The sequence below is a fragment of the Gillisella vitis genome (genome assembly GCF_021559775.1).
GTDB classification, from domain to species: domain Bacteria; phylum Pseudomonadota; class Alphaproteobacteria; order Rhizobiales; family Rhizobiaceae; genus Allorhizobium; species Allorhizobium ampelinum.
The window spans coordinates 864,930-922,245 of sequence record NZ_CP056048.1 but is presented as its reverse complement, the minus strand read 5'-3'; the positions used below and the strand labels follow the sequence as shown (position 1 = coordinate 922,245).

Sequence of the window (57,316 nt, the reverse complement as noted above, 5' to 3'; positions counted from 1 at the left end):
CGATGGGCATCGGCCCAACCCGCCAGTCCATGCCGTTGCAAGCGCTGGGTGGCGGTCGCTACCTCTTCACGCTTCACGATGGTCCCTGGACCAAGCGGATCTGCCTGAACATGCTCAGTGAAAACCGCCTTGAACTGGTTCTGGCCCGCGCCCGGATGATTGAGTATCAGCGGGCGGGTTAGGGTTTGTCAGGTTCGGATTGGACCATACTACACAATACAAACGCTCTGATTTGTCGTTACCCCCCTCTGTCCTGCCGGACATCTCCCCCTCATGGGGGGAGATCAGATAGGCTTTGCCGTTTATTTTATCGGATACCATGGTGATTTCCGACACTGTGAACCGTAAATGTGAAGGGAAGCGCTCACTCCGAGTCGATCTCCCCCCTTGAGGGGGAGATGCCTGGCAAGGCAGAGGGGGGTAAGCCCCAAATAGAAACGATAGCCTCGTGTCAGCGAAAACCAAGCTCCACCTTTCCCTGACAAACTCTAGGTTCGATTAAATCGCCGTCCTGCGGGCGTTTTCCATGTACAGCGCCCGCAGCCGCGTCACCACCGGGCCGGGCTTGCCATCGCCAACCGGCTTGCCGTCGATGGTGGTGATCGGCACGATGAAATTCGAGGCGCTGGTCAATGCCGCTTCGCGGGCCGCCAGTGCTTCCTCAACGCTGAAGGGACGCTCTTCGATAACAAGCCCATGTTCCTTCGCCAATTGCAGCAGCGCCAGCCGGGTGCAGCCGGGCAATGTTGCGTTGCTATTGGCGCGGGTGATGATCTTGTCATCAGCGGTGACGATATAGGCCGTCGAGGACGCGCCTTCGGTCACGAAACCGTCTTCCACCATCCAGGCTTCGTCACATCCTTCGGCCTTGGCGGCGCGCTTGGCCAGAACCTGTGGCAGAAGGCAGACGCTTTTGATGTCGCGCCGCGCCCAGCGCTGGTCCGTCACGGTTTTGACCCTCAGGCCTTTTTCCATGACGCTAGCAACGTCGAGCGATTTCGACTGGGTAAACAGCAGCAAGGTCGGAGCGAGATCCTCGGAATAGAGGAAATTGCGATCTTCTGCACCTCTTGTATATTGCAGATAGATCATCCCTTCCTTCAAGCCGTTCTCGGCAATCAACCGCCGCTCAATCTCAACGATTTCATCCGTCGATACCGGCAGATGCCCGCCGATTTCGCCGACGCTGCGCTCCAGCCGGGCCATGTGCAGGGCGCTATCGACCAGCTTGCCGTCCAGCACGGCGGTCACTTCATAGATGCCGTCACCAAACAGGAAACCACGGTCAAAAATCGAGATATGCGCTTCGTTTTCGGCCAGGAAGGCGCCATTGAGATAGACGGTGCGAAGGGCGGGATTGGACATGCAAACTCCTGTCATGCGGAAGAGCGTCAGAGACGACGGATCGTGTCGAGAGAAATGGCGGAAACAACGGTCGGCTTTCCCGTAGCGGCATTAACGCCGGTCATGGAAACGGCCATGGTCAGTGAATTGAGGATCGCCTCCTCGGTTGCCTCGATCACAGCCTCGAAAAGCGGCGAAACAACGTCATTGGAGAGCTGTTCACCACTCATCATCGCCTTTCGGCGCGCTGAGGTGCGCCGGACCGACTCTGCCGTCGAAAACGCCAGAGCGTAATCGCCCGAACCATTGCTGAGCGCAGCACCGGTGCGGGCAAGGCCGCCAAAGCAGCGTTCAGCCAACCGGCTCAGATTGCGCGCGCAAAGCGGCGCATCGGTCGCCACCACAATGACGATGGAGCCATCTTTGTCGTGAACCGCATCGGACCGATAGGGCTTGCCCGCAACGAGGAGATGGCCGCCATAGTTGGACTGCACGAGAACGCCGAGTGTATATCGGGCATTGCCGATCTCAACCAGCCGCGAGCTGGTGCCGATGCCGCCTTTCAGCCCGAAAGCCACGGTTCCCGCGCCAGCGCCAACAGCCCCCTCCTCTACCGGACCAGGCTTTGCCGCCGCAATCGCTGCGCTAATCTCCGTGACATCGGGACGGGCAGCGCTGATATCATTCAGGCGGCTGTCATTGGTTTCTCCGACCACGGCGTTGAGGGAGGTGACGCGCTCGTTACCCTTCTGGGCCAGCGTATAAAGATTGATCGCCTCGATGGCGCGGCCGACCGCAAGCGTGTTGGTGAGCACAATCGGGGTCTCGATCTCACCAAGCTCGACGATCTGGGTACTACCGGCAAATTTTCCGTAACCATTCAAAACGGCGAAACCGGCAGGCACCTTGTCCTGAAACAGATTGCCGCCGTGCGGAAGGATCGCGGTTGCACCAGTGCGCGTCCGCTCCCCATCGATCAAGGTCATATGACCAACCGAAACGCCGGTGACATCGGTAATGGCGTTGAGCGGTCCGGCGGGATAATGGCCAACGGGGCTGCAAAGCTCCCTGAACCGCGCACGCGAATTTTCCGTCACATCCTGCTCCGCCAACCGTCAAATCGGCGGCACCCTACCCCCGGCCCTGACAAATATCACGGCAAATCTAGGGATATCCACGATGTTGTCTAAAGGCTCGAAGATGCTTACACATCCTCGCCTTGAAGACATTGCAAATCTCTCAAATGCAGCCGGGGCTTGAGGGGTTTGCGAAAGGAAAACGATCAGTCATCTTCAATGATTGATCATATCAGGGCTTGGTCGCCGAATCCCAATGTTCGTCCGCCTTGCCATCCACAAAACGCCAGCTATCAAACCAGGTCGTCGTATAGGTTTTGGTCGGGTCTTTCGGATCCTTCAGTTCGCGGGGAAAGGCAACGGTGACAATGTCCCCTTCAGCCACCACCGAGACCACTTTGGTCTGCATCTTTTCCGGGATCGGCGACGGCGTGACTTTTCGCACCTTGGTGAAATAGTCGATCACGCCCTGACGGCCCGATGCGGCATTGGGATTGTGCTGAATGTAGCGCTCCGTCAGATAGAGATCGGCACGGTCCCAGTGATTGGCCTCCAGCAGCTCCTTGAGGATCTTATACGTCGTTTGCTTGTTGCGGTTCAGCACCGGATCGGGGCTGGTAAACAGCGCTTCGGCATTATCAACGCCACGAACCGGCTCCTGTGCAAAAACGCCCGAGGCGAGGCTGAGCGACAGCGCGACGATGGAAAGAAAGATTTTCATGGCAAACCCCGTCAGTGAATAATGGACGCCTTGAGATCATACACGACCGCCCCATGCAAGACGGCAGTTTTCCAACCCATAGAAACCAAAAGGAAACCAGCCCATTTCAATCCTTGCCGTGCCGTATCTCCGCCAGCACCTCAGCCGTATGCTCTCCCAGGCGCGGTGCGCGGCGTGCAGTCTCCAGCTCGGCATCTGAAAAGACGATCGGTGTTCGGATACCCGGCACGCCATCCGGGGTGATTTTCATTTGCCGGAAGGCAAATTGCGGATCGGCAAACAGGTCCGCCACCGTGTTGATCGGCCCGGCTGGAACGGTCGCCGCCTCCAGCCGCGCCAAAAGATCGTCGCGCTCGAATTGTCGGGTCTTGTCTTCCATCACAGTGGTCAGTTGACCGCGATGGGCGACACGGGCCGCATTGGTGGAAAATTCAGGCGTCACCGCCAGTTCGGACAGGCCCAGCACACCGCACAGCCGGACAAATTGGCCATCATTGCCGCAAGCAATGATGATATGGCCATCGGCAACCGGAAAGGTCTGGTAGGGCGCAATATTGGGATGATTATTGCCCATGCGCTTCGGCACGATGCCTGACGCAGCGTAATTCATCGCCTGATTGGCCAATACCGCCGACATGCAGTCGAACAGTGCCATGTCGATAAACTGACCGCGCCCGGTCTGAAGACGTTGCGCCAGCGCCGCCTGAATAGCGATCACCCCATAAAGCCCGGTGAAGATATCGGCAAAGGCAACGCCGATCTTCTGCGGCGCACCATCCGGCTCTCCGGTCAGGTCCATGATACCGCTCATGCCCTGGATCATGAAATCATAACCGGCACGTTGCGCATAAGGCCCGTCCTGGCCAAAGCCGGTGACGGAGCAATAGACCAGCTTCGGGTTAAGCTCCTTCAGGCTGTCGTAATCGAGGCCATATTTGACGAGACCGCCAACCTTGAAATTCTCGATCACCACATCGGCTGAGGCAATCAGATCGCGAAGGGTTTGGATATCCTCAGCCCTGGTAAAATCCGCCGTGATCGACCGTTTGCCGCGATTGCAGGCGTGGAAATAGGCTGCGGCCTTTTCCACGCCGTCATCGATGAAGGGCGGTCCCCAGCTACGGGTATCGTCGCCTTGCGGGCTTTCCACCTTGATCACATCGGCGCCGAGATCGGCCAGAGTCTGGCCGATCCAGGGACCGGCCAGAATCCGGGCCAGTTCAATGACCTTCAATCCCGAAAGTGGCGCATTCGACATCGATCCGTCCTCAGAAAAATGCCTGGATACCGGTCTGGGCGCGGCCCAGGATCAGCGCATGCACATCATGGGTGCCTTCATAGGTATTGACCGTTTCCAGGTTCTGCGAATGCCGCATGACGTGATACTCGATCTGGATACCGTTGCCGCCGTGCATGTCGCGGGCCATGCGGGCAATGTCCAGCGCCTTGCCGCAATTGTTGCGCTTGATGAGGGAAATCATTTCCGGCGCATGCTTATGCTCATCCATCAACCGCCCAACCCGCAACGATGCCTGCAAGCCCAGCGCGATTTCGGTCTGCATATCGGCGAGCTTCTTTTGATAGAGCTGCATCCCGGCCAACGGCTTGCCGAACTGATGGCGGTCGAGACCATATTGACGCGAGCGCACCCAGCAATCTTCGGCAGCGCCCATGACGCCCCAGGAAATACCATAGCGCGCCCGGTTCAGGCAGCCGAATGGGCCTTTCAACCCACTGACGCCAGGCAGCAAGGCATCCTCACCAACCTCAACGCCGTCCATGACGATCTCGCCGGTAATTGAAGCGCGTAGCGACAGCTTGCCGCCGATCTTCGGGGCGGACAGGCCCTTCATGCCCTTCTCCAGCACGAAGCCGCGAATGGCGCCATCATGCGCCTCGGATTTCGCCCAGACCACAAACACGTCGGCGATTGGCGCGTTGGAAATCCACATTTTAGAACCGCGCAGGCGATAACCGCCCTCGATCTTTTCGGCTCTGGTTTTCATGCCACCCGGATCGGAGCCCGCATCGGGTTCGGTCAGGCCGAAGCAGCCGATCAACTCACCGGACACCAGACCCGGCAGATATTTATCTTTTTGCTCCTCGGAGCCATAGGCAAAGATCGGATGAATCACCAAAGAGGATTGCACGCTCATCATCGACCGGAAGCCGGAATCCACCCGCTCTACTTCGCGCGCCACCAGCCCGTAGCTGACGTAATTGGCACCCGCCGCGCCATATTTTTCCGGTAGGGTGACGCCTAACAGGCCCGCCTTGCCCATCAGTGGAAACAGTCCGCGCTCGGTTTTTTCGTTGAGATACATGTCCTCGACGCGCGGGCTCAGTTCAGCCTTGGCAAACGCCGCCGCCGCATCGCGGATCATCCGCTCTTCTTCGCTCAACTGGTCTTCCAGCAGAAAGGGATCGTCCCACACAAAGCTCATGGCATCCTCGTATCAAAAATTCTTAGAGCATTTCCAGCAAAAGTGTGTAGCGGTTTTGCGTCCGGAAATGCGTTCTAACTCAGTCTCGCAGATCAAACCGGAATCGCAAAACAATGTTTACGAAACGGGATATGAGTTATAATCATAGCTGATGAAGCTCATTCAACGCCGCCTGCTGCCGTCCACCAGCGCTCTTGTCACCCTGGACTCCGTGGCGAGGCTGGGCAGTTTTTCCGCTGCCGCCAGCGAATTGAACCTGACGCAGGGCGCGATCAGCCGGCAGATCCAAACGCTTGAAGAGCAATTGGGAACGCAACTGTTCCTGCGCAATGGTCGCGGCGTGGTCCCGACGCCGCGTGGCGAGAATTTTCACCGCGCCGTCCAGTCCGCACTGTCTCTGATTCAGGATGCTTCCCTGGAAGCCATGACCGGCTCGCAGGGCAACGCCCTGAACATCGCCATTCTCCCGACCTTTGGCACACGCTGGCTTTTGCCGCGTATTTCCAGCTTTGTCGCCACCCACCCGCATATCAATCTGAATTTCGCAACCCGCATCGGCATATTTGATTTCGATGCCGAACAATTGGATGCCGCCATCCATATCGGCAAGCCGAACTGGCCGCGTGCCACCTGCACCTTCCTGATGGACGAGACGGTCGCCCCGGTGTGCAGCCCGGCATTTCTCAGCAGTCACAGGATCAAATCGGACAGCGATCTGGCCGACCTGCCGCTGATCCAGATGAAGTCGAGACCGCTGGCCTGGGATCATTGGTTCGACAGTCTCGGCATCACCGCCACGCCACGCGCTGCCATGAGTTTCGAGCAGTTCATGAATGTGGCCCAAGCCTGCATTGCCGGGCTTGGCATCGCTCTGATGCCGTTGTTTCTGATCGGGCCAGAATTGGAAAGCGGTCAACTTGTCCTGGCATCGCAGCACCGCGTCAACAGCCAGAGCAATTATTATCTCGTATCACCCGACAACAGGCCGCTATCGAAGCCGCTGGCGGCCTTTTCACAATGGCTGCTCGAAGAAGTAAAGGCATTCACGACCAGAGACGCAGGCTAATCAGCTTTTAGCCACCATTGACCAGCGCCAGAATAAGCTGCTGAATCGGCCCGCCCGGTGCCATTTCGGATTGCTCGAAGATCCGATCCCGCTCGCGCTTCCGGTCGGAGATTTCTCCCAGGCGCTTTGTCAGGTCCGTGCGGATCTTCTTGCAGTCGGGATCATCCGGCACGGTCAGACCAATGCTTGCCGCCTCGATCGCCTTGACCATATCCTTGATGTTTTGACCGTGGACACGCTCGTGCGTCTCAATCCCGGCGATAAATTTTGCCCAGTTTTCCCGAACCGGACTTGTAAGCGACTGGGATGGACGAGGCAGTGTATAGATAACAGTCAATTTAGGAATGGCCGTCTCTAGCACGCAAGCGCTGCCATACGGCACATATTTGCGTGTCCATGTCAGCTTGAATGTGGTATGAGCAATGACATGTATCCGTTTGTCAGTGCCGATAACCGGGCCTTTTTCTCCGATGGATTGATAGAGTTGCGGCCCGCTTTGACCTGAAACGGGGTAAGTCGCAATCTGCTCGACCGCCTGCCAGTCTGCAAATGTTGGATTTGCGACATTTAAAAAAAGCCATGCCATAACGCCAATAGCCATTTTTTCTGAGCGAAATACACCCGATAGGTTGTTACTGCCAAAAAAGCGATCAAGCATGGTTGTTCATGATCCTGTGACAAGGGCTCGTTACTCAAACAATAGTAAGGTTTATTTTCCTGCCTCAAACACACCTGCGAAAGCAAGCGTTTTTTTGTCAGAAAATACTCTAACTCATTGAAATAAAAGAAATGTCACGATTTCGCCACAATGTAATGTTCTGTGTTAGGCGTGGGTGACGCATAACTCCTATCCATCGAATCGTGCTGTTTGGCAGCATTCGCCAGGAGACTTCAGTGATGCAGACAATTGAATCGAACCCGCAGGACCTCGAATCCATCGCTCGCAAAGGTAGTGCCTTTCGACGCATGGCTGTGCGCATTCCGACATATATTGCCGACGTGAAGGAAAACCCTGCCTGGCTGCCAATGTTTATGCTGGCCAGAACCATGCCGGGTCGACAGTTGCATTGGCTGACAGCCCGCAAGCACAAGCCAGGCTCCAACACCCAACCCAGCATGTTCAAGGCAGACAGCGGATCCGCAACGCTTGCCTTGCGAAAGGACGGAATTTTCACCGGCCTGCAATTGCCAAGCGACATCCATGAATCCATTCATGATCATGCGCTGAAAACGCCCTGCTTCGGCAACTTCGACCGGCGACTGGAATTCAAGGCAGGCGATCATGCCGAAGCTGAGAAAACATTCGGACGCCCAATCCTGAGCGGTCACCTGTTCGAGCGGACATTGAATTGCGAAGCGGCTGTCGCCATTCAAAGAGATCCGTTGCTGATCGATATCGCCAAAAACTATCTCGGCGGCCAGGCGCAGTTGATCACCACTCGTCTCTGGTGGAGCTTTCCCACTGCCGCCACCGAGAAAGACCGCAGCATGGCTTCGCTCGACAAGTTTCATTTCGACCTCGACGACTGGCGTATGTTGAAATTCTTTTTCAATATCAATAGCGTCGATGATGGCACAGGGCCGCATATCTACGTCAAGGGTAGCCACCGCCGCCGTCGGCTGAAACACCAGTTGACCTTGCTGGTCGGCCACCCGGCGGAAGAAGTGCTTGACTATTACGGCAAGGACAGCGCTGTCACACTTACCGGACCAGCAGGATCGGGCTTTGTCGAAGACCCGTTCGGCTTCCATATGGGTACGGTGCCAACGGCGAAACCACGCTTGATGATGGAGGTCGGCTTCGGCGTTTCCAAACCGTCAAAGCGCCGCTTCCACGGCGAACCGATCCTCCGCTGAACGCTGCCAGTCAATAATCCACGCGACATTAATCCGCAGGCATTATTAATCCGCAGGACAGGGCCAATCGGACGGATTGGTCAGGCCTGCGGGAAGCTTGGTCTTTGCATCGCCACAGGCAAGGTTGACCTGGTCCTGTTTCAGCCCTTTGGCTGTCGACAGGTCCACACCTTCAATACGGGTGCGAAACAGGAATGCGTCTTCAAAATCGACGCCACCATCCAGCCGCGCCAAATTGAAACTGGCGCGGGACAGGTTTGCCACTGTGAACTTGGCTCCCATCAGGATGGATTTTTCGAAATTGACCCGGCTGAGTTCCGCCTTGGTAAAATCTGCACCAGCCAGATTGGCGCCACCTAAATTGACGCGCTGCATTTCAGCGGAGACAAAACTGGCGTCCACTCCAGACATTGCCGACATCTCGGCGCGATAGGACTCGATACGGTCGAATTTCGCTCCGTCGGCATTGGCGCCAGCAAAAGAGGCGCGGATCAATGTCGCCTTTTCCAAATCGGCGGCCTGCAAACTGGAATTGCTCAAATCGGTAAAACTCAGGTCCGCATCGTAGAGATTGGCACCGCGAAGGTCGCTGCCGCCCAGCATCAACTGCCGTTTGCGGCATTCTGACCAATCCACCTTGCTGGCTGGGCCGCTTCGGCAATCGGCTGCCTGGGCTAGGTTCGTTCCGAGCATAGAGACGACAACGAGAGAGAACAGGCAAGACGCAAGCCTGGCAGTGTTTTTGATATCCTGGAACAAAGCGAATTGCATAGATCTCGTCCAACCTCACCTTTTGGCCATGCACAGCAATCGACCGCACGGTCACCATGCATTCCCCCCACTGCATGATTCCTTAAATCCCACCTGATGTCAGGAGAAAATCATGCAGCAATTTAACGTGCTATAGCCCTTTGTTTTTACGCATCTTGTTTTTTGCGTATCTCCAGCCTCCATTCACATATGGAAACGATACAGGCGTCAAGTCTGCTATCGGCCTATCTAACCAGACCTGGCTTGGTTACCCAAGGAGTCTCTGCTTAAATCACTCTATACCGGCGCGATTTTTCTCCAAAACAGTTGATCGCTGTCCTAAAACCCTGCCTCATCAAGAAAATCATCACACCGACAGACTGTCATGCTCACAAATCATGCCAAGCGACGATCCTTTTGGACACCTTGTCAGGATCATTAGTGTGCAATGCAATTGTCAAGTATTTCGCAGTGCGGTAAGCCTGATCCGTGACCCATAGCGACCTGACCATTCTTGTCATCGATGAAAATGCCATCCGCGCCTCTATTATCGAAGAAGGGCTGCGGGAGGCAGGACATCTGCATGTCACTGTTATCAACGAGGTCCAGGGTATCGCCCGCAGCATCGAAACGCTGGCGCCAGACGTGATCATCATCGACCTGGAAAGCCCCAATCGCGATATGCTGGAGCATCTGTTTCAACTGAGCCGCAGCGTCAGCCGACCGATTGCAATGTTCGTTGATCGGGCCGATACGGAATCGATCGCTGCTGCCGTCGATGCCGGAGTGTCCGCCTATATCGTCGATGGGTTGCGCAAGGAGCGTGTCAAGCCGATCCTCGATATGGCCGTCATCCGGTTCCGGGCCTTTGAGCGATTGCAGCGGGAATTGACGGAAGCGCGCACGGCGCTGGAAGAGCGCAAGGTGATCGAGCGGGCCAAGGGTATCTTGATGAAAATGCGCGGCCTTTCGGAAGAAGAGGCTTTCGCCCTGCTGCGGCAAAGCGCCATGAACGAGAAAAAGAAAATGGTGGAGATCGCTCAAAGCGTTGTCACCGCCGCCAGCCTTTTGATGTGAGGACGCCAGACCATGACCGAGGCCGCCACACAGACGACCATTCTTTCCGCACCGGTCGCAGGCCGGACGGAAACCCGTCACCTGCGCGTCGGCTTCATTCCGCTGGTCGATGCCTCGGTGTTGATTGCAGCCGTTGAATTCGGCTTTGCGGCGCGCCACGGCCTGACCTTGGAACTGGTGAAAGACGTCTCCTGGGCCAATCTGCGTGACCGTCTGGCTTTCCAGCAATTCGATGTCGCCCACATGTTGTCGCCAATGCCTGTCGCTTCCATGCTCGGCCTTGGCTCCAACCCCTCCCCAACGATTACTGCGTTCTCGCTGGGACAGGGTGGCAATGCCATCACTCTATCGATCCGGCTGTTTCAGCGGATGGAAGAAACCGGGTTGGTTGCAGCGCAGGCCAGTGCGCTGGACAATGTCCGGGCGCTGGCCCGTGTGCTGGAGACCATGCGCGAACGCGGTGAGCCAATGCCGACCTTGGGCATGACCTATCCGTTTTCCTCGCATAATTACGAATTTCGCTATTGGCTGGCCGCTGGCGGCATTGATCCGGACCGTGACGTGAAGCTGGTTGTGGTACCGCCGCCGCTCACCTCCGATGCCTTGGCCGCAGGTGCCATCGATGGCTTTTGCGTCGGCGCGCCCTGGAACATGGTGGCGTCCGAGCGCGGTGTTGGCCGGATCGTTGCTGCCAAGCAGGATATCTGGCCATCGGCCCCTGAAAAAGTGCTGGGCATGCGCCCGGATTGGGCGGCGGAAAACCAGGAGACTGTTAACAGGCTGATCACGGCTCTCGATGAGGCTGCCCGCTGGTGTGACGCACCCGACAACCGCGATGCGCTGGCCGAAATGCTCTCCGCACCACGCTATATCGGCGCGCCAGGCGACATCATCCGCCATGTGCTGGGTGGTGTCTTCCATCTGGATGCAAAAGGCAATCGTCGGGTCATCGACCACTATTTCCGCTTCCATGCCGAGCAGGCAAACTACCCCCGCCCAAGCCAGGCCTTGTGGATCTATAGCCAGATGATCCGCTGGGGACAGACGCGCTACAACGAAGCCGATGTGGAAAAAGCAGCCAGCGCGTTTCGCCCGGATATCTACCGTGCCGCTCTTGGCCTGCCCGATCAGTTGGCACTAGACGATTTGCGGGTAGAGGGATTGCGCGAGGGAGACCGTTTCATCGATGGTTTTGTCTTCGATCCTGCCAAACTCGCCTCCTATGCCGGGCAATTCCCGGTGCGCGCCCATCTTGCAACATCTGCGAGACCAGAAGAAATTTGAACGGATTTCGGGCAATTTTTTCGCCATGTAAATAAGCACTGCGCAATAATTAGACGAGAACCTCGGCTGATTTTCGAGCGCCCTCAGCTGATCCGCCAGCAATTCGAAAAAATGCGATACATTTCACTTTTATTTTTATGCATTCAATTTCATCAGCTTAACGTTTAAAAACTCACCTCTCGCCAGAAAAACACGCGGCATTCGCCGGAATTTTACAAAACTGGCACGGGCTTTGCTTCTATATATTTGCGTGGTCAACGGCGACCAACGCGAAATAGCGCAGACGCTGCGCTTTCCCTGAGACATCGACGTCGCAAGGTTTTTGAGCGGACACCTCCCGGTCCGCGCAGGAATCTTCGCGGCGTTTTTTTGCGTTTTGCCCTTTTGCCCGCCCGACAGGAGCCAGTCATGACCCGCATCGCCCATCACGCTATCAATCGCCGTTCCATTCTCAAGGCAACAGGTGCTGCTGCCACGCTTGCCGCCGCGCGCATCCTTTTACCATCCGGCGCGCTGGCGGCCACCGCCACACCGGAAGTCAGCGGCGCCAAGCTTGGCTTCATCGCCCTGACGGATGCCGCCCCCTTGATCATCGCGCAGGAAAAAGGCCTGTTTGCCAAATATGGCATGACCGGTGTGGAAGTGTCGAAGCAGGCCTCCTGGGGTGCGACCCGCGATAACCTCGTGCTGGGCGGCGCATCCAATGGCATTGACGGCGCACATATCCTCACGCCAATGCCCTACCTGATGCAAACCGGCAAAGTCACCCAGAACAATGTGCCGGTGCCTATGTCCATCCTTGCACGCCTCAATCTCGACAGCCAGGGCATTTCAGTCGCCAAGGAATATGCAGAGACCGGCGTCGCCCTTGATGCCGCAAAGCTGAAGGACGCCTTTGCCGCAAAGAAAGCCAAGACCGGCGAAGTCAAGGTGGCGATGACCTTTCCGGGCGGCACCCATGATCTGTGGATTCGCTACTGGCTTGCCGCTGGCGGCATCAATCCAGACAAGGACGTCTCGACCATCGTCGTGCCGCCACCGCAGATGGTCGCCAATATGAAAGTCGGCTCCATGGACGCCTTCTGCGTCGGCGAACCCTGGAACGAGCAATTGGTCAACCAGGGCATCGGCTTTACCGCCTGTACCACCGGCGAGCTTTGGAAGGGCCATCCTGAAAAGGCCTTCTCGATGCGCACCGAATGGGTGGAAAAGAACCCCAACGCCACCAAGGCGCTGATGATGGCGATCATGGAAGCGCAGATCTGGTGCGATAGCATGGAAAACAAGGCCGAAATGGCCGATATTCTCGGCAAGCGCCAATGGTTCAACGTGCCGCCCAAGGACGTGCTTGGCCGCCTGAAGGGCAATATCAATTACGGCAATGGTCGCGTGGTGGAAAACACCGGCTTGCAGATGAAGTTCTGGCAGGACCATGCCTCCTACCCGTTCAAGAGCCACGACCTGTGGTTCCTCACCGAAAACATCCGCTGGGGCAAGTTTGCCGCCGATCTCGACATGAAAGCACTGGTCGACAAGGTCAACCGTGAAGACATCTGGCGGGCTGCCGCCAAGGATCTGTCGGTGGCCAGCGCCGATATTCCGGCATCGACCTCGCGCGGCAAGGAAACCTTCTTTGACGGCAAGGTCTTCGACCCTGAAAACCCCAAGGCCTATCTCGACAGCCTGACCATCAAGGCTACGGCGTGACCGCGCGCAACAGGAGAAAACTCATGTCCGCAAGTCTTCGCAAAGCAGAACCCACAACCCTTTCTGCTCCACAATCGGTTGGAACTGTTGTCACCATGGCGCGCCGTCCCACTCGCAGGTTCAACAGTCAGCGCATCGGCGCAAATGTGCTGCGCAATGTCGTGCCACCATTCGTGGTTCTCGCCATCCTGCTGGGCATTTGGCAGATCGCCTGTTCCCATGCAGGCGCGACCTTGCCGCCGCCAAGCCAGGTCTGGGAAGAAGCCCACGACCTGATCACGGCCCCGTTCTTCAACAATGGGCCGCAGGATATCGGTCTTGGCCTGCGCGTTCTGGTGTCGCTGGAGCGGGTGGCAATCGGCTTCGGCCTGGCCGCCATTGTCGGCGTCTTTCTCGGTGCTGTGGTCGGCCAGAGCATCTGGGCAATGCGGGGCCTTGACCCGATCTTCCAGATCTTGCGCACCGTGCCGCCGCTTGCCTGGTTGCCTCTGTCGCTGGCGGCCTTCCAGAATTCCAATCCGTCGGCAATTTTCGTGATCTTCATCACCTCGATCTGGCCGGTGATCATCAACACCGCCGTCGGTGTGCGCAATATTCCCGACGATTACCGCAATGTTGCCCGGGTGCTGCGGCTCAACCCGCTGGAATTCTTCATCCGCATCATGGTGCCTGCCGCCGCCCCTTACATCTTTACCGGGCTTCGCATCGGCGTCGGCCTGTCATGGCTGGCCATCGTTGCCGCTGAAATGCTGACCGGCGGCGTCGGCATCGGCTTCTTCATCTGGGATGCGTGGAACTCCTCGCGGCTCTCCGACATCATTGTGGCGCTTGCCTATATCGGCGTGACCGGCTTTGTCCTCGACAAGCTCGTCGCTCTCCTTGGCAGTGTCATCACCCGTGGCACCGCGAAGAACTAAAGGGAGGCCTGCTAATGAATGCCTATCTCAAAATCGACCATATCGACAAAAGCTTCGAACGATCAGGCACAAAGACCGAGGTCTTGAAGGATGTCTCGCTGTCCATCGGCAAGGGCGAGTTCGTCTCGATCATCGGCCACTCCGGCTGCGGCAAGTCCACGCTGCTGAACCTGATTGCCGGACTGACCCGCGTGACCGCAGGCGCGATCCTGCTGGAAAACACCGAGGTCAACGCACCGGGGCCGGAACGGGCCGTGGTGTTTCAGAACCATTCGCTGCTGCCGTGGCTGACGGTGTATGAAAACGTCAATCTCGCCGTCTCCAAGGTGTTTGCGGGCCGCAAGACCAAGGCGGAAAAGCATGACTGGGTGATGCGCAATCTCGATCTCGTGCAGATGGGCCATGCCAAGGACAAGCGTCCCGCGGAAATTTCCGGCGGCATGAAACAGCGGGTCGGCATTGCCCGGGCGCTGGCCATGGAGCCGAAAATCCTGCTGCTGGACGAGCCGTTCGGGGCATTGGACGCGCTGACCCGTGCCCATTTGCAAGACGCCGTGATGGAAATCCATGCGCGCCTCGGCAATACGATGATCATGATCACCCACGACGTCGATGAGGCCGTGCTGCTCTCCGACCGGATCGTGATGATGACCAACGGCCCCGCCGCAAAGATCGGTGAAGTGCTTGATGTACCGATCCCACGCGTCCGTGACCGCATCGCATTGGCCGGAGACCGGACCTATCTCAAATCCCGCGAAGCCGTGCTGAAGTTCCTTTACGAACGTCACCGCTTCGTCGAAGCCGCGGAGTAACCCCCATGCTGGAAAAACTTGTCATCATCGGCAATGGCATGGCGCCGGGACGGATGCTGGAAGAGCTGTTCGAAAAAGCGCCCGGTCTTTATGACGTCACCGTTTTCAATGCCGAGCCGCGCGTCAATTATGACCGCATCATGCTCTCGCCGGTGCTGTCGGGCGAAAAGGCCTATGAAGACATCATCATCCATAACGATCAATGGTATGAAACCCATGGCGTGACCCTGCATCGCGGTGCGAAAGTCTCCGGCATCGACCGGCAGGCAAAAACCGTAACCTCGGAAAACGGCATCACCGCCACCTACGACAAGCTGGTGATCGCCACCGGCTCCCTGCCCTTCATCATCCCGGTCCCCGGCCATCAATTGCCCGGCGTGCTCGCCTATCGGGATCTCGATGATGTCGAGAAAATGCTGGAGATCAGCAAGGGCCAAGGCCGGGCCATCATCATCGGCGCGGGGCTGCTCGGACTTGAAGCCGCCTATGGCTTGAAGCGTCAGGGCATGGAGGTCACTGTCATTCACTTGATGCCGACCATCATGGAACGCCAGCTCGATCCCGCCGCCGCCTATCTTCTGGAAAAGGCGCTTTCCGAACGGGGCATCGAGATCATCACCAAGGCCAATACCAAGGCGATCCTCGGCACGGACAAAGTCGAAGGTATTGAGCTGGAAGACGGTCGGGTGATTGCAGGCGACATGGTGGTGATGGCGGTTGGTATCCGTCCGGCTTCACAACTGGCCAAGGATGCTGGTCTTGCCGCCAATCGTGGCATTGTTGTCGATGACGGCATGCAGACGTCGGACGCTTCGATCTTTGCGCTTGGCGAATGCGCCGAGCATCGCGGCATGTGCTACGGTCTGGTCGCGCCGCTCTATGAAAGCGCCCGGGTGCTGGCCGATAGGCTAACTGGCGGCCATGCCGAATATCACGGCTCTGTCGTCAACACCAAGCTGAAGGTCACCGGCATCAACCTGTTTTCAGCTGGCGACTTTGCAGAAGCCCCGGACCGCGAAGAAATCGTGCTGCGCGATGCCTCATCCGGCATCTACAAGCGGCTGGTGCTGAAGGATAACCGCATTATCGGTGCCGTGCTTTACGGCGAAACCGGTGATGGCTCGTGGTTCTTCGATCTGATGAAGCGCGGCACCGACATTTCGCAGATGCGCGACACGCTTATTTTCGGCCAGTCCTACCAGGGGGGTACACCGCTGGACCCTATGGCGGCCGTTGCAGCCTTGCCGGATGATGCGGAAATCTGCGGCTGCAACGGCGTCTGCAAGGGCAAGATCGTCTCGACCATTACCGGCAAAGGCCTGACCTCGCTGGATGAGGTGCGCGCCCATACGAAAGCCTCCGCCTCCTGCGGTAATTGCACCGGCCTTGTCGAGCAGGTCATGGCGCTGACGCTGGGTGATGCTTATAACCCCAAGGCCGTCACGCCGATTTGCGCCTGCACCGACCTTGGCCATGACGACGTACGCCGGTTGATCAAGGCCAAGGGCCTGAAGACCATCCCCGCCGTCATGCAGGAACTGGAATGGAAGAGTTCCTGCGGCTGCGCCAAATGCCGCCCGGCGCTCAACTATTACCTCGTCTGCGATTGGCCGGATGAATATGCCGATGACTACCAGTCACGCTTCATCAATGAGCGCGTCCACGCCAATATCCAGAAGGACGGCACCTATTCGGTCGTACCGCGCATGTGGGGCGGCGTCACCAATGCTGCCGAACTCAGAGCCATTGCCGATGTGGTCGATAAGTTCGAAATCCCCATGGTCAAGGTCACAGGCGGCCAGCGCATCGACCTGCTAGGCATCGAAAAGGAAGACCTGCCCGCCGTCTGGGCCGATCTCGGCAAGGCAGGTTTCGTCTCCGGCCAGGCCTATGCCAAGGGTCTGCGCACGGTTAAGACCTGCGTCGGCTCCGACTGGTGCCGGTTCGGCACGCAGGATTCCACCGGGCTTGGCATCAAGATTGAAAAATTCATGTGGGGCTCCTGGACACCCGCCAAGTTGAAACTGGCCGTCTCCGGCTGTCCGCGCAACTGCGCTGAGGCGACCTGCAAGGATATCGGCGTCATCTGTGTGGATTCCGGGTTTGAGATCCATTTCGCCGGAGCAGCCGGTCTCGACATCAAGGGTACCGATGTTCTTGGCCTGGTCAAAACAGAAGAAGAGGCGCTGGAGCATATCGTCGCGCTGACCCAGATGTACCGCGAACAAGGCCGCTATCTGGAGCGGATCTATAAATGGGCAAAACGCATTGGCCATGATGAAGTCCGCCGCCAGATCATGGAGGATGAAACCAAGCGCAAGGCCTATTTCGACCGCTTCGTTTTCAGCCAGAAGTTTGCCCAGGTCGATCCCTGGTCGGAGCGGGTCTCCGGCAAGGACAAGCATGAGTTCAAGCCGATGGCGACCATCGGTTACACCCAGGCAGCGGAGTGAGATCATGAATCAGAACTGGACCTCAATCGGCCATATCGACGACATTCCGCTGCGCGGCGCGCGCTGCGTAAAAACTCCTCAGGGCAAGATCGCGGTGTTTCGCACCGCCGAAAACGAGGTGTTCGCCATCGAGGACCATTGCCCGCACAAGGGTGGACCGCTCAGCCAGGGTATCGTCCACGGCAAGGCGGTCACCTGCCCTCTGCACAATTGGGTGATTTCGCTGGAAAGCGGCAAGGCGCTGGGTGCCGATGAAGGGGCCGTGCGCACGATTGCGGTGCGCAATGTCGAAGGCGTGCTCTCCATAGCCATGGAAAGCCTGTTGCAGGCGGCGGAGTGAGCATCATGTCCGGCGAGACGAAAACCACCTGTCCCTATTGCGGTGTCGGCTGCGGCGTGATTGCCAAGGTCGAGGAAAATGGTGCCGTCAACATCAAGGGCGACCCGGATCATCCGGCCAATTTCGGCCGGCTCTGTTCCAAGGGCTCGGCGCTGGGTGAAACGCTGGATCTGGATGGCCGGGCGCTCACTCCGACCGTTTACGGCGAGCGCCAAAGTTGGGATATGGCGCTCGATCTCGTTGCCGATAGGTTTTCCCGCAGCATTGCCGAGCATGGTCCGGATTCGGTCGCTTTCTATCTCTCCGGCCAATTGCTGACCGAGGATTATTACGTCGCCAACAAACTGATGAAGGGGTTTATCGGCTCAGCCAATATCGATACCAATTCCCGTCTCTGCATGGCCTCCTCGGTCGCAGGCCATAAGCGGGCCTTCGGCTCCGATACCGTTCCCGGCACCTACCGCGACCTGGAACTGGCCGATCTCGTCGTGCTTGTCGGCTCCAATATGGGCTGGTGCCATCCGGTGCTCTATCAGCGGATTGCTGCGGAAAAGGCCAAGCGCCCCGGCCTGAAAGTGGTGGTGATCGATCCGCGCCGCACCGCAACCTCAGACATTGCCGACCTGCATCTTTCCATCCGTCCGGATGGCGATGTGGCACTGTTCAACGGTTTGCTGGCGCATCTGGTCGAAAACGGCAGCATCGACCAATCCTATATTGCCGCCCATACACATGGCTTTTCGGAAGCCTTTGCCGCCGCTGCCGGTCAATCGCTTGGCGATCTGATGGAGAAGACTGGCCTGCCCGCCATGCAGTTGCGGCAGTTTTTCCAGCTGTTTGCTGCAACCGAAAAAACCGTGACCTGCTATAGCCAGGGCGTCAACCAGTCGTCGCTTGGCACGGACAAAGTCAATGCGATCATCAATTGCCATCTGGCCACGGGCCGGATCGGCAAGCCCGGCATGGGGCCGTTTTCGCTGACCGGCCAGCCGAACGCCATGGGCGGACGAGAGGTTGGTGGCCTCGCCAACATGCTGGCCGCCCATATGGAGCTGGGCAATTCCGCTGACCGGGACCGTGTGCAGCGGTTCTGGGCCTCGCCCACCATGGCCGACAAGCCCGGCTTGAAGGCCGTGGACATGTTCAAGGCGGTGGCCGATGGCAAGATCAAGGCGCTGTGGATCATGTCCACCAATCCTGTCGTCTCCATGCCCGATGCCGATGCCGTCAAGGCGGCGATTGCCGCCTGCCCCTTTGTTGTCGTCTCCGACATGCAGGCCGATACCGATACGGCAAAGCTGGCGCATGTGCTGCTGCCAGCGGCTGGCTGGGGCGAAAAATCCGGCACCGTCACCAATTCCGAGCGGCGGATTTCCCGCCAGCGAGCCTTCAAACCGGCCCCCGGCGAGGCCAGGGCAGACTGGTGGCAGATGGCGGAAATTGGCCGCCGCATGGGCTTTGGCAAGGCCTTTCGCTATCAGTCACCCGCCGACATCTTTGCTGAACATGCCGCCCTATCGGGTTTTGAAAACACTGGCACCCGCGATTTCGATATCGGCGCTTACGGGACGATCACGGATGCAGACTATCAGGCGCTTGCCCCCTTCCAATGGCCCCAGAGACAGGGAGAGCCTGCGGCGGAAAGCCGGTTTTTCGCCAATGGCGGCTTTTATCATCCCGATGGCAAAGCCCGTTTCATTGCCTGCGGAACTGCAATACCGGATAGGGCAAGCCAGGATTTTCCCCTCTCCCTCAATACCGGGCGGGTGCGCGATCATTGGCATACGATGACACGGACGGCAAAAAGCGCCCGGCTGTCAGCGCATCTGGCCGAACCCTTCGCGGAAATTCACCCGCTGGACGCCGCCAATCTCGGCATTGCCGATGCGGAACTGGTGGAGATTTCCAGCCAAACCGGCAGCCGTGTGATCGTTCGCGCATTGCTAACCAGCCGCCAGAGCCGTGGCGTCATTTTCGTGCCAATGCACTGGACCGGCGAAACCGCCTCACTGGCCCGCATCGATAGCCTCGTACCCTCGCGGGTGGACCCGGTCTCCGGCCAGCCAGCGCTGAAAAATGTGGCCGTTACAGCAAAACCCTATGCGGCAATCGCCTATGGTTTTGCCGTCTCAGCTCATAAGCCGCAGGCGCTGGACGCATCCTATTGGGCTTTGGCCAAGGCCGAGCATGGCTGGCGGCTGGAGCTGGCTTTCGAAAATGGCCAGGATTGGGAAAACTGGGCGAGAACCGCGCTTGCCGTACCCGCCACCGCAGAGATGATCGGCTATAGCGACCATGCCAGTGGCGATGTCCGGCTGGCATTTTTTGACGCAGGCAGGCTTTGCGCCGCGCTGTTCATGGCAAGCCAACCGGTTGCGGTGTCGCGCAATTGGGCCAGCGCCCGGCTTGACGACGACTTTACCGATCGCCGCACCCGGCTGGCGCTGATTGCCGGGCGGCCCGGCGCTGGCCAGATCGATCCGGGGGCAATTGTCTGTTCGTGTTTCTCCGTGGGGATCAACCAGATCACCAGTGCTGTCAGGGGCGGCTGCGGCTCGGTCGAAGCCGTCGGTCAGACCCTGTCAGCCGGAACCAATTGCGGCTCCTGCCGCGCCGAAATCAGGAGGATTATCGATGCCGTTCAAATCCTTGCCGCAGAATAACTCCCGCCGCCCGGAACGGGTCGCGCCGCTCGCAAAACTGCCGGTGTTCTGGGCGCTGGAGGGCAAGCGCGTCATCGTCGCCGGTGGTTCGGATGGGGCAGCCTGGAAGGCGGAATTGCTGGCTGCCTGCGGCGCTGATGTAGAGGTGTTCTGCGCGGAAGACGAATTGTCCGATACCTTCCGCGCCCTCCTTGAAGAGCAGGACCGCATGGTCCTTCATTCCCATTGCTGGCATATCGGCATTTTTGAAAACGCCGCTTTGGCGCTTGCCGATTGCGAGACGGAGGACGAGGCCAAGGCGTTTTATTGCGCGGCGAAAGCTGCGGGCGTGCCGGTCAATGTCATCGATAAGCCCGCCTATTGCCAATTCCAGTTCGGCTCCATCGTCAACCGCTCGCCGGTCGTGGTGGCGATTTCCACCGATGGCGCAGCACCCATACTCGGGCAGGCGATACGGCGGCGAATCGAAACCCTGCTGCCCCCTGCCCTCAAACCATGGGCAGAACTGGCGCAAGCGATCCGTGGCCGGATCAATGAGAAGCTGGCACCCGGCGCACCGCGCCGCACTTTCTGGGAGCGGTTCGTGGACCGCGCCTTCGCTGGCAATGCACCGCCGCAGGACAATGAGGAGGATTTGCTGCTGAACGAGACCGCCAGGCTCGCAAACGCCCCGGCACTGGGGCGGGTCACACTGGTCGGCGCGGGGCCGGGCGATGCGGAATTATTGACCTTGAAGGCCGTACGGGCGCTGCAAGCCGCCGATGTCATCCTGTTTGACGATCTCGTCTCCCCTGACGTTCTCGAACTTGCCCGCCGTGAAGCCAAGCGCATGCTGGTTGGCAAACGTGGTGGGCGGGAAAGCTGCAAACAGGACGATATCAACGAGATGATGGTGCGGTTTGCCAAGGCTGGAAAACGTGTGGTGCGGCTGAAATCCGGCGATCCGATGATTTTCGGGCGGGCAGGCGAGGAAATCTCCCGGCTGGCGAATGAGGGCATTGCCGTGGATGTCGTACCCGGCATCACCTCAGCCAGCGCCATGGCGGCGGCGCTTGGCATTTCGCTCACCCACCGCGATCACGCTCAATCGCTGCGATTGGTGACTGGCCATTCCCGACATGGAGACCTGCCGGAAAGCCTCAACTGGCACGATATGGCCGATCCATCCGTCACAACAATCTTCTACATGGGCGGCCGGATGGCAGGCCGGATTGCCGAAAATCTGATGGCAGCGGGAATGGCTTCCAACACGCAAGCGGTGGCGATGACCTCAATCAGCCGTGCTGAACAGACGAGCTGGCGTGGAACCGTCGGCGAACTGGCCGATGCGGTCGCCATACTTGGCGTCAGCAACCCGATCCTCATCGGCGTCGGTGCCGCCTTTGCCCAGCCAGGCACAGTGATGCAGTGTGCTTTCCCAGAACAGGCAGAACAGAAAATGGCGGTTTATTGAAAGAAAAGGCCTCAAAAACGAAAAGCCTGCCGCGGGAGGAGGTGCGGCAGGCTTTTCGAAAAGAACCGAACGACGGCTGGGAGGAGGAGTGCCGTCATTCCGACGGGCCGCTCTGGGAGGAGGAGAATCTGGCCCGGTATATCGAAGCTTTGCGGGAGGAGGATGCATCGCTTCGATGAAAAGAGTTATACCTGATTTTCGCACATTTTCGAGGCAGATTTTCGCACGCCAGCCATGCGCTATGCGCGTAGCGAATTGCTCGAACCGTCAATGCCCCCCTGCGGACAGAACGGCCTGCGGATCGCGGTGAACAGCAAACCGGTCCATCATATGCGCACTGGCGATGTTCATGCCCTTAACATCGACCTCGGCCCCCTTGGCGCGAAACTTCAGCACGATCTTATCCAGGGCACCAACAGCGGTAATGTCCCAGAAATGCGCCTGGGTCACGTCGATGGTGATTGCCTTCACTTCATCATCGAAATCGAAGGCGGCAATGAAAGCATCGGCGGAGGCAAAGAAGATCTGGCCATCGACCCGGTAATGCCTCGACCCATCCTCTTGGTCTTCCGCCTTCACATGCACCATCCGCGCCACTTTGCCGGCAAAGAACACCCCCGACAGCAGCACACCGGCCAGCACGCCCTTGGACAGATCATGGGTAGCAACCACTGTCACCACTGTCACCAGCATGACCAGCGAGGAGGAGGGAGGATTGCGGCGCAGATCGAGGATAGACCGCCATGAGAAAGTGCCAATCGACACCATGATCATGATCGCCACCAAGGCCGCCATCGGCACAACGCGCAGGATATCGTCCAAGACCAGCAGCAAGACCAGCAGGAATGCACCCGCGACAAAGGTGGAAAGACGCCCTCGCCCGCCGGACGAGACATTGATGACCGACTGGCCGATCATCGCGCAACCGCCCATGCCACCGAACAGGCCGGAGGCGATATTGCTTGCGCCCTGACCGATGCATTCCTGGCTCTTGTTGCTTTGCGTATCCGTCATGTCATCGACGATCTGGGCTGTCAGCAGCGATTCCAGCAGGCCAACAGCGGCGAGCGCGATGGAATAAGGGAAAATGATCTGCAACGTCTCGAAGGTCAGCGGCACCTGCGGCCAACCAAACAGTGGCAGGCTGGATGGCAATTCGCCGAGATCGCTGACGCTGCGGACATCCCACCCGAACCACCAGGTCGCAGCCGTCAGAACGGCGATAGCGACCAGCGGTGACGGCACCACCTTGGTGAGGCGCGGGAAGAGATAAATGATGGCAAGCGCCACACCGATCATCACGAACGTCGATGGTGGGCGACCAAGCAATTCCGGCAACTGCGCCATGAAGATCAGGATCGCCAGGGCATTGACGAAGCCCGTCATCACCGAACGCGACACGAAGCGCATCAACCGCCCCAGCTTCAGGAAGCCCGCCAGAATTTGCAGCAGACCCATCAGCACCGTTGCGGCAAACAGATATTGAATGCCGTGATCCTTGACCAATCCACCGATCAATACAGCTGTTGCGGCGGTGGCAGCGGAAATCATGCCGGGACGCCCGCCACAGAAGGCGGATACACAAGCGATGATAACCGAGGCAAACAGCCCGATCTTCGGATCGACCCCGGCAATCACCGAGAAGCCGATAGCTTCAGGAATAAGCGCAAGGGCCACGACAATGCCCGACAGGACATCGCCACGGATATTCGAGAACCAGTCTCGCTGGTATCGTTCAATTTTTTTCATGAAGATTGTTTCGCAACGGGGAAGATTTTTCACAAACGCTCAGATTTAGCCGAATAAACGGATCATCACGTTTCAGAAATGTCGTGCGTTGTCTGGCGGATCGGCGGCCAGAATAGCCACCCGGAATTTCACCGGGTCCGTGGTTAATGGCTTTCTATACGCAGAAAGCACCTGTTTTGCAATCCCGTACCCACACTGGCCAGGAAGAAGCGGGGGTCAGAAGCCCGCGACCTTGCCCCAGGCAGAATGAGCCAGCCGCTCTGGCCGATAGTCTTTGGGATCAACGATCGGTTCGGAACCGGTGATGATGTCGGCGATCAAATGCCCTGCCCCCGGCCCAATGCCAAAGCCATGGCCGCTGAATCCCGCCGCCAGAATAAAGCCCGGCAGTGAGGAGATTTCACCGATGGCGGGCACACCATCCGGGGTGCTGTCGATATAGCCAGCCCAACTGGCCGAAATCTTCGCGCCGGCCAAGGCAGGTAGCAATTCGCCGGCCCGGCGATAGGTTTCGGCGATCAGTTTGCGATCCGGTATCGGGTCGAGAATACGGTTACGCTCCATCGGCGTCGCCTTGTCCAACGCCCATTTCGCCAGCGTCTCATGGCCATTGCGCAGACCTTCGATCGTACCCGGCTTCAGGCTTCTCCACCGCCGCTGGAACATCGGCAGGAAAGCCTTGCCATAGCGAATTTGCTGGGGGGTCAGATCGACGCTGGCACGGCCGCTAATCGCCAAAGTATAGCCGCCATCGCCCCGGCGGGTCACGGAAACGCGGGCGGTGTGCAAGGCATCTGGCAGGCCTTCGCCTCCCAGTCCTCCCGCCAGAGGCGCGACGGCCAGAATGGATGAGCGGATGGACGCCTGCGGAAAGCGAATGTTCAACTGATTGCAGAAGGAAGACGCCCAGGCGCCGCCCGCCATCACCACCGTTCCCGTGCGGATCGTCCCCTTTTCCGTCACCACGGCACTAACCCGGCCAGCCTCGGTTTCCAACCCACGGGCCGCGCAATGCTGCATGACGGTTCCGCCAAATTTCATCACGCCGCGCGCAATGATCGGGGCAGCCCGCTCCGGGACAGCAATGCCATCGCTGGGCGAAAACACCCCGCCAAGCCACGGCTTTCGCGTCGCGCTGCCTTTTTCGGCGGCTTCCTTGCCCGAAAGCACGTGGGTGGTGACACCGACTATTTTGGCAAAGTCACGCCATTTGGCCCAGGTGGCGATTTCCGCCTCGCTATTGCTCAGGTAAAGCAGGCCGCAGCGGCGAAACCCGACATCCTCGCCAATGTCGCTGGCAAAACTGTCCCACAGATCCAAGCTTTTTGTCGCCATCGGCAATTCGCGGGCATCGCGGTTCTGCTGGCGGCACCAACCCCAATTCCGGCTGGACTGCTCCGCCCCGATCAGGCCTTTCTCCAGCAGCACGACTTTGACGCCGCGTTTTGCCAGGAAATAGGCGGTGCATGTCCCGACGATACCGCCGCCGATCACCACGACATCCGCCGCTTCAGGCAAAGCGGTATGGGTCTCTACTCGCAACAGGGGTACACGCATGAAAAGCTCCTTGATTGCTGATCAGCATAAGCATTTCCATCAGTGAAAAGCACCGCGATTGGGCCAGATTCAGCATTTCCTTCCGTTTTTAGAAACCCAAACAATCCCTTTGTTACATAAGGTTTTTCAAAGCTTTCCAGCGTGCTTTCCTGATGATGAACGCTTGCACTTTGGCTTTTGAAGCATAATATGCTGGCCAACAGGCATTAAGGGAAACGGAAGCGTGAAGCTCGACAGGATCGACATCAAGATTCTCTATGAATTGCAAAAGAACGGTCGGATCACCAATGTGGAACTGGCCGAACTGGTCAATCTCTCCCCCAGCCCCTGCCTGATGCGGGTGAAGAAACTTCAGGCCGATGGCTATATCGAGGGCTATTCCGCCCAGATCAATGTCAGCAAGCTTGGCCAGACGCTGACCGTGTTTACCGAGATCACCTTGAAGAACCACAGGCAGATCGATTTTGCCCGATTCCTCGCCGCAGTTGAAAAAGTTGACCAGGTGATCGAATGTCACCTGGTTTCCGGCGGCTATGATTACATGCTGAAATTCGTCACATCAGGGATTGGTGAATATCAGACGATCATGGAGCGGCTGACCGACATGGATATCGGTATCGACAAATATTTCAGCTTCGTGGTGCTGAAATCACCAATCGTCAAATCGCATATGCCCCTCACCAGCCTGTTTCCAGTATAGGCTCATTTAGCCGCAAACCACCGCTTCCACCGAAAGCGCCAGACCAAGCAGGGCCTCATCGGACCGTGCAGGCCCGGACACTTGCAGACCAACCGGCATATTGGCATCCGCCGTTCCGCACGGCAGCGAGACCGCGCACCAATCGAGAAAATTGCCGAGCATCGTGTTGCGCAATGTCTTGCCGTTGATGGCCACGAACAGGTCATCGTCAGCCACAAGCGGCGCAGTCAGCGGTGCCACATGCGCAACGGTTGGTGTCAGGATGAATTCATTCGCTGCGAGCTGGCCGGTAAATTCCGCAATCAATTGCTCACGCCGGTCAACAAGCTCGACATAGCTGGCAAGGCTGATATTTTCGCCCAGCCGCGCCCGTGTGGCAACGCGGTGATCCATGCGGGCTGCATCCGGTCCATGCAGACGGTGGCGATGCAACACATAGGCCTCCGCCGTCACCAGCGGGCCATGCTTGGCGAGAACATCGAGGATCTGCTGCATGATCGGGAAGGCTTGACGACGCACAACGGCACCGGCCTGTTCCAGACGGCGTATCGCAGCCTCAAATGCTTGAACCACACCATCCTCGGCACCATCGAAAAACACCGTTTCCGGTACGACGAAACGGCGTCCAGCCAAGGCGGCACGGGTCACCTGCGGATGCGTCAGCCCACACATGGCAGCATCCACCCAAACCACATCCTGCACGGTGCGGCAGAGTGGCCCAAGGGAATCCAAACTTTTTGATAGGGGGAAGACACCACGCATGGAGTAGCGGCCACGGGTCGCCTTATAGCCGACAATGCCATTAAAGGCGGAGGGAATGCGGACAGACCCGCCCGTATCCGTACCAATCGACACCGGCACCAGCCCGGCGGCCACGGCTACAGCCGAGCCTGAGGACGAGCCGCCGGGAACCCGAGCCTCGCCCACGCCGTGCGGATTGCGCGGTGTGCCGTAATGCGGATTGACCCCAAGGCCGGAAAAGGCAAACTCGCTCATATTGACCTGACCGATGGACACCATTCCAGCACTTGCCAGAGCCGCGACCACATCCGCATCGCGCACTGCCGGTGGCTGATCGTCCAGCACAACGGAGCCAGCCGTGGTGGTCTGTCCTTCAAGATCAAAGAGATCCTTCCATGCAATCGGTATGCCGTCCAGAGGGCCGAGCGAGCAACCGGCCCGGATGCGCAATGCCGAGGCCTGGGCCTCCTGCATCGCCCGCTCCGGCGTTAGCCGGGTGAAAATTGTCTGATCCGCGTGATCCCGGATGGCCCCCAATGTCTGATGGGCAAGATCCTGCGGATCAAGCGTGCCGGACTGGATCAAGACAGCAAGCTGGGCAATGCTTTTGCCTGAAAGGCCTTGGCCTGAAAAGTTTGGGGTCATCGGTTACTCCTTCAATACAATATTATGCCGCCATCAGCTGAAGCCAGCGACGCACCAGATAATTATGTTCGTCCATGGTGGTGTTCCACACCGCGATGCGGTTGGCACGCTGCCAGTAAGACCCGCCCCTGCGGCTTTCGCCAGCCTTGATCCGCATTGCGCCATCCGGTCCGGGCAAGTCCTGCGCGGCGGGCAGGCCGCCATACCAATAATCCCATTCCGCCTTGCTCAAATACGCTTTTGAGCGCTGCGGCGTGGAGATGTAATAGCCTTGCCGCGCAACGACAGCACCTGGCAACCCGGAAATCCACCAGTTAAGATAGTCATAGGCCACATCCAGCATCCGCCCTTCAAGGCCACGCGACAGGCAAAGCCCGCCATGCCAGGCCCGGTAACCTTCGACCGGCACCGCCTGCTCCACGGCCATGCCCTGACCGCTCAAGATGGTAATGCCTGTGGACCACATGCTCTGGATATCGGTGCGGCCCCTGACCATCAGGTCTGCGGCATCCTCGGCGGTGCGCCAGAAGTCCCTGAAAAATCCGGATTTTTTCTTCTCGGTCAGAATGGCGATCAGCCGGTCGATCTCGGCCACGGTCATATTACCGATATTGTCAAACCGCATCAGGCCAGCCGCCTCGGCAGCAAGGGCCGCATCGAAAATGCCGATGGCGGGCTCGTCCACCAGCGCCACCCGGCCCGCCCAGGTCTCGTCCAACAGACTTGCCCAACTGGACACGGACCTGGGGCTTTTCACCAGATCGCTGCGATAGGCAAAACTGTCGAAATTATGGGTGGTGGGCAACATGGAAATATGGCCGGTCGGATTATCGCCCAGCGACAGGTCCGGCTGGACGAACAGTTTCTTGACCGGCGCATCGCCCTTGCCCAGTTGGGCACTCGGCTCCAGCCGTCCGGTCTTGGTGAGATCGGAAATCTCGTTCCAAAGGTCGATCCGCTTCAACTCTATCGGCTGGATGGCCCGCCAGTACCAGACGATATCCAGATTATGGAAGCACTGATCGTAGATGTCATAACTGTCCGGTGCCTGCGCCGCCTTGTGCTGGGTGGTCAGGAAATCATTGTTGTCGAACACGACCTCGATGCCGAGATCCTGCTGCGCCTGGACGCGCAACGGTTCCAGCAAGGAAATCGCCGTGCCGAGCACCCGAAGACGCGGTTTGCCTTGCGTATGAAGGGCGGGCGCAGGAAAAGAAGCCGGTGGATTATGGGTGTTCATTGGCGTTTGACGTTCCTGACTCACTTATAAAGCTATCGTAAAACCATACAGCGCCGTGCGCCATATATGGCGCACAAAGGTTCGCTGTAGCGCTTTATATCTGCTGCATAATTTTCTCTTTAAACCGATTCCGGTTTAAAGAATTATGCAGTAGAGCCTCTGCCACCATCCATGCCTCTCACTTTATCGCAAAGGCCTCGAAAGACCGCCTGATCAGCGCCGTCTCCAATCCATCGACAATGAAGACCAGCCTGGAGCGCCGATCCGCCGATGGCCAGCCGCCCATATGGACGGGCGGATGCACCAGATGTTGGACCCCGTGAATGGCAACGGGCCGGTCCTCACCCGCGATGTTCAAAATGCCCTTCACCCGGATAACCTTGGCACCATGGCGGTTGAGCAACATCGTCAACCAGATGCCGAAGGCGGTCCAATCAATCGGCTCATCCACCGTCACCACGAAGGAGCGGAAGTCGCCGCTATGGCCAGCATCTGCTGGCGCTTCGCAGTAAAAACCGCTGGCCGATTGCAGAGTGGAACTGTGCAGGCTGGCATCGTCATCCAGCAGGCTGGCAGCTGAAAAATCCGGGGCGGCAGCGGCCAGCATCGCAGCATCGGGATTGATCGACGCGATCCGAGCCATCAACCGTCCGGTCAATTCAGGCTGTTCAAGGGCTTCGGTCATATCGGTTTTGGTGATCACCAACCGGTCGGCAATCGCCACTTGCCGGGCCGATTCGCCATAAGCGTCCAGTTGCCCTAACCCATTAATGGCATCAACCGTGGTGATGACATTGCCGTGGCGGAAATGATGGCGCAGGACAGGATCGGCTTTCAGCGTCGATAAGATCGGAAACGGATCGGCAAGCCCGGTGCTTTCAATCATCACCCGACGAAAAGGCGTGATTTCGCCCCGCTCCCGGCGGTCATGCAGGGTTCGCACGGCTTCAGCCAGATCGCCGCGAATGGTGCAGCAAACACAGCCGGATTGCAAAAGCACCGTATCGCCATCGACCGTTTCCACCAGGTCGTGATCGAGGCCAATTTCGCCGAATTCATTGATCAGCACCGCCGTATCGGCAAGGGCGGGGTCTGACAGCAGACGCTTCAGCAGCGTCGTCTTGCCGGAGCCGAGGAAGCCGGTCAGCAAATTGACAGGAGTGAACTGGGGAATAGCACCGCTTGCATCAGCCATTGCGGGCCGTTTCCATCCGCGTGATCAGCACTGGATCAAGCGGATCACAGGCCCGACCGGACATTTTTTCAGCGACCGACCAGAGATGACCGAGATCCTCAATAATCTCGGTCTTTCCCGTCAGGCTGGACAGGAGATAGGATGAGCCCTGCCAGTCGGAGAGCGACAGGCCATAAGCCTTCAGCACCCGGTTGGCAGTGTTCACACGGTTCATCCGCTCACGGCGGCGGTCCACCCGCTCGCCATTGCGGGTGTAGACTCCGGGTCGGGCCACGGCATCGGCCCAATGTTCATTGCCGCCGATCACACCGCACAGTGAACACATGACACTCTCCTTTCACGGACAAGGGACGGCATAGCGCCGCCCCTCCCCGTCTTGTTACTTCTTGCGCGGAAAGCGCTTTGCGAAATCGTCGGCGATCTCGTTCATGGTCACGAATTTCACCCCCGGATGCTTGCTCATATGGGCAAACAACCGCTCCAGCATCATCAACACCTGCGGGCGTCCGGCAACGTCAGGGTGAATGGTGATCGGGAAAACCGCATAATCCATTTCACGATAGACCCAATCGAACTGGTCGCGCCAGATCTGCTCGATATCATGCGGATTGACGAAGCCGTGGCTGTTGGGTGATTTCTTGATGAACATCATCGGCGGCAGGTCATCGAGATACCAGGAGGCCGGAATTTCGATCAGGTCGGTCTCGTGGCCACGCTTCAAAGGCACCATCCAGTCGGAGGGCTTCTTGGAATAGTCAATCTTGGTCCAGCTATCGCCAACGCGCACATAATAGGGCGTAAAATCATTATGCATCAGCGAGTGGTCGTATTTGATGCCCCGCTCCAGCAGCAATTCATTGGTGACATTGGAAAATTCCCACCAGGGCGCGACATAGCCGGTCGGGCGCTTGCCCGACAGCCTTGTGACCAGCTCGATGCACTTGTCCAGCACCTCGGTTTCCTGTTCGCGGGTCATGGCAATCGGGTTTTCATGGGTATAGCCATGAATGCCGATTTCATGGCCTGCATCGGCCACAGCCTGCATCTGTTCCGGGAAGGTCTCGATGGAATGGCCGGGAATGAACCAGGTGGTCTTGATACCGAAGCGTTCGAACAATTTCAGCAGGCGCGGTGCGCCGACCTCACCGGCAAACAGACCACGGGAAATATCGTCAGGCGAATCCTCGCCGCCGTAAGAGCCGAGCCAGCCGGCCACCGCATCCACATCGATGCCGAAGCTGCAAAAGATTTCCTTTGCCATGGTGTTTTCTCCTTTTGATAAAGACTTTTTGATCAGGTGTGGAACTGTCAGTGTGCGGCGATAATGGTGGCATCCGAAGGCTTCCACGACAGAAACACGTCGGAGCCGACCGGAAACTCATCCGGGCGATATTTCTCGACATGAGCTTCGAGAGACAGAGACCGCCCATCCGCCAGCACCGCTGAGATATGCGAGACATGACCGACGACGTCGGCACGTTGAATGCGGGCATGCACCGCGTTGCCACCATGGGCCACAGCCACCCGCTCAAGCGGCTCGCGGTTTCCATGATGAACCTGAATGGCCTCGGCGGGAACGACGAGATTGGCGAGGCCACCGTCGGATACCGGGCCATTGACCAGGCCTGCAAGCAATCCCTCCGGGGTCTCGATCCGTAAGTCGCCTGTGCCATCGGCGCGGGCATGCCCTTTAAAAATCGCGTTTCTGCCAATGAATTGCGCCACAAAGGGCGTGGCGGGCCGGGTATAGAGCTGATGCGGCGGGCTGACCTGCTCGACTCGGCCCTGATTCATCACCACCACCCGGTCGGACAGCGCCAGCGCCTCCGATTGCGCATGGGTAACGAAGATGAAGGTGACGCCGAGTGTGCGTTGCAGGATTTTCAGCTCGTTCTGGATCGCCTTGCGTAGATTGGCATCAAGCGCGCCAAGCGGCTCATCCAGAAGCAGAATGTCCGGCTCGATCACCAATCCCCGCGCCAAGGCCACCCGCTGGCGCTGGCCGCCGGAAAGCTTTTCCGGCTTGCGCTCGGCTATGTCTTCAAGCCCCAGCGTTGCAATGATCCGCTCCACTTTGCGGTCGCGCTCGGCCTTGGCCATGCCTTTGACTTCAAGACCATAGGCGACGTTGCGGCGCACGCTCATATGAGGAAACAGCGCGTAATTCTGAAAGATCGTCGCGGTCGGACGCATCTGGGGCGGCACGTCGTTCATCCGCACGCCCTTGATCATCATATCGCCGGAGGAAATACCCTCGAACCCGGCAATCATCCGCAGCGTCGTGGTCTTGCCGCAGCCGGATGGGCCGAGAAAGGCGATGAATTCGCCCTTTTTCACCGCCAGGCTGAAGGCGCTGACTGCCGTGGTGCCATTGTCATAGACCTTGCCCACATCGATCAGTTCCAGGTCGTAAATCATCCTAAATCTCCAGGCGGTGCCCTCTTGGGCGATCAGATGCCACGTCCGTCACACAACGTGCCGTCATGCTCGGCCTTGTGCCGAGCATCTGCCGTGATGCAATATGCAGGTGACGATCATGGCTTGGCCCTCGGCAGTAGACCCTCGGGACAAGCCCGAGGGTGACGGTGGGTGAACGCAGACCGAGTAACCGATCTACGGCGGTCTCGTCAGGCGTTCAGGAACTCGTCCCACTTCTGCACCAGATGGTCGTATTCATCCGGCCATTGATGCCAATAAGCGACGTTCTTGGCGCGCTCTTCCAGCGAGCCGCCATCGCGCAGGTCGCCTTCCTTGATGCCGCGCTCCGGCGCGCCGGTCCAAGGCTTGCCCTCGTACCAGAATGCATATTTTTCCGGTGCCATGACGCTTTTGATATTGGTGGAGGGCGAGTAATAGCCCTGCTCCGACACGGCAATGCCCGGCTCACCCGACAGCCAGTAATCGGCATAGGCGGTGACGGCTTCCTTGTTGGTGGTGCCTGCAATCATCGACGGACCGATGGCCCAGGCGCGGTAGCCTTCCTTCGGCACCGCGTATTTGCAAGACTTGCCCTGCGCCTTCACCGCCATGACGGCCGGTTGCCAGGCATCGCAGACCACCATTTCGCCTGAGGCCATCAGGTTGACCAGTTCGCCGAAATCCCCCCACAGCGCCCGGAACTGGCCTTCCTTTTTCTTCGACACCAGGAAGGCCGCTGCCTCGTCAATTTCCTTGGCGCTCGGATTGCCGGGGTTCTTGACGTTGAGCAGGCCGAGCGTGTTCATCGCCATGATCGCCTGACCGAAGGCAATCAGCGGATCGGTGTTGAGGCCGGACTTGCCCTTCCATTTCTTGTCGAAAATCGCCGCCCAGCTATTGGCCTCTTCGGCGGAGACCACATCCGGGTTATAGCCGATGGAATCGTAGTTATAGACCGCTGGCACCATGTTCAGTGTCGTCTGTCCTTCATCGGCCCAGATCTGCCCGACGATCTGCGCCTTCAAGTCCCATTTGTCGGATGGCTTGGTGAAGGTGTCGCGGATATTCGCCCAATTTTTCAAGCCAGAGGCAGGCACCGGCTCGACATTGTTGGTCATGACGATGGCAGGCAGGCGCTCGGCGATGATTTCCCAGCAATCGTAATCCTTCGAGCCAGACAGGATCTTGGTCTGCGCATCCGGGAAGGTTGCCGCCGTGCCTGATGTGCCACCGACGCCGGAGGCCTTTTTGAAGTCATTGAGAATGCGTTCCTGCACCGTCACCGACAGGCCGATGGTGCGCAATTGCTGGCTGGCTAGGCTGGTGGCCTGGGCATAGGCAGCCCGCGATGACAGGAAGGGCGTGCCTGCCCCCATGGCCAGCGCCATCATGCCGGTGGAGCGTTTGAGAAGTGATCTGCGATTTAATTCCAGTAATGACATGGCAGTTCTCCAGTTTTGAGTTCCCGATCCGGCTTTGCCGGTTTTTGTTGTTGTTGATTGTTGCTTTTAGTAGCGCCCGACAAGCAGGCCACCATCAACGACCAGCACCTGGCCGGTCATGTAGCGGGCGGCATTGGAGGCAAGGAAGGTGATGACATCGGCAATGTCGTCTGGAGTGCCGAGCCGTCCCATCGGGATGATTTCGGCGGCTCTTTCAGCCCCCACCGGCCCCAGCGAGTTTTCCTCCGACAGCAATTGCGCGGTGCGGATATAGCCCGGCGCAATGCCGTTGACCCGCACACCCTCACGGGCAAGCTCGACGGCCAGACCGCGCACCAGTCCGATCACCCCGGATTTGGCAGCGGAATAATGCACATGTTCATCCCAGCCATAGGCAACGCCCATGATCGATGACAGCGCGACAATCGACCCGCTTTTTCGGGCGCGCATCCCAGGAGTGGCGGCCCGCACGAGGCGGAAAATGCCCTTGAGATCAATATCGAAGGTCAGATCCCATTTTTCGTCGGTCAGTTCTTGAAGCGGGACGCGGTGCGCAATGCCCGCATTGGCGACCACCACATCGATCCGGCCAAGCCGTGCCTCAATATCGGCGACCAGCGCATCGGCTGCCGGTGTCGAGCGCACGTCATAATGATGAAACTCCGCCGAACCGCCAGCGGCGCGAATGGCCTCCGCAACTGCCTCACCCTCCGCGTCCAGAATATCTGTAACGACGACATGGTCACCAAGCGCGCCGAAGGCTTTGGCGGCGGCAGCGCCGATGCCAATCCCGGCTCCGGTGATGATGACGATCCGCTGATTTTGGTTGCTCATCTGTCTCTTCCTTAACGGTTCAAAGCATCACATCGCCGGAATTCGGCCCCAGTGTCTGGCCGACGAACAGGGCCGCATCCGGCGAGGCAAGGAAGGAGACGGCGGCGGCCACTTCCTCTGGTTCACCGAACCGGCCAAGCGGCAGCTGCGCCTTTTTTGCGGCTCGCCAGTCTTCCGACAGACCCATGACCAGCGGCGTATTGATCGGGCCGGGAGCGACCGCATTGACACGCACTCCACGGGCCGACACTTCACGGGCAAGTGCCTTGGTCATGCCGATAATGGCTGCCTTTGCGCCGGAATAATGCACCAGTTCGACGCCACCGATCTGGCCAAGCTGCGAGGCGATATTGATGATCACGCCGTCTCCCCGCTCCAGCATCGGTGTCAACACAGTGCGGGTCATCAGGAAATTGCCGCGCACATGCACTGCAAACATCCGATCGAAGTCAGCGACCTCTAGATGTTCAAACAGCGATTGATGAGCGATACCGGCATTGTTGACCAGCAGCGCCACCGGCCCATGGGCGACGACGGCGGCAGCGCAAATGGCCGCCGCTTGCGTCTCGTGGGAGACGTCACCGGCATAGGCCGAGGCCTTGCCGCCCGACGCCACAATCTCATCGGCGACAGCGTTCGCACGGTCGATGGCAAGATCGTTGACCAGCACGCCATACCCGTCTTTTGCCAACCGGAGTGCAATGGCGCGACCGATGCCGGAGCCAGCGCCGGTGACAATAGCCGAAGGGAAAGCGGATTTGTTCATCATGCATCCTCCTGCAAGGCGATGCGCCGGGCGCGGCGCACCGAAAGCCCCATCAGCACGGCGTAAGTGCCAAGCAGCGCAAAGGAAAACAGCGTGGTCAGCACGCCGAAGGCAAAGACATTCGGATGCACTTCCACCGAAAACGTCCCGTAGATCGCTAGCGGCAAAGTCAGATCGCGGCCAGAGGCAAACAGCGTGCGGGAAAACTCATCATAGGACAGCGTGAAGGCAAACAGCATGGCCGACAGCACGCCCGGAAAGATCAACGGAAAGGTGATCTTGCGAAACGTCCGCATGGGGCTGACGCCAAGCGACCAGGCCGCTTCCTCGACGCTTGGGTCGAAGCGATTGAAAATCGCCAGCATCACCAGGAAGGCAAAGGGGAAAGTATAGACCACATGCAGCACAAAGGCCGTACCCCACCAGTGGCGGTCAATGCCGAGCGTATTGGCAACCAGCGCCATGCCAAGTCCGACCAGCACGCCCGGCACCATCATGCCCAGCACGATCAGGTAGAAGACCAGGCCGGAACCCTTGAACCGGCTGCGAAAGGCCTGCGCCGAAATAACCCCCAGCACGGTGGAGACGATCATCGTCATCACCGCCAACCCCATGGACCGCACCAAGGCATCGTTGATCGGCAGTGGCGCAATGCGCGACGGCGGCGTCAGGCCGAACAGGTGCTTGTACCAATAGACCGACCATTCGATGATCGGAAATTGCGGACCGCCTTCCGGTCCCGTCTGGAAGGACAGGATGGCGAGAACCACCAAAGGCCCATAGAGAAACACCAGAAACAGCGTTGTATAGACGCCAAGTCCCAGTTTGACCGCTCCGGAATTCATCCTACAACTCCTTCCTGAGATCGACGACCCGCAGCAGCGCCGCGACGACGAGCCCCATCAGCAGGGTCAGCACGACGCCCGCCACCGCCGCGAAAGCCCATTTCAGCGACCCGACCTGGGTGACAATGATATTGCCGAGCAGATTGACCTTGCGCCCCGACAGTGCCGCCGAGGTGGCGAATTCACCGAGAACCATGACCGAAACGAAGATCGCCCCGACCACCACACCCGGCATCGACATTGGCAGGATGATGGTGCGGAAAATCCGCCAGAAACCGGCACCGAGATCCTGCGCCGCCTCGATGATTGCCGGCTCGATCCGCCCCAGCATGAAAGCGATGGGACCGACCATGAACACACAATAGATCTGCGTCATGCCAATGATCACAGACAGTTCGGAAAACAGCAGGACTTCGATGGGATGGCTGACAATGCCAAGCTTCATCAGGATCATGTTGATCGCCCCTTCCTTGCCGAGCATTGGCCGCCAGGCGAGAACCCGGATCAGGAAGGAGGTCCAGAACGGAATGACGCAGAGCACCAGAAGCACGGTTTGCAGCGTCTTGTTTTTGACGAACAGCCCGACAAACAGCGCCGCCGGATAGCCGACAGCCAAGGTCGCTACCAGCACCAGCAGCCAGATCCGAACCGTGGTCCAGAGCGCGCCCAGATAGGTATCGCTGGAAAAGAAGGTGATCCAGCTTTGCAGCGTCAACACCGGCTTGATGGTGAAGGTGGTCTGCGTCCAGAAGGACACATAGACCATCATCAACATCGGCAGCACCAGGAACAGCAGCATCCAGACAACACCCGGCAGCACAAGCCAGAAGGAAATGCGCGACGGCTTGGCAGCAGGCTCCGCGATGGGGACGATGGTTTCGCTAAGGGCTTGATTATGCATAGACAAGGGCGTGCTCCTTGTTCCAGACCAGCGCGTAGCGGGTCTGCGGTTCGAGGATCGGGCGGGCGTCCTTGCTCAAATGGGTTTCCACTTCGAAGACCGAGCCATCATCCGCCGAGAAGAACGAATAGACCGCCGATCCGGTATATTCTTCGGCCAGAAAGCTGGCTTCGATTGCCACTTCATCACTGCCGCGCTCGGCGATAACAGGACGGATAGAAATCCGATCATGACGAATGGCATAGGCGGGGGTCGAAGCCGATTGCCTGAAACCGCCAAGTGGCAGGCGGCCTGCCGGGGCCACGAAACTGTCGCCATCGACAGAACCTGAAAACAGATTGTAGCAATTCAGGAAACGCGCCACATCGGCGGAAACGGGACGGTTATAGATCGTGTCCGAACTGCCGGTCTGGGCAATCCGCCCACGATCCAGCACCAGAACCATGTCGCCCATGGCCAGCGCCTCGCTCTCGCTGCCGGTAACATGCAGGAAGGTAACGCCGCAGCGCTCGCGGATGTCGCGCAACTCATTGCGCATCCGGGCGCGCAGATTGGCGTCCAGTGCGCCAAGCGGTTCGTCCAGCAGCACCATTTTCGGCTCTGTAACCAGGGTGCGGGCCAAGGCAACACGCTGTTTCTGGCCACCGGAAATCTGGGTAACGGCGCGGGTTTCCAAGCCCTGCAAGCCAACAAGCGCGATGATGTCACGCACCCTGTCGGCCACTTCGCCAGCATTGGTCACCGGTGCCACCTCACGATTGGCAAGGCCGAAGGCGATATTTTCCCGCACGCTCAAATGCGGAAACAGGGCGAAATTCTGAAAGACAAAGCCAATGCCACGCCGATGCGGCGCCACGTCCTGCATGGACTGTCCGGCAAAGCGGATAGAACCGCCCTCACACCGCTCGAAACCGGCGATCACACGGAGCAGTGTTGTCTTTCCCGATCCGCTTGGGCCAAGCAGCGAAATATAATGATTGTCGGGCAGCGAAAGGCTCAAGCCGTCGAGGGCACGCGTATCCCCATAGGCCTTGACCAGATTGTGTAGCTCGAGCACGGATGTCACGTCGGTTCTCGCCAGTTGCGCCCAGTCAGCCGGACCCGAACACCCTTCCCGCGAACACAGGAAGAGCGCTTGCGCCCTTTAGCAAAGGCGCATCACAGGAATCGGCAATCGGGCATTTCTATTCGTTCCGCTTGTCCGTGCTTCTGTTGGCACGATACAGATGAAGCATGGCACGGATGATTTTTGTATTCAATATACTTTTTCACGATTTTTAAATTCAATTGATTTTTAGGGTAAAACGCCAAGGATTCCACTAGCGTACACCTTACAAATCTCAACAAAAAAGCGCAGATCGATCTGCAAAACCGACATTACCTGCCGATTTTTCGGATTCTTTTCAATTGGACGCCTTCAATAGCATCTGGAAGGCTCACACTTCAGCCAACCCGGACACGCTTTTAAAAAATGACTATTGTACACGGTATCCAAAAATTAGATGCTTCATGCGCATTCTGATTTTTATACCTCTAGTCTCGAAAGCGGTTTTCGCCTTACAGAGAAAGCAGACCAACGGGAACAGCCTGCGCCATGACGACACAAACCGGCCAACGCCGCTATGAAATTGCCGAGGCGGTGCTGCGCTCCAACATCGCCGAAGGCCTGTTGCCTCAAGGGCTTGTGCTGTTGGAAGGCCATATCGCCGAGATCCTGCAAACGTCCCGTGCGCCGGTACAACGGGCTTTGCAGGCGCTGGAGGCGGACGGGCTGGTGCATCGGTTTCAAGGGCGCGGCTATCTGGTCGGCCCGACAGGGTTTGGCATCGAGCCGCTGAGAACCGATATCCGCAGCATCGGCCTGACCGTTGCCAAACATGCCGACGACGCCTTGCAGAACCGGTCCTCCTGGGAGCGGATTTACGACACCGTTGAGCGCGATGTGGCCGGATGCGTGGTGTTTGGTCGCTACCGGATCATTGAGACCGAACTTGCCAGCCATTTCAATGTCAGCCGCACGGTGGTGCGCGATGTGCTGGCGCGGCTGAGCGAACGGGGACTGGTGCGCAAGAACCAAAGCTCCCACTGGATTGCCGGACCCTTGACAGCCCAAACCATCAAGGATCATTTCGGGTTGCGTGCCATGCTGGAGCCGCAGGCGCTGACGACGGCTGCCCCCCATATCGACAGTGAGGCACTGCTTTTCCTGCTGGAACGGCTTCGGCAGTTGGAGAGGGATCATGCGGGGGATGGCCTCAGAGATGTGATGGAGATGCAGCAAGGCTTCATCGAGATCTGCATTCTCGCCACGCCCAATGAGAAGCTGCGGGAATTGATCCGCAACAATCTTCTGCCGGTGACGGCGGCGACCAGCCTGCTGGCCCGTCTCGGCCTGCCCGGCGACCTGACGACGATTACCGAATTTAGGCTGATCGTCGAGTTGCTGGCCCGTGGAGCGACCACAGCGGCAGCGGCCATGCATGGCACCCATCTGGACGCCGCCCTGAACCGGACCATCGCCCAAATGAAGATCGTCGCGATCATTCCCGATCCAGGCGCCACGGCGGCCTATCTGACCCGCGTTCAGGAATGAGCGTGACGCCGACCCTGTCATGACCTGCCCTCCTACACGTTTGACAGAGAGGCGCTGATGTCGCGGATCATCGCCTGCCGCTCCCGTCGTGCCGCCAATGCCTGCTCCATGTTCACCTTGACGAACCGGGTCGGCGTATGCGGCTGCAATTGGCCGATCAGGTCCATATCCGCTGAAATCACCGTGCCGACCATGAAATAGCCGCCGCCGGAAACGGCGTCGCGGTGCAAGACGATTGGCTCACTACCGCCCGGCACCTGGATTGAGCCGTAGGGATAGCAGCTATCGACAATATTGGACGGATCGGAACCTGCCCCAAACGGCGGGGTGCGGGGCACAAAGTCCAGCTTGCGCCCGCCACGAAACCGGTAGCCCATCCGGTCGGCTTCCGGCGCTACCTTCCATTCGTCCTCAAAGAAATTGCCTTTTGCCTCTTCCGTCAGCCGATCCCAGTAGAGACCGGGCAACACGCGCAATTCGGCAGGCGCGCCCGGAGGGCGGCGCAGCGCCTGCGGAATGGTCCGGCCTTCGGGCACAGGCTTCGCCTGCCCGACCGGCAAGTCATCTCCAGCAGCAATCGCACGACCCTGGAAGCCGCCAAGCGCGCCGATGGCGTAAGTGGAGCGTGATCCGAGCGCCAGCGGAACATCGATACCACCAGCAACGGCAATATAGATCCGCGCCCCCGCCTTCAGAAAATCGAAACTCAGCACCTGACCTGCCCGCACCTTGAAGGCGGTCCAGCCGGGCTGCTCCTCGCCGTCAAGCCGGATCGGCATCTCGGCTCCCGTGACGGCCACCATGGTGTCGGCGGCAAATTCCAGCTTCGGCCCGATGAACACCGCCTCCAGCCCCGCCGCCCCTTCGTCATTGCCGACGAGCAGATTGGCGGCCTTCAGCGCCAGCCGATCCATAGCCCCGCCCTGGGGAATGCCGAGGTGAAAATAGCCGGGACGGCCCAAATCCTGAACCGTGGTGGCAAGCCCTTGATGCAAAACCTTAATGACCATGGAGAAGGCCCTCCAGCCTGGCGTTATAGCCGCTGATGTCTTTCTGGAATTCCGAGAGATCAAAGCGCACCTCGCGGATCGGCGGAACGAATATGCCCTTGTCCACCTCTTCCACCGCCTGATCGTAACCATCACGATCCACCGGCTTGAACATGACGATATCGCCCGGCTTGAAGAACACCATGAAGTCGCGCAGGTAAGAGGTGGTCTGCGTCGGATCGTAGATCGGCATCGGGGTAATGCCGAACATCTGGTAGCCACCGGCACCGCGCACCGAATATATGCAGCCGAAACAGCCGCCGTGGCCGACCGTCAGCCTCGGCGTATCCGTGCGGGGCCGCAGATATTTCGGCACTTCGATCTGCCGCTGCCGCTCGACCATCTGGTACATGAAAGGCAGGCCGGACACGAAGCCAACCATGGAAACAAACCACGGCGAACCGGCATGGGCGGCGATGAAATCCTGAACGCTTGGGTAATTGTTGATCTTGGCGGCATAATCGAGATCGGTGCCATCAGGCTCCTGATGCCGCTCACGAAACCGCATCAGTGTCTCATGGGTCCAGGGATCGTTGTAGAACACCGGGATTTCAACAATCCGCGTGGCAATCACCGGATCACTTTTCGCCGCAGCAACCTCAATGGCCTGGATTTCCTTCAGGATGTCGTCGGGATGAATGATGTCAGGATCGAACTTGACCTGGAAGGAGGCATTGGCCGGGCAGATTTCGGTGACGCCCTTGATCCGGGCTTGAGAAATGCCGTTGGTCATCGACAGCGAGGTGAAGAAAGCCTCCAGCGACATCGCCTCGCTGCATTCCACGAACAGATGCTCATCACCGCCGAATGTATAGCGCATCGCCATCAGACAGTCTCCTTCAGGGGAACAGATTGGGCAGGCGGAAAGGCCGTTTCCAGCCAGGGCTCCAGAAACCGGGTATGGACATCGGCGCTTTGCACGGAGGGATCAGCCACCAGCTTTTTGTGCAGCGGAATGGTGGTGGCAAGACCGCCGATTTCGAAATGCTCCAGCGCCGCGCCAAGTTTTTCGAGGCAGGCTTCACGGGTTTCCGCCCAGACGATCAGCTTGCCGAGCAAGGAATCGTAGAAGGGTGGCACCTGATAGCCTTCATAGAGCATGGTATCGAAGCGGATGCCGTCGCCCTCGGGAATGTGCAGGGTTGAGACCGTGCCGGGACCGGGCAGGAAACCCCGCGCCGGGTCCTCGGCATTGATCCGGCATTCTATAGCGTGGCCGGAGAGCACCACATCCTCCTGACGCAGCGACAAAGGCGCACCACCGGCAATGCGGATCATTTCCTGCACCAGATCGATGCCGGTAATCATTTCCGTCACCGGATGCTCAACCTGGATGCGGGTATTGACCTCGATAAAGTAAAATTCGCCGCTCTGCTCGTCATAGAGATATTCAACCGTGCCAGCGCCGCGATAATTGACCGACCGCGCCAGCGCCACGGCGCTGTCGCACAGGGCTTTTCGCACATCATCAGGCAGGCGCACCGATGGCCCTTCTTCCCAGACCTTCTGGCGGCGGCGTTGCAGCGAGCATTCCCGCTCAAAGCAATGAATGGCATCATTGCCATCGCCGAGGATCTGTACTTCGACATGGCGGGCGCGGGTAATGACCTTCTCGATGTAAAGCCCGCCATCGCCAAAAGCAGCCAGCGCTTCGGAGGACGCTTGCGGGAAATGCCGCTCGAAATCCTCCATGGTCTCGGCAATGCGAATGCCCCGGCCACCGCCGCCAGCAGCGGCCTTGATCATCACAGGAAAGCCGATTGTCTCGACAATCACACGCCCTGCCTCAAGGTCATCCACCCGGCCATTTGAACCCGGCACGGTCGGCACTCCGGCCTGCATCGCCACCTGGCGGGCCTCGACCTTGTCGCCTAGCAGGCTGATAGCTTCATGGCTCGGACCGATGAAAATCAGCCCTGCATCGGTGACGGCCTTGGCAAAAGCGGCGTTTTCGGAGAGGAAGCCGTAGCCCGGATGCACGGCATCAACGCCGGTTTCCAGCGCCGCCTTCAGCACCGCCTCGATATTCAGGTAGGATTTGGCCGCCGATGGCGGGCCAATCTCCACCGCCTGATCGGCCAGTCTCACCGCCAGCATGTCACGATCTGCGGCGGAATGAACCTGCACGGTGCGAATGCCGAGCGCCTTGGCCGCCCGGATGATCCGAACGGCAATCTCCCCCCTGTTGGCCACCAGCAGCGAAGAGATGCTCATGCCTGCACCTCGGCGATCACCTGACCGGCCATGATCGGCTCATTGTCTTCCGCCACGAACACCAGACCGATGCCGGAGGCATCCGCATGCACTTCATGAAACGTCTTCATCACCTCAATCAGGCCGATAACATCTCCTTCAGCCACCGCGTCTCCATCATTTTTGAAGCTCGGGGCATCGGGAGACGGCTTGCGGTAGAATGTGCCAGGCAGGGGCGATCTGATCTCGTGGGTGCTCATGGCTGTCTCCGGTTACTTGAGAATGTCTGAAAGAGGCGAAATGCGAATGCCCTCAGCGACCAGGGCGTCGCGCATATGGCGGACGATATCGAAAGCGCCCAGCGTGTCGGAATGGAAGCAGATGGTCTCAAATGGCACCTCGATATCCTTGCCCGTTACCGCCGTGACCTTGCCCTCCAGACAGGCACGCAGCACTTTCCGGGCAATGCCCGCAGGATCGGGACGCCCGGCATCGCGGGTAAAGACGATAGAGCCGCTTTCGTCATAATCGCGGTCAGCGTAGAATTCCCGCGCCACCGGTTGGCCTGCCTCGCGCGCAGCAATTTCTGTGGCCGAACCCGCCATGCACAGCACATAGGCATTGGGATTGGCGGTGCGCATATAGTGCACGAAAAGCTGCGCCAGTTCGGGATTGACAGCCATTTCCATGTAAAGCGCGCCGTGCGGCTTCACATGTTGCAGACTTGCCCCGTGACGACGCACGAATTCCTTCAGCGCTCCCACCTGATAGACGATATCGTTGACCAATTCGCGCGGCGTGCCGTTGATCTTACGCCGTCCAAAGCCCTGGAGATCGTCATAGCCGGGATGGGCGCCGATACCGACACCATGCTCCACCGCCAGCCGCACGGTTTCATCCATCAGGTTTGGATCGCCGGCATGAAAGCCGGTGGCGATATTGGCGGAACTGATCAGCCCCATCAACGCCTGATCGGCGGTGTCGCCGATCCGCCAGCGGCCAAAGGCCTCGCCCAGATCACAATTGATATCGACAGATTCAAGCGCCACAGTTAACCTCTATGCTTTATTTTTATGCAAAAAACTCATGTGCCGTCATTTTCGTCAGAAAAAACTAGGCAGAAAACCATCATTTGAAAAATGGTATTTTCAGAAAGCCATTATCTGATTTACTGATGGGACAAGCCTTGAAAGCCAGAGGAAAAATTTGAGTGATTTTCGGACCCTAGACCGCATAATCCAGGTGAATGCTTCAGAGATTACAATCAAAAGATGATTCATTCTGATTTTCAGATGGCGCTATCAAAAATAACGATGGGAGTTTATGACATGCCCCTCAGTCTTCGCCAGATCCGCTATTTCGTGGCGACCGCCGAATCCGGGCAAGTCTCGCAGGCCGCCGTCAACCTCGCCATCTCGCAATCGGCAGTGACCACGGCGATCAAGGAGCTTGAAACCATTGTCGGCGCGCCGCTGTTCGAGCGTACGCCGCACGGCATGGACCTGACAGAAGCCGGGCGTCTGCTGCTATCCCAGGCCTATGACATCCTGCGGAAGGTTGATGACATCACCACGCTCAATCCCGTCACAGGCAAGGTGCAGGGCAAGCTCAGCGTCGCTGCCAGCTATACGGTGATCGGTTATTTTCTGCCGCTGCATATCGAGCGGTTGAAACGGCAGTTTCCGGGTGTCGATATCCAGCTGTTCGAACTCAACCGGGAAAGCGTCGAGGAAGGTCTGCTCGCCAATCGCTATGACGTCGCCGTGCTGCTGACCTCAAACATTCTCAACCCGGAACTGACCACCGAAACCCTGCTGAATTCGCAGCGGCGGCTCTGGCTGCCCGCCCGCCATCCGCTGCTGACCCGTCCCTCGGTTGGCCTGAAGGACGTAGCAGAGGAAAACTATATCATGCTGACGGTGGATGAAGCGTCGCATACCACGCTGAAATACTGGAGCCCGACGCCCTACCAGCCGAAGGTCACGCTGCGGACATCCTCGGTCGAAGCCGTGCGCTCGCTGGTCGCCAATGGCCAGGGCGTCGCCATTCTCTCCGATATGGTGCATCGGCCATGGTCACTGGAGGGTAGACGAATCGAGACGGTCACACTGACCGATCCGGTACCATCCATGGATGTTGGCCTTGCCTGGCGACGCAATGCGGACTTCAGCCCGGCCATGGAGGCGTTCCGCGCTTATTTCCGGCGGGCCTTTCATATTCCGGGGTAGGTTTCCCTGCCCCGGAACCATAAGCGAATATCAGCCAAGACCGCCAATATGGAAGGTCTTCATTTCCAGATATTCCTCGATGCCTATCTGCGCGCCTTCGCGGCCAAGGCCGGATTGCTTGACGCCGCCAAAAGGTGCCACTTCCGTGGAAATCGCCCCGGTATTCAGGCCGATCATGCCTGCTTCCAACGCCTCGGCCACCCGCCAGGAGCGCTTCAGGCTTTCAGTGTAGAAATAGGCTGCCAAACCGAATGGCGTACCATTGGCAATCTCCAGCGCCTCTTCCTCCGTTTCGAACTTGAACAGCGGCGCGACCGGGCCGAAAGTCTCCTCGCTGGCCAGCAGCATATCGGTTGTCGCACCGGTCAAGACCACCGGTGCCGTAAACTGCGCACCCTGCGGCAATCTGTGGGCATCGGTGACGATCTTCGCGCCCTTGGAAACGGCATCCTCGACATGCTGACGAATCTTGCCAATCGCGGCTTCGTTGATCATCGGCCCGATGGAAACGCCTTGCTCGGTTCCGGGGCCAACCTTCATGGCATTGACCCGGGCCGTCAGCTTGGCCGCGAAGGCATCGTAGACACCTGATTGAACCAGGATGCGGTTGGCGCAAACGCAGGTCTGGCCGCCATTGCGGAATTTGCAGAGGATCGCACCTTCAACCGCCAGATCAAGATCGGCATCGTCGAACACGATGAACGGCGCATTGCCGCCAAGCTCCAGGCTGAGCTTCTTGATCGTATCGGCGGCACCGCGCATCAGCAGCGACCCGACCCGGGTCGAGCCGGTGAAGGAAATCTTGCGCACGACGTCATTGGCCATGATTTCATTGCCAATCTCGGTCGGCATGCCGGTGACGATATTGATGACACCCGCCGGAATACCGGCGCGCTCAGCCAGCACACCCAGCGCTAGCGCCGAATAGGGCGTGAAATCCGAGGGCTTGATGACCACGGTGCAGCCCGCCGCCAAGGCTGGGGCCACTTTGCGGGTAATCATCGCATTGGGGAAATTCCAGGGCGTGATGATGCCGCAGACACCAACCGGCTCCTTCAGCACAACGATGCGGCGGTCGGTGGTTGGCGAGGGAATGGTATGGCCACCGATGCGGCGGGCCTCTTCCGCAAACCATTTGACAAAGGAGGCACCGTAGCGGATTTCGCCGCGCGCCTCATCCAGCGGCTTGCCCTGTTCCATTGTCAGAATCAGCGCCAGATCCTCGACATGCTCGATCATCAGGCCGTACCAGGCTTCCAGCAGCCCGGCGCGCTCGGCATGGGTCTTTTTCTTCCAGAGCTTGAAGGCCTTTTCGGCAGCCTTGATGGCAGCGCTCGTGTCATCGGTGCCCATATCCGGCACCGTGCCGATCACCGTTTGCGTGGCCGGGTCGATAACGTCGATCACCTTGTTGGAGGCCGCACCGACCCATTCGCCGCCAATCAGGCCCTGCTGGCGCAGCAAGGTCTTGTCTTTGAGATTATGCATAGGAAGTCCTCAATTGAGTGAGACGAAAGGTCCGTCCTGCCGTTGAAACATAGGTAGTGATGCCGCCGCTGGCACCGTTGGAATTGGAAAATCTTTAATATCCGCGCTCACGATCAACAAGGCCAATCATCTCTTCACCAGCGCGATGACGACGGATATTGTCGATCACCGCTATGGCGGCAGTCTCCGGCTGGGTGACGCTGGCAATATGGGGCGTGATGATCACATTCGCCTGCCGCCATAAAGGATGGTCCGATGGCAGCGGTTCGGGATCGGTGACGTCGAGAAAAGCGCTGGCGAGCTGGCCGCTCTCGAGCGCAGCCAGCAACGCCGCCTGATCCAGTTGCGCACCACGCCCGGCGTGAACGAGCGATGCTCCGCGCGGCAGGCGGGCAAACAGTTCGGCATTGAGGAAATGCCGGGTCTCTGCTGTCAGGGGCAAAAGACAGACGAGAATATCGGTCTGCTCCAGCAGATCCGGCAGCACTTCTATTCCGGCATGACAGGTGACATCATCGATTTCACGCGGCGAACGGCTCCAGCCTGACAGCTGAAAGCCGAACGGTTTCAACCGCTCCAGCGCCGCCTGCCCCAGCAGGCCAAGGCCCAGCACCGTCACCCGTTGCCCAAGTGCCTGAGATATCGGCAAAGACTGCCATTCACCTTGCTGCTGCTGGCGAAGATAGGCTGGCAGCTTGCGATGAACGGAAAGCACGGCAAGGGTGATATATTCCTGCATCATCCGAACGATTCCATCCTCCACCATCCGCACCAGCTTGACGGTATCGGGCAGCCGGCCGGGATCGAACTGATCAACACCGGCGCCGATGCAAAACAGCACTTCGAGATTGGTATAACGCTCGATCTCCTGCGGCATTGCCCAGGTCATCAAGTAGCGGACATGTTTGGGATCGACCGGCGATGGCGCGACATGAAAATCCACATCGGGCATGTCGCGCGCGAAGGCCTGCGCGAAGACCGCGCCACGCACCGGATCTGAGTTGAAAAGAAAGGCCATGATTATCCTAGAACTGGACGGTCGCATCCGGCGCCATTGACGAGGCCTGTGCGACAAAAAAACGAGCGTTGGAAGTAGAAGTAACGCGCTTTCATCAGGCTAAGTGTCGCTCTTAGCCGAGTTTTCGATAAAACCTGCTGGAAATTCCTGCGATTTCAGTAGAATCTATCGCCTTATGAAGCTTTAGATAGGCGTCGGCTGCAAACCGACCCAATGCAAGGAAGACAATGTGACGGTGAAAACGTCGATCCAGGTGGAATCCTTTGAACTGACGTTGACCGACATTCATGATGTCGGCATCGAGCACCTGCATGGGCTTTCCGTCGCCGTCGGCTGGCCGCACCGGACGGAGGATTGGGCTTTTCTGCTGGCCAATGGCCAAGGCGTCGCGGCCATTGACCCGATTGATCGGGTGCTGGGCTCGGCCATGTGGTTTCCCATGGACGAAAATTTCGCCACCATCGGCATGGTGATTACCTCGCCACGCCTGCAAACGCAGGGAACAGGCCGCTGGCTGATGGAGCATATCCTCGGCAACATCTCCTTCGCACGGCTGGGGCTGAACTCTACCCGTGCGGCAAGACGCCTCTATCGCAGCATCGGCTTTGCCGTCGAAGCCCCGGTCTTTCAGTGCCAGGGCGAGGCAAGGCTATCCGAGGCCAAGCTCTCGCCGCAAACCGCAAAACTCGCCGATGGCGCACAGCTGCGCGCGATAATACCTGAGGATTTTCCGGATCTCGTCTCACTGGATGAACTTGCCTTCGGTGCAAATCGCCAGCGATGGCTTGGCAACCTCCTGCCCCTGTCCGAAGGTGTGGCACTGCTGCGCGCCGATAAAATCGTCGCTTATGCGCTGTCGCGGCCCTTCGGGCGTGGTCATGTCATTGGCCCGGTGGTCGCCGCAAGCGATGAAGATGCCATCGCCGTGACGCGACCTCATGTCGCACGCCATCAGGGGCGGTTCCTGCGGCTGGATACGCGGCATAGCTCCGGTGCCTTTGCGGAATTTCTGTTGGAATCTGGGCTTTCCCTGTTCGATACCGTCACCACAATGTCGCTTCGAGCAGCCTGGCCGGTCGGGCCAAAAGGGGAACCGGGAGCCGATGATGAGATCCCATCTGAGCCCCATGCCATCACTTATGGATTGGCGAGCCAAGCACTGGGTTGACTAAGACACCCGGACAGTCGTAAAGCGGCGCTCCCCTATCGGTTCGCAGGTGATTGACCGCTGCTTCGCGGTCTCTCCCTTAGGCTGATGCAAGACTTTTTTAACATCCATGTCTTACAGCGCGATGCGTCGGCGACGACATCTGCGTCACGCTGTAACATATTCAATATACTGCATAATTTTCAACCTGACCGGTTGCGGTTGGGCCGATTATGCTGTAGCAGCGCCACCCCGGCATCTCACCGCCGGGCCATTCATGAGTTGCGAGTATTATGCCAAGATTGACCCCTTCCGCTCCGGTATTTCATCGGAAAATCGAAACCTTTTGCGAAGTGCGGCTTGCGCCAGCACTTGCCAAATCCGATTATCAAAATTTGCGCAGCTATATGCTCGGCCTGATCGTTCGTCAGGCCACCCCGCCTTTGCATGGCGGACGTCCGAACTGGAAAGAAATCGGTGCCACCTGTCTGCTCAGTGAAGAGGGCCTCGCCACCGCGCGCCGCGAAGGCCGCCATGCTTTTGAAGCCATCATGCGCTGGGTCACGCTGGCCCAGAAGGCCAAGGCTGCGCCCGCACCGGCCCCTACTCCGGTCGCCCGTCCCGCCGCTGCCAAGACCATCATCCGCCCGGTCGGCATGCGCACCGTCTCTGCCAACAGCAACCGCCGCCCGGTGGATCGGATGCCCGCTGCGACCACAGCGACCACCACGACCCGCGCGACATTTGCCCCCAAGAAGGCTGGCGTTCGCGGCTAACATGTTTACGGACCGGCCCGTTTCGGGCCGGTCGTCTTCCTGATATTTCTCAGCCGTTGCGGAATGCATACCCATAGCCGTTCAGGGCCGGTGCGCCGCCCAAATGGGCGTAGAGCACTTTCGAGCCTTCCGGGAAATATCCCTTCTTCACCAGATCAATCATGCCCTGCATGGATTTCCCCTCATAGACGGGATCGGTGATCATTCCTTCGAGACGGCCGACAAGACGAATGGCATCCTTGGTTTCTTCCGAAGGGACGCCGTAAACCGGATAGGCATAATCCTCGACCAGGACGATATCCTCCGGGCGCATCTCACGGCCAAGCTTGACCAGATCCGCTGTGCGCTGGGCAATCTCCAGCACCTGGGCGCGGGTTTGATCCGGGGTGAAGGAGGCATCGATGCCGATAACATGGTCGGCGCGGCCATCCTTGGCAAAGCCAACCGCCATGCCGGCATGGCTGGAGCCGGTGACGGTGCAGACGACGATATAATCGAATGCAAATCCCAAAGCCGCTTCCTGCGCCCGCACTTCCTCGGCAAAACCGACATAGCCCAGCCCACCATATTTATGCACGGAAGCGCCAGCCGGGATAGCATAGGGCTTGCCGCCCGCCGCCTTCACCTCTTCAATTGCCTCTTCCCAGCTGCGGCGGATGCCGATATCGAACCCGTCGTCGACCAGCCGAACATCCGCACCCATGATGCGTGACAGCATGATATTGCCGACCCGGTCGTAAACCGCGTCTTCATGCGGCACCCAGGCTTCCTGTACGAGACGGCATTTGAAGCCGATCTTGGCGGCGACAGCCGCCACCATACGGGTATGATTGGACTGGACACCGCCAATCGACACCAGCGTATCGGCACCGGAGGCAATGGCATCCGGGATGATATATTCCAGCTTGCGCAGCTTGTTGCCGCCAAAGGCCAGACCCGAATTGCAATCCTCCCGCTTGGCGTAAAGCTGTACCTTGCCACCGAGATGATCGGTCAGCCGCTCCAGTTTTTCGATTGGTGTTGGGCCGAAGGTCAGGGGGTAACGGTCAAAAGCGTCGAGCATGGAATCCTCTTTGAAAATGGATGTTGATAATGCGCGGATGCTAGACTCTTGGATGTGAAAGGTGCTTTCTAAGTTGCGATAGAAAGTGTGTTCTATTTCAATATTTCTGAAATATATGATGTATTTTCTGCTATTTAATTCCTACAAATGAAAGATTCTTTCATGACTGAATCGCTGGATCGCATCGATCTGAAAATGATCCGCCTGTTGCAGAAAAACGGGCGCCTGACCAATGCCGAACTGGCCGAACAGGTCTCGATCAGCCCGGCGACTTGCCATAGGCGTACCCAGAAACTGTTTGCGCAGGGCTATATCACCGGTGTGCGGGCCATGGTGGCACCCGCCAAGGTCAACCGGGCGGCTCTGGTCATGGTCGGGGTGGTGCTGGACCGGTCAACACCGGACAGTTTTGCCGAGTTTGAAGCGGCGGTCGCCAAGCTGAATTTCGTGCTCGATTGCCATCTGGTGGCCGGCGATTTCGACTATTTTCTGAAAATCCGGGTCGGCGATATGGCCGATTTCAACCGCATTCACGGCAGTCAGTTGATCGCCCTGCCCGGCGTGCGGCAAACCCGAACCTTTTTCGTGATGAAGGAAGTGGTCGATAACCGGGCGCTGGAATTTTGATCAGCCAGCCTCTGCCGTGGCGCGGGCAAACGCTGCGAGCACCGTGCGCTCCGAGCGGACCAGATAAGAATCGAGAGCGCTAGCCGCCTCTTTCGCCTTGTCGGCTTCCAGAAGGCCAAGGATTTCGCCATTTAGTTCCACGAAAGGCGCATGCAACAGTTCTGGATCGTCCAGCAGCCCGAAGCTCAATCGTAGTTCCGCAGCGATTCGCGTATAGAAGTCGCTGAGGCGGCTACTGTCGGCGAGATCAACGATGGCGGCATGAAACTGCATATTGGCGCTGCCGACTCCCAGCCAGTCGCGGCTATTGCGACAGGCCCGCGCGGTTTCCACCGCCAACCGCATCCGCCGGACGGCGGGATGACCGGAAAACGCCTGTTCCAGCGCCTTGCATTCCACCAGTCGACGCACCCTGTAGATATCGATGATCGAAGCCATGCTGGGGGTGGCGACAAACACACCGCGATTGGCCTCGTGGCGCAGCAAGCCGTCCTTGGTCAGCAGCCGGAAGGCTTCACGCAGCGAATTGCGCGACACGTCGAGCCGGGTGCTGAGAGCTGCCTCCGACAGCCGCTGACCCGGTTTCAACTCCCCGGCGATCAGTTGATCGCGGATTTTTGTCACCAGCCGCTCCGCCAGCGAAAGGCTTTCATCCTCGTCTGCCATGGGTCCCTCTTGCCCAACCGCGAACATGTTCAACGGCTGCCATCTTTCGCCGGGACTATTGCCGATGCCCTCCGGCAGAGCAAGGCAGCGCGGAAAACGGGGCAGACTTGCCCACACCATTGGCATGACCTGCCGATATCGCAGGCATTTCGCTCATGAAATAAACAGAATGATGGAACGATAAAATAAAATTGTTCAACAATATTGACGGAATTGTGAAACGTGGCAGACTGCCTGCATGGATCATCCGCAGAGGGGCGGATGACGATAAAACGGAGCAAATCCATGGGGCAAAATAAGCTCGCCACCGCAGACACGAATTTAGAAGCAAACGGCGATCTGGGAACGCCAAAATCGGCCAAGGCAAAGCGTTACGCCTTGCTATCGGCCATGTTCCTGATGTCGATGTCGGCTGTCGGCCCAGGTTTCATTACTCAGACAGCCACTTTCACCGTCAAGCTCGGTGCAGCTTTTGCCTTCGGCATCTTCATTTCCATTATTATCGATTTCATCGTCCAGGCTAACATCTGGCGGCTCGTCACAGTGACCCGCATGCGCGCCCCGGCCATTGCCAACAGCGCCATTCCCGGCTCAGGTTACGTGCTGGCCGTACTGGTCATCATTGGCGGCCTGTTCTTCAATATCGGCAATATCGGCGGCGCGGGTCTGGGCTTCAACGCCATGATCGATCTCGATCCGAAGATCGGCGGTGCCATCGGCGCGCTTGCGGCCATCGGTATTTTCCTGTCACGCCGGGCAGGTGTCGCCATGGACCGGGTGGTCTTTGTCGCCGCCTTCGTCAAGCTCGCCCTCATTCTCTATGCAGCAATCGTCTCTGGCCCGCCGGTTGCAGAAGCGCTGCGCCAGACCATTCTGCCCGACACGATTGATTTCGCCACCATCACCACCATCGTCGGCGGCACCGTCGGCGGCTATATTACCTATGCTGGTGCCCACCGCCTGCTCGACAAAGGCATGGGCGGCGTTGAGAATATCGGTGCCGTCAACCGCGCGGCGTTCAGCGGCATCGCCATTACCGGCGTGCTGCGCTACATCCTGTTTCTCGCCATTCTCGGCGTTGTCGCCAGCGGCACGGTCATCGACCTTTCCGGCAAGGCTGCCAATCCGGCGGGCCAGGCCTTCCATGCGGCAGCGGGGAATATCGGCTTTCGTCTGTTCGGCGCGGTGCTGCTGGCATCGGCCATGACCAGCATTATCGGTGCGGCCTATACATCTGTCTCCTTCCTCACCGCCTTCAAGAAAGACATGACAGAGCGTCAGCGCAATTTTGCCACCGTCGGCTTCATCGCCTTCTCACTGGTGAGTTACATGCTGATCACCACCCCGCCCGCGGCCATGCTGGTCTTCGTTGGCGGCCTGAACGGTCTCGTCCTGCCCATCGGCCTGTCGATCTTCATCTATGCGGCTTGGGCGCGCTCCGACCTGATGGGCGGCTATCGCTATCCGCGCTGGCTTTTGATCCTCGGCGTCCTCACCTGCGCGCTGACATGGTACATGGCCTATAAATCAGTCGGGCCAATCTTCGCCCTGCTTGGCCTGTAAACGCGGACCGTTAAAAAAGGAAGGAAAGCACATGGCTGCCATCGATCTCAACAGCGACCTTGGGGAAAGCTACGGCGCATGGAGCATGGGCGACGATGCGGCCATGCTGGCCGTGGTCTCCAGCGCCAATATTGCCTGCGGTTTTCATGCGGGCGACCCGTCCGGCATCTGGAAAACCGTCAAGGCCGCCGCTGAAAACGGTGTATCGATTGGCGCCCATGTCTCCTATCCCGATCGCGTCGGCTTTGGCCGGCGCGACATGGACGTGACCAGTGAAGAGCTGATCGCCGACGTGATCTACCAGATCGGCGCCCTGAAAGGCATGGCGGCGGCGGCCAACACCCGCGTCACCTACGTCAAGCCGCATGGGGCGCTCTATAACCGGATTGCCAATGATGCCCGTCAGGGCCAAGCGGTGATCGATGCCGTCAAAGCCATCGATGCCTCGCTGGTGCTGATGGGTCTCGCAGGCGCACCCATCCTTGATCTCGCCCGCACGTCCGGCTTGAATACCGTGGCGGAAGCCTTTGCCGACCGCGCCTATACGCCGCAAGGCCAGCTCGTCTCGCGCCGGGAAGCGGGTGCTGTTCTGCATGACGCGGAAAAGATCGCCAGCCGCATGGTGCAGCTTGCCCGCCAAGGCACGTTGGAAGCCATCGATGGCAGCGTGATCAAGGTGGAAGCGCAATCAATCTGCGTGCATGGCGACAGCCCCGGCGCGGTCGCCATTGCCCAGGAAATCCGCAGGCGATTTGAGGCTGAGGGCATTGCCGTCCAGCCGTTTGTAACTGCTTAAAGCGTGTTGCGGCTTATCAGCCTCAAGCAACACGCTTTAAGTTTTTGTTTTTACGCATGTCGTCACCGCAAAACCGCTGCACACTTTTGCGCGACATGCTCTAGGGAGAGAGACGATGATTGCCTTGAAGCATCTGGCGCATTGGGATGTCGAACCGGCGCGTGCTGCACGCACCCGGTATCGCAATGGAGACGTGGAACCTACATCTGGCGTCGCCCCCGGCTTTACCCAGGCCAATATGATCGTGCTGCCACGCGACTGGGCCTTTGACTTCCTGCTCTATGCGCAACGCAATCCCAAGGCCTGCCCGGTCCTTGACGTCTCCGATCCGGGCTCGCATCTGACGGAACTCGCCAAGGGTGCGGATCTGCGCACCGATCTGCCGCTCTACCGGATCTGGCGCGATGGCAAGCTGGCCGAGGAAACACCCGACGCTACCGCCGCTTGGGCCGAGCATCCCGATCTCGTCAGCTTCCTGATCGGATGCAGCTTCACCTTTGAGACGCCGATGGTGGAGGCCGGCATCGAGATCCGCCACATGACAGATAACAGCAATGTGCCGATGTATCTGACCAATCAACCCTGCCGCCCGGCAGGCCGTTTACATGGCAATATGGTGGTGTCGATGCGGCCAATTCCTGCCTCGCGGGTGGCCGATGCTGCGACGATTTCCGGGCGGTTCCCGGCTGTGCATGGCGCACCGGTTCATGTCGGCGCGCCGGAACAGATCGGTATTGTGGATCTGGCCAAGCCGCAATTCGGCGATCCCGTCCGCATCGAGCCGGGCGAAGTGCCGGTGTTCTGGGCCTGTGGCGTCACCCCGCAGGCAGCCGTAATGGCATCGGGCGTACCCTTTGCCATCACCCATGCGCCCGGCCATATGTTCATCACCGATATTCCCGATTCCGCCTATCACGCCTGAGGTTCCGATGCGCTTTCTCCCCGTCAGCCTGACGACGATGCTGGTCGAGCTTGCCAATCTCGATGAGACGCTGGCCCTGTTCGCCTCGCTTCAGGCAAGCCCCATCCCCGGCATCGATGAAATGGTACCCGCCGCCCGGACCTTGATGATCCGGTTTCGTCCGCAGACCATCAATGCGCAAGCCCTGGCGGCTGAGGTCAGCACCCGCGACCTGTCCGCCAAACTGGCCCCATCCGATCATCTGGTCGAAATACCCGTAGACTATGACGGCGAAGATCTGGCCGACGTGGCAGACTTGACCGGACTTGCCGTGGAAGAGGTTATCCGCCGCCATACGGAAAGCACGTTTACGGTTGCTTTTTGTGGCTTTGCGCCGGGCTTCGGCTATCTCGTCGGTGGCGACCCTGCCTTGCACGTGCCGCGCCGTAAAAGCCCGCGCACCCGCATTCCCGCTGGTGCCGTGGCACTGGCAGGTGCCTTCAGCGGCGTCTATCCCCAGGCAAGCCCCGGCGGTTGGCAAATCATCGGCGTGACACCGGAGAAAATGTGGGATCTCAGCCGCGATCCGCCAGCGCTGTTTCAGCCCGGCTATCAGGTGCGCTTCACCGATATGGCGAAAGCGGTCCATTCTGTTGTTATTCCTGCAAGCGCAGAAGCCTCTGTGAGTCTGTCTGGCAGCGTTCATGAGACGGATGGCGCAGGGCATTTAACCGTGCTTGCCGCCCCCATGCCTGCGGTGTTCCAGGACCTTGGCCGTCTCGGCCAGACCGGCCAGGGCGTGTCCGCCTCCGGCGCTCTGGACCAGGGGGCCTTGAAGGCAGCCAATCGGGTGGTGGGCAATCCATCTGATTTCCCTTGTCTGGAAATTACGCTCGGTGGATTTTCCTTTGAAAGTGATAGCCGGGCCGTCATCACGCTGACCGGTGCGCCCTGCCCGGTCACTATTCGGGATGCCTCAGGCCGAGTCACTCAGGCTGAAACCTATCAGCCAATTGCGCTGGAACCCGGCGATACCGTCAGCCTTGGCCAGCCGCCGCAGGGAATGCGCAGCTATCTTGCCGTGCGGGGTGGCTTTGCGGTCCAGCCGGTGCTGGGCAGCTATGCCACCGATACGCTGGCCGTCGTTGGACCTGAGCCGGTGACGGCAGACACGGTTCTGACGCTGAAGGGCAACAGCGAGGGTCTCACCGCCGTTTCACTGCATGAATCTCCACCGCAGAACCTGCCGAGTGCAGGCGATATCGTCACGCTGGACATCGTACTTGGACCGCGCACCGATTGGTTCACCGAAAAAGGTCTGGCGACGCTGACGGACCAGCTTTGGCAGGTGACACCGCAATCCAGCCGCGTCGGCATCCGGCTTGCGGGCGACGTGCCGCTGGAACGGATCGATAGCGCCGAACTGCCAAGCGAAGGCACCGCCACCGGGGCCATTCAGGTGCCGCATAGCGGTCAGCCGGTGCTGTTTCTGGCCGACCATCCGTTGACCGGTGGCTATCCTGTCATCGGCACGGTTGCCGAATATCATCTGGATCTTGCGGGACAGATCCCGATCAACGCCCGCATCCGCTTCCGGCCCATTACCCCTTTCGCAGACATCGCCCCTGCCCCCGCCCCTGTCCTTGGCCCTGCCGCGAACGCATAACGATAAAAGAGGAGACACCGATGAAGAAAGTGCTGATCGCCAACCGAGGCGAAATCGCCGTTCGCATCATCCGCGCCTGTCGCGATTACGGCCTGCAATCCGTCGCAGTCTATGCCGATCCGGATATCGACGCGCTGTTCGTGCAGCTTGCCGATGAGGCCTATGGGCTGTCCGGTGCCAAACCGTCAGAGACCTATCTCGATATCGCCAAACTGATTGATATTGCCAAACGGTCCGGCGCGGACGCCGTCCATCCCGGCTACGGCTTCCTGTCGGAGCGCGCCGAATTTGCCCGTGCGGTCATCGATGCCGGTCTGACCTGGATCGGCCCTGATCCGCAGGTTATCGAGGCGCTGGGCGACAAGGTCGAGGCACGCCGGATTGCCACCAGCGTCGGCGCGCCACTGGTGGCGGGCAGCGATGGGCCGGTGGACACCGCCGAGGAAGTGATTGCCTTTGCTGAGCGCCACGGCCTGCCTGTTGCCATCAAGGCGGCCCATGGCGGCGGTGGGCGTGGCTTGAAAGTCGCCTGGAAAATGGAAGAA

General features: G+C 58.8%; 53 protein-coding genes and 1 other annotated feature (2 of these 54 only partly in view). Of the genes, 23 read left to right on the top strand and 30 right to left on the bottom strand.

All coding sequences use genetic code 11. The features are described from left to right. Positions 1-182 carry the final stretch of a serine hydrolase domain-containing protein gene (locus AVCG78_RS21120; RefSeq protein ID WP_156601656.1) on the top strand. The gene continues 1,327 nt to the left of window position 1, outside the view, so only the last 182 of its 1,509 coding nucleotides appear in the window; the start codon falls outside the window, past its left edge; it ends in the stop codon at positions 180-182. 316 nt (positions 183-498) lie between these two features. On the opposite strand, the gene AVCG78_RS21115 is transcribed toward AVCG78_RS21120, so the two are convergent. From AVCG78_RS21115 to AVCG78_RS21095, 5 genes are all read right to left on the bottom strand, one after another. Next, the gene (locus AVCG78_RS21115) at positions 499-1,365 is read right to left on the bottom strand and encodes a D-amino-acid transaminase (RefSeq protein WP_071206148.1); all 867 of its coding nucleotides are present in this window, start codon (positions 1,363-1,365) and stop codon (positions 499-501) included. A gap of 26 nt (positions 1,366-1,391) precedes the next feature. Beyond that, positions 1,392-2,441 (bottom strand): DmpA family aminopeptidase, encoded by a 1,050-nt coding sequence (locus AVCG78_RS21110; protein ID WP_071206240.1) that lies wholly within the window; start codon positions 2,439-2,441, stop codon positions 1,392-1,394. 211 nt (positions 2,442-2,652) lie between these two features. Continuing rightward, entirely contained in the window at positions 2,653-3,141 is a 489-nt protein-coding gene (locus AVCG78_RS21105; protein WP_012654188.1) for a nuclear transport factor 2 family protein, read from the bottom strand. 106 nt (positions 3,142-3,247) lie between these two features. Continuing rightward, on the bottom strand, positions 3,248-4,399 hold the full coding sequence (locus AVCG78_RS21100; RefSeq protein WP_071206150.1) for a CaiB/BaiF CoA transferase family protein: 1,152 nt from the start codon (positions 4,397-4,399) through the stop codon (positions 3,248-3,250). A 10-nt stretch (positions 4,400-4,409) separates the two neighbouring features. After that, positions 4,410-5,585, bottom strand: a complete 1,176-nt coding sequence (locus AVCG78_RS21095; RefSeq protein WP_012654186.1) for an acyl-CoA dehydrogenase — start codon at positions 5,583-5,585, stop codon at positions 4,410-4,412. Between the two features lie 151 nt (positions 5,586-5,736). On the opposite strand from AVCG78_RS21095, the gene AVCG78_RS21090 reads away from it, so the two are divergent. Continuing rightward, positions 5,737-6,651 (top strand): LysR family transcriptional regulator, encoded by a 915-nt coding sequence (locus AVCG78_RS21090; RefSeq protein ID WP_071206152.1) that lies wholly within the window; start codon positions 5,737-5,739, stop codon positions 6,649-6,651. Between the two features lie 7 nt (positions 6,652-6,658). On the opposite strand, the gene AVCG78_RS21085 is transcribed toward AVCG78_RS21090, so the two are convergent. Beyond that, complete coding sequence (locus AVCG78_RS21085) at positions 6,659-7,309, bottom strand: DUF922 domain-containing Zn-dependent protease (RefSeq protein WP_409065496.1); 651 nt, start codon at positions 7,307-7,309, stop codon at positions 6,659-6,661. 239 nt (positions 7,310-7,548) lie between these two features. Here AVCG78_RS21085 and AVCG78_RS21080 point away from each other — a divergent pair, with 239 nt between their 5' ends. Then, positions 7,549-8,508, top strand: a complete 960-nt coding sequence (locus AVCG78_RS21080) for a phytanoyl-CoA dioxygenase family protein (protein ID WP_071206154.1) — start codon at positions 7,549-7,551, stop codon at positions 8,506-8,508. 45 nt (positions 8,509-8,553) lie between these two features. Here the strand turns inward: AVCG78_RS21080 and AVCG78_RS21075 are convergent, their stop codons facing one another. Beyond that, positions 8,554-9,279: a pentapeptide repeat-containing protein gene (locus AVCG78_RS21075; RefSeq protein ID WP_071206156.1), complete on the bottom strand. Its 726-nt coding sequence runs from the start codon at positions 9,277-9,279 to the stop codon at positions 8,554-8,556. Between the two features lie 468 nt (positions 9,280-9,747). Here AVCG78_RS21075 and AVCG78_RS21070 point away from each other — a divergent pair, with 468 nt between their 5' ends. The 9 genes from AVCG78_RS21070 (at position 9,748) to cysG (ending at position 21,964) form a co-directional block, all read left to right on the top strand. After that, positions 9,748-10,335 carry an ANTAR domain-containing response regulator gene (locus tag AVCG78_RS21070; protein WP_060717143.1) on the top strand — a complete coding sequence of 196 codons (588 nt, stop codon included), beginning with the start codon at positions 9,748-9,750 and terminating at the stop codon, positions 10,333-10,335. A gap of 12 nt (positions 10,336-10,347) precedes the next feature. Further along, a complete protein-coding gene (locus AVCG78_RS21065) occupies positions 10,348-11,619 on the top strand; it encodes a CmpA/NrtA family ABC transporter substrate-binding protein (protein ID WP_071206157.1) in 1,272 nt (423 codons plus the stop codon). Positions 11,620-12,027: 408 nt separating this feature from the next. Beyond that, positions 12,028-13,326 (top strand): CmpA/NrtA family ABC transporter substrate-binding protein, encoded by a 1,299-nt coding sequence (locus tag AVCG78_RS21060; protein WP_156582976.1) that lies wholly within the window; start codon positions 12,028-12,030, stop codon positions 13,324-13,326. Between the two features lie 23 nt (positions 13,327-13,349). Continuing rightward, positions 13,350-14,243 carry a nitrate ABC transporter permease gene (gene ntrB / locus AVCG78_RS21055; protein WP_071584380.1) on the top strand — a complete coding sequence of 298 codons (894 nt, stop codon included), beginning with the start codon at positions 13,350-13,352 and terminating at the stop codon, positions 14,241-14,243. A 14-nt stretch (positions 14,244-14,257) separates the two neighbouring features. Next, the gene (locus AVCG78_RS21050) at positions 14,258-15,055 is read left to right on the top strand and encodes an ABC transporter ATP-binding protein (protein ID WP_041698612.1); all 798 of its coding nucleotides are present in this window, start codon (positions 14,258-14,260) and stop codon (positions 15,053-15,055) included. Between the two features lie 5 nt (positions 15,056-15,060). Then, positions 15,061-17,508, top strand: coding sequence for a nitrite reductase large subunit NirB (gene nirB, locus AVCG78_RS21045; protein WP_071584381.1), 2,448 nt, complete (start codon positions 15,061-15,063; stop codon positions 17,506-17,508). A gap of 4 nt (positions 17,509-17,512) precedes the next feature. After that, positions 17,513-17,848 carry a nitrite reductase small subunit NirD gene (nirD, locus tag AVCG78_RS21040; RefSeq protein WP_071206167.1) on the top strand — a complete coding sequence of 112 codons (336 nt, stop codon included), beginning with the start codon at positions 17,513-17,515 and terminating at the stop codon, positions 17,846-17,848. A 5-nt stretch (positions 17,849-17,853) separates the two neighbouring features. After that, complete coding sequence (locus AVCG78_RS21035; protein ID WP_071206244.1) at positions 17,854-20,511, top strand: nitrate reductase; 2,658 nt, start codon at positions 17,854-17,856, stop codon at positions 20,509-20,511. Then, complete coding sequence (cysG, locus tag AVCG78_RS21030; RefSeq protein ID WP_071584382.1) at positions 20,483-21,964, top strand: siroheme synthase CysG; 1,482 nt, start codon at positions 20,483-20,485, stop codon at positions 21,962-21,964. The genes AVCG78_RS21035 and cysG overlap by 29 nt, the downstream gene beginning before the upstream one ends. 267 nt (positions 21,965-22,231) lie before the next feature. Here the strand turns inward: cysG and AVCG78_RS21025 are convergent, their stop codons facing one another. Further along, on the bottom strand, positions 22,232-23,713 hold the full coding sequence (locus AVCG78_RS21025; protein ID WP_071584383.1) for a SulP family inorganic anion transporter: 1,482 nt from the start codon (positions 23,711-23,713) through the stop codon (positions 22,232-22,234). 86 nt (positions 23,714-23,799) lie between these two features. After that, positions 23,800-23,855 (bottom strand) — a sequence feature (sul1 is cis-regulatory element that is thought to sense ions involved in sulfur or methionine metabolism; They are found in Alphaproteobacteria). 74 nt (positions 23,856-23,929) lie between these two features. Further along, entirely contained in the window at positions 23,930-25,270 is a 1,341-nt protein-coding gene (locus AVCG78_RS21020) for an NAD(P)/FAD-dependent oxidoreductase (protein WP_156582974.1), read from the bottom strand. 223 nt (positions 25,271-25,493) lie between these two features. On the opposite strand from AVCG78_RS21020, the gene AVCG78_RS21015 reads away from it, so the two are divergent. Continuing rightward, the gene (locus tag AVCG78_RS21015; RefSeq protein WP_071206177.1) at positions 25,494-25,970 is read left to right on the top strand and encodes an Lrp/AsnC family transcriptional regulator; all 477 of its coding nucleotides are present in this window, start codon (positions 25,494-25,496) and stop codon (positions 25,968-25,970) included. A gap of 6 nt (positions 25,971-25,976) precedes the next feature. Here the strand turns inward: AVCG78_RS21015 and AVCG78_RS21010 are convergent, their stop codons facing one another. The 12 genes from AVCG78_RS21010 to AVCG78_RS20955 all read right to left on the bottom strand — a co-directional run bounded on the left by AVCG78_RS21010 (position 25,977) and on the right by AVCG78_RS20955 (position 38,063). Next, positions 25,977-27,356: an amidase gene (locus AVCG78_RS21010; RefSeq protein WP_071206179.1), complete on the bottom strand. Its 1,380-nt coding sequence runs from the start codon at positions 27,354-27,356 to the stop codon at positions 25,977-25,979. A gap of 22 nt (positions 27,357-27,378) precedes the next feature. Then, positions 27,379-28,596: an ABC transporter substrate-binding protein gene (locus AVCG78_RS21005; RefSeq protein WP_156582972.1), complete on the bottom strand. Its 1,218-nt coding sequence runs from the start codon at positions 28,594-28,596 to the stop codon at positions 27,379-27,381. A gap of 178 nt (positions 28,597-28,774) precedes the next feature. Beyond that, a complete protein-coding gene (locus AVCG78_RS21000) occupies positions 28,775-29,791 on the bottom strand; it encodes a CobW family GTP-binding protein (protein ID WP_071584386.1) in 1,017 nt (338 codons plus the stop codon). After that, entirely contained in the window at positions 29,784-30,116 is a 333-nt protein-coding gene (locus AVCG78_RS20995) for a hypothetical protein (protein WP_071206184.1), read from the bottom strand. The genes AVCG78_RS21000 and AVCG78_RS20995 overlap by 8 nt, the downstream gene beginning before the upstream one ends. 54 nt (positions 30,117-30,170) lie before the next feature. Further along, positions 30,171-31,052: a polysaccharide deacetylase family protein gene (locus AVCG78_RS20990; protein ID WP_012654165.1), complete on the bottom strand. Its 882-nt coding sequence runs from the start codon at positions 31,050-31,052 to the stop codon at positions 30,171-30,173. Between the two features lie 47 nt (positions 31,053-31,099). Further along, positions 31,100-32,209, bottom strand: coding sequence for an ABC transporter ATP-binding protein (locus tag AVCG78_RS20985; protein WP_071206186.1), 1,110 nt, complete (start codon positions 32,207-32,209; stop codon positions 31,100-31,102). Positions 32,210-32,418: 209 nt separating this feature from the next. Next, positions 32,419-33,651: an ABC transporter substrate-binding protein gene (locus AVCG78_RS20980; protein ID WP_041698608.1), complete on the bottom strand. Its 1,233-nt coding sequence runs from the start codon at positions 33,649-33,651 to the stop codon at positions 32,419-32,421. A gap of 66 nt (positions 33,652-33,717) precedes the next feature. Then, positions 33,718-34,485, bottom strand: a complete 768-nt coding sequence (locus AVCG78_RS20975; RefSeq protein ID WP_071584387.1) for an SDR family NAD(P)-dependent oxidoreductase — start codon at positions 34,483-34,485, stop codon at positions 33,718-33,720. A 19-nt stretch (positions 34,486-34,504) separates the two neighbouring features. Then, complete coding sequence (locus AVCG78_RS20970; protein ID WP_071206190.1) at positions 34,505-35,254, bottom strand: SDR family NAD(P)-dependent oxidoreductase; 750 nt, start codon at positions 35,252-35,254, stop codon at positions 34,505-34,507. Then, entirely contained in the window at positions 35,251-36,096 is an 846-nt protein-coding gene (locus AVCG78_RS20965) for an ABC transporter permease (RefSeq protein WP_071206193.1), read from the bottom strand. Before AVCG78_RS20965 ends, AVCG78_RS20970 begins: the two co-directional genes overlap by 4 nt. Before the next feature lies 1 nt (position 36,097). Beyond that, complete coding sequence (locus AVCG78_RS20960; protein ID WP_071206195.1) at positions 36,098-36,997, bottom strand: ABC transporter permease; 900 nt, start codon at positions 36,995-36,997, stop codon at positions 36,098-36,100. After that, a complete protein-coding gene (locus tag AVCG78_RS20955; protein WP_071206197.1) occupies positions 36,990-38,063 on the bottom strand; it encodes an ABC transporter ATP-binding protein in 1,074 nt (357 codons plus the stop codon). The genes AVCG78_RS20960 and AVCG78_RS20955 overlap by 8 nt, the downstream gene beginning before the upstream one ends. A gap of 528 nt (positions 38,064-38,591) precedes the next feature. On the opposite strand from AVCG78_RS20955, the gene AVCG78_RS20950 reads away from it, so the two are divergent. Further along, the gene (locus tag AVCG78_RS20950; protein WP_071206199.1) at positions 38,592-39,590 is read left to right on the top strand and encodes a GntR family transcriptional regulator; all 999 of its coding nucleotides are present in this window, start codon (positions 38,592-38,594) and stop codon (positions 39,588-39,590) included. Between the two features lie 32 nt (positions 39,591-39,622). Here the strand turns inward: AVCG78_RS20950 and AVCG78_RS20945 are convergent, their stop codons facing one another. The 5 genes from AVCG78_RS20945 to AVCG78_RS20925 are packed head-to-tail and all read right to left on the bottom strand — an operon-like array spanning position 39,623 to position 43,881. Beyond that, positions 39,623-40,600, bottom strand: a complete 978-nt coding sequence (locus AVCG78_RS20945; RefSeq protein ID WP_071206201.1) for a 5-oxoprolinase subunit C family protein — start codon at positions 40,598-40,600, stop codon at positions 39,623-39,625. Further along, positions 40,590-41,465 carry a 5-oxoprolinase subunit B family protein gene (locus tag AVCG78_RS20940; RefSeq protein ID WP_071206203.1) on the bottom strand — a complete coding sequence of 292 codons (876 nt, stop codon included), beginning with the start codon at positions 41,463-41,465 and terminating at the stop codon, positions 40,590-40,592. The genes AVCG78_RS20945 and AVCG78_RS20940 overlap by 11 nt, the downstream gene beginning before the upstream one ends. After that, complete coding sequence (locus tag AVCG78_RS20935) at positions 41,465-42,853, bottom strand: acetyl-CoA carboxylase biotin carboxylase subunit (RefSeq protein ID WP_071206205.1); 1,389 nt, start codon at positions 42,851-42,853, stop codon at positions 41,465-41,467. The genes AVCG78_RS20940 and AVCG78_RS20935 overlap by 1 nt, the downstream gene beginning before the upstream one ends. Then, the gene (locus AVCG78_RS20930; RefSeq protein ID WP_071206207.1) at positions 42,850-43,092 is read right to left on the bottom strand and encodes an acetyl-CoA carboxylase; all 243 of its coding nucleotides are present in this window, start codon (positions 43,090-43,092) and stop codon (positions 42,850-42,852) included. Before AVCG78_RS20930 ends, AVCG78_RS20935 begins: the two co-directional genes overlap by 4 nt. A 12-nt stretch (positions 43,093-43,104) precedes the next feature. Further along, on the bottom strand, positions 43,105-43,881 hold the full coding sequence (locus tag AVCG78_RS20925) for a 5-oxoprolinase subunit PxpA (protein WP_071206209.1): 777 nt from the start codon (positions 43,879-43,881) through the stop codon (positions 43,105-43,107). A gap of 279 nt (positions 43,882-44,160) precedes the next feature. Here AVCG78_RS20925 and AVCG78_RS20920 point away from each other — a divergent pair, with 279 nt between their 5' ends. Further along, a complete protein-coding gene (locus tag AVCG78_RS20920) occupies positions 44,161-45,060 on the top strand; it encodes a LysR family transcriptional regulator (protein ID WP_071206246.1) in 900 nt (299 codons plus the stop codon). Positions 45,061-45,090: 30 nt separating this feature from the next. Here AVCG78_RS20920 and AVCG78_RS20915 read toward each other — a convergent pair whose 3' ends face one another. Next, positions 45,091-46,548: an NAD-dependent succinate-semialdehyde dehydrogenase gene (locus tag AVCG78_RS20915; RefSeq protein ID WP_071584388.1), complete on the bottom strand. Its 1,458-nt coding sequence runs from the start codon at positions 46,546-46,548 to the stop codon at positions 45,091-45,093. A gap of 94 nt (positions 46,549-46,642) precedes the next feature. Continuing rightward, positions 46,643-47,566, bottom strand: a complete 924-nt coding sequence (locus AVCG78_RS20910; RefSeq protein WP_071206212.1) for a 2-hydroxyacid dehydrogenase — start codon at positions 47,564-47,566, stop codon at positions 46,643-46,645. Positions 47,567-47,795: 229 nt separating this feature from the next. On the opposite strand from AVCG78_RS20910, the gene AVCG78_RS20905 reads away from it, so the two are divergent. Together AVCG78_RS20905 and AVCG78_RS20900 are read left to right on the top strand one after the other, a co-directional pair. Continuing rightward, positions 47,796-48,734: a GNAT family N-acetyltransferase gene (locus AVCG78_RS20905; protein WP_071206213.1), complete on the top strand. Its 939-nt coding sequence runs from the start codon at positions 47,796-47,798 to the stop codon at positions 48,732-48,734. A gap of 272 nt (positions 48,735-49,006) precedes the next feature. Next, positions 49,007-49,489 (top strand): hypothetical protein, encoded by a 483-nt coding sequence (locus tag AVCG78_RS20900; RefSeq protein WP_012654147.1) that lies wholly within the window; start codon positions 49,007-49,009, stop codon positions 49,487-49,489. Between the two features lie 49 nt (positions 49,490-49,538). On the opposite strand, the gene AVCG78_RS20895 is transcribed toward AVCG78_RS20900, so the two are convergent. After that, positions 49,539-50,552 carry a 1-aminocyclopropane-1-carboxylate deaminase gene (locus tag AVCG78_RS20895; RefSeq protein ID WP_012654146.1) on the bottom strand — a complete coding sequence of 338 codons (1,014 nt, stop codon included), beginning with the start codon at positions 50,550-50,552 and terminating at the stop codon, positions 49,539-49,541. Positions 50,553-50,714: 162 nt separating this feature from the next. On the opposite strand from AVCG78_RS20895, the gene AVCG78_RS20890 reads away from it, so the two are divergent. Continuing rightward, positions 50,715-51,179, top strand: a complete 465-nt coding sequence (locus AVCG78_RS20890; RefSeq protein WP_071206248.1) for an Lrp/AsnC family transcriptional regulator — start codon at positions 50,715-50,717, stop codon at positions 51,177-51,179. Here AVCG78_RS20890 and AVCG78_RS20885 read toward each other — a convergent pair whose 3' ends face one another. Then, positions 51,180-51,845, bottom strand: coding sequence for a GntR family transcriptional regulator (locus AVCG78_RS20885; RefSeq protein ID WP_071584551.1), 666 nt, complete (start codon positions 51,843-51,845; stop codon positions 51,180-51,182). 285 nt (positions 51,846-52,130) lie between these two features. On the opposite strand from AVCG78_RS20885, the gene AVCG78_RS20880 reads away from it, so the two are divergent. The 5 genes from AVCG78_RS20880 to AVCG78_RS20860 form a co-directional block, all read left to right on the top strand. Next, complete coding sequence (locus AVCG78_RS20880) at positions 52,131-53,408, top strand: NRAMP family divalent metal transporter (RefSeq protein WP_156601658.1); 1,278 nt, start codon at positions 52,131-52,133, stop codon at positions 53,406-53,408. 31 nt (positions 53,409-53,439) lie between these two features. Then, positions 53,440-54,204, top strand: a complete 765-nt coding sequence (locus tag AVCG78_RS20875; protein ID WP_071206219.1) for a LamB/YcsF family protein — start codon at positions 53,440-53,442, stop codon at positions 54,202-54,204. 115 nt (positions 54,205-54,319) lie between these two features. Next, complete coding sequence (locus AVCG78_RS20870; RefSeq protein WP_071206221.1) at positions 54,320-55,126, top strand: putative hydro-lyase; 807 nt, start codon at positions 54,320-54,322, stop codon at positions 55,124-55,126. Positions 55,127-55,133: 7 nt separating this feature from the next. Next, positions 55,134-56,771 carry a 5-oxoprolinase subunit B/C family protein gene (locus AVCG78_RS20865; protein ID WP_071206223.1) on the top strand — a complete coding sequence of 546 codons (1,638 nt, stop codon included), beginning with the start codon at positions 55,134-55,136 and terminating at the stop codon, positions 56,769-56,771. A 20-nt stretch (positions 56,772-56,791) separates the two neighbouring features. After that, positions 56,792-57,316 carry the beginning of an acetyl/propionyl/methylcrotonyl-CoA carboxylase subunit alpha gene (locus AVCG78_RS20860; protein ID WP_071584391.1) on the top strand. It continues 1,212 nt past the right edge of the window, so the window shows 525 of its 1,737 coding nt (coding positions 1-525); it begins with the start codon at positions 56,792-56,794; its stop codon lies beyond the right edge, outside the window.

Excerpts from the sequence above, each read along its gene's own strand:
- AVCG78_RS21115 (WP_071206148.1), bottom strand. The coding sequence starts at position 1,365 with ATGTCCAATCCCGCCCTTCGCACCGTCTATCTCAATGGCGCCTTCCTG.
- AVCG78_RS21105 (WP_012654188.1), bottom strand. The coding sequence starts at position 3,141 with ATGAAAATCTTTCTTTCCATCGTCGCGCTGTCGCTCAGCCTCGCCTCG.
- AVCG78_RS21100 (WP_071206150.1), bottom strand. The coding sequence starts at position 4,399 with ATGTCGAATGCGCCACTTTCGGGATTGAAGGTCATTGAACTGGCCCGG.
- AVCG78_RS21095 (WP_012654186.1), bottom strand. The coding sequence starts at position 5,585 with ATGAGCTTTGTGTGGGACGATCCCTTTCTGCTGGAAGACCAGTTGAGC.
- AVCG78_RS21090 (WP_071206152.1), top strand. The coding sequence starts at position 5,737 with ATGAAGCTCATTCAACGCCGCCTGCTGCCGTCCACCAGCGCTCTTGTC.
- AVCG78_RS21085 (WP_409065496.1), bottom strand. The coding sequence starts at position 7,309 with ATGCTTGATCGCTTTTTTGGCAGTAACAACCTATCGGGTGTATTTCGC.
- AVCG78_RS21080 (WP_071206154.1), top strand. The coding sequence starts at position 7,549 with ATGCAGACAATTGAATCGAACCCGCAGGACCTCGAATCCATCGCTCGC.
- AVCG78_RS21075 (WP_071206156.1), bottom strand. The coding sequence starts at position 9,279 with ATGCAATTCGCTTTGTTCCAGGATATCAAAAACACTGCCAGGCTTGCG.
- AVCG78_RS21065 (WP_071206157.1), top strand. The coding sequence starts at position 10,348 with ATGACCGAGGCCGCCACACAGACGACCATTCTTTCCGCACCGGTCGCA.
- AVCG78_RS21060 (WP_156582976.1), top strand. The coding sequence starts at position 12,028 with ATGACCCGCATCGCCCATCACGCTATCAATCGCCGTTCCATTCTCAAG.
- ntrB (WP_071584380.1), top strand. The coding sequence starts at position 13,350 with ATGTCCGCAAGTCTTCGCAAAGCAGAACCCACAACCCTTTCTGCTCCA.
- AVCG78_RS21050 (WP_041698612.1), top strand. The coding sequence starts at position 14,258 with ATGAATGCCTATCTCAAAATCGACCATATCGACAAAAGCTTCGAACGA.
- nirB (WP_071584381.1), top strand. The coding sequence starts at position 15,061 with ATGCTGGAAAAACTTGTCATCATCGGCAATGGCATGGCGCCGGGACGG.
- nirD (WP_071206167.1), top strand. The coding sequence starts at position 17,513 with ATGAATCAGAACTGGACCTCAATCGGCCATATCGACGACATTCCGCTG.
- AVCG78_RS21035 (WP_071206244.1), top strand. The coding sequence starts at position 17,854 with ATGTCCGGCGAGACGAAAACCACCTGTCCCTATTGCGGTGTCGGCTGC.
- cysG (WP_071584382.1), top strand. The coding sequence starts at position 20,483 with ATGCCGTTCAAATCCTTGCCGCAGAATAACTCCCGCCGCCCGGAACGG.
- AVCG78_RS21025 (WP_071584383.1), bottom strand. The coding sequence starts at position 23,713 with ATGAAAAAAATTGAACGATACCAGCGAGACTGGTTCTCGAATATCCGT.
- AVCG78_RS21020 (WP_156582974.1), bottom strand. The coding sequence starts at position 25,270 with ATGCGTGTACCCCTGTTGCGAGTAGAGACCCATACCGCTTTGCCTGAA.
- AVCG78_RS21010 (WP_071206179.1), bottom strand. The coding sequence starts at position 27,356 with ATGACCCCAAACTTTTCAGGCCAAGGCCTTTCAGGCAAAAGCATTGCC.
- AVCG78_RS21005 (WP_156582972.1), bottom strand. The coding sequence starts at position 28,596 with ATGAACACCCATAATCCACCGGCTTCTTTTCCTGCGCCCGCCCTTCAT.
- AVCG78_RS21000 (WP_071584386.1), bottom strand. The coding sequence starts at position 29,791 with ATGGCTGATGCAAGCGGTGCTATTCCCCAGTTCACTCCTGTCAATTTG.
- AVCG78_RS20995 (WP_071206184.1), bottom strand. The coding sequence starts at position 30,116 with ATGTGTTCACTGTGCGGTGTGATCGGCGGCAATGAACATTGGGCCGAT.
- AVCG78_RS20990 (WP_012654165.1), bottom strand. The coding sequence starts at position 31,052 with ATGGCAAAGGAAATCTTTTGCAGCTTCGGCATCGATGTGGATGCGGTG.
- AVCG78_RS20985 (WP_071206186.1), bottom strand. The coding sequence starts at position 32,209 with ATGATTTACGACCTGGAACTGATCGATGTGGGCAAGGTCTATGACAAT.
- AVCG78_RS20980 (WP_041698608.1), bottom strand. The coding sequence starts at position 33,651 with ATGTCATTACTGGAATTAAATCGCAGATCACTTCTCAAACGCTCCACC.
- AVCG78_RS20975 (WP_071584387.1), bottom strand. The coding sequence starts at position 34,485 with ATGAGCAACCAAAATCAGCGGATCGTCATCATCACCGGAGCCGGGATT.
- AVCG78_RS20970 (WP_071206190.1), bottom strand. The coding sequence starts at position 35,254 with ATGATGAACAAATCCGCTTTCCCTTCGGCTATTGTCACCGGCGCTGGC.
- AVCG78_RS20965 (WP_071206193.1), bottom strand. The coding sequence starts at position 36,096 with ATGAATTCCGGAGCGGTCAAACTGGGACTTGGCGTCTATACAACGCTG.
- AVCG78_RS20960 (WP_071206195.1), bottom strand. The coding sequence starts at position 36,997 with ATGCATAATCAAGCCCTTAGCGAAACCATCGTCCCCATCGCGGAGCCT.
- AVCG78_RS20950 (WP_071206199.1), top strand. The coding sequence starts at position 38,592 with ATGACGACACAAACCGGCCAACGCCGCTATGAAATTGCCGAGGCGGTG.
- AVCG78_RS20945 (WP_071206201.1), bottom strand. The coding sequence starts at position 40,600 with ATGGTCATTAAGGTTTTGCATCAAGGGCTTGCCACCACGGTTCAGGAT.
- AVCG78_RS20940 (WP_071206203.1), bottom strand. The coding sequence starts at position 41,465 with ATGGCGATGCGCTATACATTCGGCGGTGATGAGCATCTGTTCGTGGAA.
- AVCG78_RS20935 (WP_071206205.1), bottom strand. The coding sequence starts at position 42,853 with ATGAGCATCTCTTCGCTGCTGGTGGCCAACAGGGGGGAGATTGCCGTT.
- AVCG78_RS20930 (WP_071206207.1), bottom strand. The coding sequence starts at position 43,092 with ATGAGCACCCACGAGATCAGATCGCCCCTGCCTGGCACATTCTACCGC.
- AVCG78_RS20920 (WP_071206246.1), top strand. The coding sequence starts at position 44,161 with ATGCCCCTCAGTCTTCGCCAGATCCGCTATTTCGTGGCGACCGCCGAA.
- AVCG78_RS20915 (WP_071584388.1), bottom strand. The coding sequence starts at position 46,548 with ATGCATAATCTCAAAGACAAGACCTTGCTGCGCCAGCAGGGCCTGATT.
- AVCG78_RS20910 (WP_071206212.1), bottom strand. The coding sequence starts at position 47,566 with ATGGCCTTTCTTTTCAACTCAGATCCGGTGCGTGGCGCGGTCTTCGCG.
- AVCG78_RS20900 (WP_012654147.1), top strand. The coding sequence starts at position 49,007 with ATGCCAAGATTGACCCCTTCCGCTCCGGTATTTCATCGGAAAATCGAA.
- AVCG78_RS20895 (WP_012654146.1), bottom strand. The coding sequence starts at position 50,552 with ATGCTCGACGCTTTTGACCGTTACCCCCTGACCTTCGGCCCAACACCA.
- AVCG78_RS20890 (WP_071206248.1), top strand. The coding sequence starts at position 50,715 with ATGACTGAATCGCTGGATCGCATCGATCTGAAAATGATCCGCCTGTTG.
- AVCG78_RS20885 (WP_071584551.1), bottom strand. The coding sequence starts at position 51,845 with ATGGCAGACGAGGATGAAAGCCTTTCGCTGGCGGAGCGGCTGGTGACA.
- AVCG78_RS20880 (WP_156601658.1), top strand. The coding sequence starts at position 52,131 with ATGGGGCAAAATAAGCTCGCCACCGCAGACACGAATTTAGAAGCAAAC.
- AVCG78_RS20875 (WP_071206219.1), top strand. The coding sequence starts at position 53,440 with ATGGCTGCCATCGATCTCAACAGCGACCTTGGGGAAAGCTACGGCGCA.
- AVCG78_RS20870 (WP_071206221.1), top strand. The coding sequence starts at position 54,320 with ATGATTGCCTTGAAGCATCTGGCGCATTGGGATGTCGAACCGGCGCGT.
- AVCG78_RS20865 (WP_071206223.1), top strand. The coding sequence starts at position 55,134 with ATGCGCTTTCTCCCCGTCAGCCTGACGACGATGCTGGTCGAGCTTGCC.